31 protein-coding genes and 1 pseudogene are annotated in these 41,190 nt (G+C 54.6%); 13 read left to right on the top strand and 19 right to left on the bottom strand.

Features of this window, described 5'->3' with window-relative positions; genetic code table 11:
* Positions 1–201: 201 nt before the first annotated feature.
* Entirely contained in the window at positions 202–906 is a 705-nt protein-coding gene (locus ACYVGC_RS23930) for a PKD domain-containing protein (RefSeq protein WP_460586369.1), read from the bottom strand.
* Between the two features lie 269 nt (positions 907–1,175).
* On the opposite strand from ACYVGC_RS23930, the gene ACYVGC_RS23925 reads away from it, so the two are divergent.
* Complete coding sequence (locus ACYVGC_RS23925) at positions 1,176–1,418, top strand: helix-turn-helix domain-containing protein (RefSeq protein WP_460586368.1); 243 nt, start codon at positions 1,176–1,178, stop codon at positions 1,416–1,418.
* A gap of 579 nt (positions 1,419–1,997) precedes the next feature.
* On the opposite strand, the gene ACYVGC_RS23920 is transcribed toward ACYVGC_RS23925, so the two are convergent.
* The 5 genes from ACYVGC_RS23920 to ACYVGC_RS23900 form a co-directional block, all read right to left on the bottom strand.
* Positions 1,998–2,501: a DUF4760 domain-containing protein gene (locus tag ACYVGC_RS23920; RefSeq protein ID WP_460586367.1), complete on the bottom strand. Its 504-nt coding sequence runs from the start codon at positions 2,499–2,501 to the stop codon at positions 1,998–2,000.
* 48 nt (positions 2,502–2,549) lie between these two features.
* Positions 2,550–4,184, bottom strand: coding sequence for a hypothetical protein (locus ACYVGC_RS23915; protein ID WP_460586366.1), 1,635 nt, complete (start codon positions 4,182–4,184; stop codon positions 2,550–2,552).
* Between the two features lie 730 nt (positions 4,185–4,914).
* Positions 4,915–5,799: an alpha/beta hydrolase gene (locus ACYVGC_RS23910; protein ID WP_460586365.1), complete on the bottom strand. Its 885-nt coding sequence runs from the start codon at positions 5,797–5,799 to the stop codon at positions 4,915–4,917.
* A gap of 531 nt (positions 5,800–6,330) precedes the next feature.
* Positions 6,331–6,651: a hypothetical protein gene (locus ACYVGC_RS23905; RefSeq protein ID WP_460586364.1), complete on the bottom strand. Its 321-nt coding sequence runs from the start codon at positions 6,649–6,651 to the stop codon at positions 6,331–6,333.
* Positions 6,638–7,303, bottom strand: coding sequence for an AAA family ATPase (locus tag ACYVGC_RS23900; protein WP_460586363.1), 666 nt, complete (start codon positions 7,301–7,303; stop codon positions 6,638–6,640). The genes ACYVGC_RS23905 and ACYVGC_RS23900 overlap by 14 nt, the downstream gene beginning before the upstream one ends.
* A 621-nt stretch (positions 7,304–7,924) precedes the next feature.
* Here ACYVGC_RS23900 and ACYVGC_RS23895 point away from each other — a divergent pair.
* Positions 7,925–9,088: a RepB family plasmid replication initiator protein gene (locus ACYVGC_RS23895; RefSeq protein WP_460586362.1), complete on the top strand. Its 1,164-nt coding sequence runs from the start codon at positions 7,925–7,927 to the stop codon at positions 9,086–9,088.
* 390 nt (positions 9,089–9,478) lie between these two features.
* Here the strand turns inward: ACYVGC_RS23895 and ACYVGC_RS23890 are convergent, their stop codons facing one another.
* Complete coding sequence (locus tag ACYVGC_RS23890; RefSeq protein ID WP_460586361.1) at positions 9,479–10,048, bottom strand: recombinase family protein; 570 nt, start codon at positions 10,046–10,048, stop codon at positions 9,479–9,481.
* 51 nt (positions 10,049–10,099) lie between these two features.
* Between ACYVGC_RS23890 and ACYVGC_RS23885 the strand changes: the two genes are divergently transcribed.
* From ACYVGC_RS23885 to ACYVGC_RS23855, 7 genes are all read left to right on the top strand, one after another.
* The gene (locus ACYVGC_RS23885) at positions 10,100–10,711 is read left to right on the top strand and encodes a hypothetical protein (protein WP_460586360.1); all 612 of its coding nucleotides are present in this window, start codon (positions 10,100–10,102) and stop codon (positions 10,709–10,711) included.
* 647 nt (positions 10,712–11,358) lie between these two features.
* On the top strand, positions 11,359–19,008 hold the full coding sequence (locus ACYVGC_RS23880) for a LamG-like jellyroll fold domain-containing protein (RefSeq protein ID WP_460586359.1): 7,650 nt from the start codon (positions 11,359–11,361) through the stop codon (positions 19,006–19,008).
* On the top strand, positions 18,989–19,351 hold the full coding sequence (locus ACYVGC_RS23875) for a DUF7674 family protein (protein WP_460586358.1): 363 nt from the start codon (positions 18,989–18,991) through the stop codon (positions 19,349–19,351). Before ACYVGC_RS23880 ends, ACYVGC_RS23875 begins: the two co-directional genes overlap by 20 nt.
* A 415-nt stretch (positions 19,352–19,766) precedes the next feature.
* Complete coding sequence (locus tag ACYVGC_RS23870) at positions 19,767–20,237, top strand: hypothetical protein (RefSeq protein WP_460586357.1); 471 nt, start codon at positions 19,767–19,769, stop codon at positions 20,235–20,237.
* Positions 20,238–20,301: 64 nt separating this feature from the next.
* A complete protein-coding gene (locus ACYVGC_RS23865) occupies positions 20,302–20,754 on the top strand; it encodes an OmpH/Skp family outer membrane protein (protein ID WP_460586356.1) in 453 nt (150 codons plus the stop codon).
* On the top strand, positions 20,751–21,386 hold the full coding sequence (locus tag ACYVGC_RS23860) for a hypothetical protein (RefSeq protein WP_460586355.1): 636 nt from the start codon (positions 20,751–20,753) through the stop codon (positions 21,384–21,386). The genes ACYVGC_RS23865 and ACYVGC_RS23860 overlap by 4 nt, the downstream gene beginning before the upstream one ends.
* A gap of 87 nt (positions 21,387–21,473) precedes the next feature.
* A complete protein-coding gene (locus ACYVGC_RS23855; RefSeq protein WP_460586354.1) occupies positions 21,474–27,095 on the top strand; it encodes an RHS repeat domain-containing protein in 5,622 nt (1,873 codons plus the stop codon).
* 123 nt (positions 27,096–27,218) lie between these two features.
* Here the strand turns inward: ACYVGC_RS23855 and ACYVGC_RS23850 are convergent, their stop codons facing one another.
* A complete protein-coding gene (locus ACYVGC_RS23850) occupies positions 27,219–27,905 on the bottom strand; it encodes a recombinase family protein (protein WP_460586353.1) in 687 nt (228 codons plus the stop codon).
* 127 nt (positions 27,906–28,032) lie between these two features.
* Between ACYVGC_RS23850 and ACYVGC_RS23845 the strand changes: the two genes are divergently transcribed.
* From ACYVGC_RS23845 to ACYVGC_RS23835, 3 genes are all read left to right on the top strand, one after another.
* Positions 28,033–28,695, top strand: a complete 663-nt coding sequence (locus ACYVGC_RS23845; RefSeq protein WP_460586352.1) for a recombinase family protein — start codon at positions 28,033–28,035, stop codon at positions 28,693–28,695.
* A gap of 413 nt (positions 28,696–29,108) precedes the next feature.
* The gene (locus tag ACYVGC_RS23840; protein WP_460586351.1) at positions 29,109–29,906 is read left to right on the top strand and encodes a TetR/AcrR family transcriptional regulator; all 798 of its coding nucleotides are present in this window, start codon (positions 29,109–29,111) and stop codon (positions 29,904–29,906) included.
* A 160-nt stretch (positions 29,907–30,066) separates the two neighbouring features.
* Positions 30,067–31,089: an HNH endonuclease family protein gene (locus tag ACYVGC_RS23835; protein WP_460586350.1), complete on the top strand. Its 1,023-nt coding sequence runs from the start codon at positions 30,067–30,069 to the stop codon at positions 31,087–31,089.
* On the opposite strand, the pseudogene ACYVGC_RS23830 reads toward ACYVGC_RS23835, so the two are convergent.
* The 11 genes and pseudogenes from ACYVGC_RS23830 to ACYVGC_RS23780 all read right to left on the bottom strand — a co-directional run.
* A pseudogene (locus ACYVGC_RS23830) lies at positions 31,086–31,214 on the bottom strand (IS4/Tn5 family transposase DNA-binding protein); the annotation flags it as partial. The gene ACYVGC_RS23835 and the pseudogene ACYVGC_RS23830 sit on opposite strands and share 4 nt — an antisense overlap.
* 575 nt (positions 31,215–31,789) lie before the next feature.
* Complete coding sequence (locus ACYVGC_RS23825; protein ID WP_460586349.1) at positions 31,790–32,839, bottom strand: hypothetical protein; 1,050 nt, start codon at positions 32,837–32,839, stop codon at positions 31,790–31,792.
* A 659-nt stretch (positions 32,840–33,498) separates the two neighbouring features.
* Positions 33,499–33,726, bottom strand: a complete 228-nt coding sequence (locus ACYVGC_RS23820) for a hypothetical protein (protein WP_460586348.1) — start codon at positions 33,724–33,726, stop codon at positions 33,499–33,501.
* 29 nt (positions 33,727–33,755) lie between these two features.
* Positions 33,756–34,724, bottom strand: coding sequence for a hypothetical protein (locus ACYVGC_RS23815; protein WP_460586347.1), 969 nt, complete (start codon positions 34,722–34,724; stop codon positions 33,756–33,758).
* 90 nt (positions 34,725–34,814) lie between these two features.
* On the bottom strand, positions 34,815–35,525 hold the full coding sequence (locus ACYVGC_RS23810) for an Abi-alpha family protein (RefSeq protein ID WP_460586346.1): 711 nt from the start codon (positions 35,523–35,525) through the stop codon (positions 34,815–34,817).
* Between the two features lie 335 nt (positions 35,526–35,860).
* Complete coding sequence (locus ACYVGC_RS23805) at positions 35,861–36,583, bottom strand: hypothetical protein (RefSeq protein WP_460586345.1); 723 nt, start codon at positions 36,581–36,583, stop codon at positions 35,861–35,863.
* A 165-nt stretch (positions 36,584–36,748) separates the two neighbouring features.
* Positions 36,749–37,084 (bottom strand): hypothetical protein, encoded by a 336-nt coding sequence (locus ACYVGC_RS23800; RefSeq protein WP_460586344.1) that lies wholly within the window; start codon positions 37,082–37,084, stop codon positions 36,749–36,751.
* A 69-nt stretch (positions 37,085–37,153) separates the two neighbouring features.
* Positions 37,154–37,366, bottom strand: a complete 213-nt coding sequence (locus ACYVGC_RS23795) for a hypothetical protein (protein ID WP_460586343.1) — start codon at positions 37,364–37,366, stop codon at positions 37,154–37,156.
* 124 nt (positions 37,367–37,490) lie between these two features.
* Positions 37,491–38,858 carry a T9SS type A sorting domain-containing protein gene (locus tag ACYVGC_RS23790; RefSeq protein ID WP_460586342.1) on the bottom strand — a complete coding sequence of 456 codons (1,368 nt, stop codon included), beginning with the start codon at positions 38,856–38,858 and terminating at the stop codon, positions 37,491–37,493.
* 668 nt (positions 38,859–39,526) lie between these two features.
* Positions 39,527–40,417 carry an IS3 family transposase gene (locus tag ACYVGC_RS23785; protein WP_460586341.1) on the bottom strand — a complete coding sequence of 297 codons (891 nt, stop codon included), beginning with the start codon at positions 40,415–40,417 and terminating at the stop codon, positions 39,527–39,529.
* 2 nt (positions 40,418–40,419) lie between these two features.
* Positions 40,420–40,929, bottom strand: a complete 510-nt coding sequence (locus tag ACYVGC_RS23780) for a transposase (protein WP_460586340.1) — start codon at positions 40,927–40,929, stop codon at positions 40,420–40,422.
* A 62-nt stretch (positions 40,930–40,991) separates the two neighbouring features.
* Here ACYVGC_RS23780 and ACYVGC_RS23775 point away from each other — a divergent pair.
* On the top strand, positions 40,992–41,190 hold a 199-nt coding region (locus tag ACYVGC_RS23775), incomplete at its 3' end, for a hypothetical protein (protein WP_460586339.1).

Raw genomic sequence — 41,190 nt, 5'->3', positions numbered from 1 at the left:
TGTTCGGGCTGTTTGCGGGGCTGTTCGGGCTGTTTGCGGGGCTGTTCGGGCTGTTTGCGGGGCTGTTCGGGCTGTTTGCGGGGCTGTTCGGGCTGTTTCGCTGCGCGAAACAGCCCCCAGCTAGTAGTTACTCAGTAGCTACTAGCTGGGGGCTGCGAAAGTCGGCACAACCACCGGTCAGAATACGACGGTTAGTTAGGGTTAGCGTGTTTCGTAGGTGAGCACGACATTCCAGGCCTTGTCTGCGTACGTCTTCGTGCCCGTGCCGGCGGCATCGCGGTTGCTTGGAGGAGTGCTCTCGTCTAGTGTCAGGGCCAACATCTGGTCGTCGCCGAGTAGGTTGTTCGTTTCCAAAAAGGTCAAGGTCCATCCCGGGTTGGCCATTTCCAAGTTCAGCGGAACGGTGTTCCAGTTCAGCGGCAACTGCTGCTGCGTCACGTCGGCTACGGTAGCCCCCGTCGCCTTGCGTGTGGTCTGGTAGGCGAGCGTCCACTTCACATCCGGGCCGCTGCCACTATCCCAGGGACTGCCCGCGGCATTGGTGAAGCTCAGGTTGGTAACCCGCACTTCTTTCAAGTAGCGCCGGCCCACCTTGAGCGTCTGCGTCGTGCTCACGCTTTGACCGGCCGCATTGAACGCTGTGAGCGTAATGGTGTACGTGCCGGGTTGAGCAAACGTGACCTTGGGCGAAGTGGCCGTGTTGACCAGGCTGGCATTGTCGGAGCTGCGCCACTCGTAGCGGGTGGCCTGCTGACTAGTGTTGGTAAGCGGCACGACCTCGCCCACTTCGGCCACTGGCAGCGGCAGGGTAAAGGAAGCGGTCGCCGCAGGGGCAGCATCCTCTTTTTTGCTGCAACCAGTCAGCAGTAGCAGCAGAAAAACGAAACTAGGGAACAGGTGCTTCATGAGGCAGAAAAAAGGAAAAGAGTAAAAAAGGTGCTGGACTGCTGGCCGACCGGGAACGGAACACCCACGGGCCACCCGCCTCCGTGCCGCTATCCGTTGGCCCTAACCCACCGGGCGGGACTGGCGGCGGGCTGGTGGTGGGCCAAGGCAAGAGCGCGCCCAGCCCGCCGGGGAAGCAGTGGGCCAAACTTACAACAAGAAACGCAATAAATGACCGAACGGTCATTGACGCCCCCCTTTTTAGTGCCGCCCTTTGCCGGCTCATGGCGGTGCCTTCCTCTTCTTTCCTGCTTGAACTCGCCCGCCGCTTAAAAGCCGTGCGCGAAGCCCGCCGCCAGACATTGCAAGAGGTCTATGACGAGACCGGTATCCATGTGGCCCGCCTCGAAACCGGCCGCCGGAGCGTGGCCTTGCTCACGGTGGCGCTGCTCTGCCGCTATTATCAAGTAGAGTTGGGGCAGGTAGTCGCGGGCTTGGAGCAGTTGCTCAGCGAAGAGCAGAGCCCGCCGTAGGCACTACTTCCCCGCTGCGCGCTGGCTCCCGACCAGGCGGCGAACGGTACCCTAGGATTTTATCTCACGCATGGCCACCCCTCCACAAGCCACACTACGCCCCACCCAGCTATTCGCCCAGCTTCGGCCTTGGTTAAAAGTTTGGTCCAAAAGTTAAGCGAGATGCCTTCAGACCTTGTGGCTGCACGCTAAAATCCTGCATTCAGCGCTTAGCAGGGCGGTTTGTTCAGTGAAACCTTCGTTTTAATTGAACAACTAAGCCCACTACATGCCAAACGGGTAGTTTGCATCGAAAGTAACCCGTTCGGTTCAGAAAACTTGTTCAGCAATCAAAGTACACTTAACCCTAGCTACGCGATGGGAAAAATGTATTCCAACTCACAAATGGCCATCTGCATGCGCTAAATACAGGGTTTCTGCGGTGAGAATGCACTACCAGTATGTCCTCATGTAAAAAGGGCGGTTGATAAGCTCGCCAATTAACTCTTGGACCAAACTTTTAACCCAGGCCATCTTAGTAGAACCCTTAAATAAACCATCGCCATTTATTGAAAATTTATCTTTAACGATACAATCTACCTACAATCTTAATTTTTTACTCAACTGATTTGGAACAAACGTCTTATTGAAGTTTGACATTTGTTCTACAAAGTCTTTTAACAGGCTCCAGTCTCTATCATCTCGAGAAGATTGGCTCCAGAAGGAATCGTTATTCCAAGCTTTAACTACGTCCAAGCCAAAGAAGTACCCAGCAAGATCTTCACTGATGAGGCCCGAATTAACTAAAACAGCCAACTCCTCAAAGAAACCCATGAATTCTCCTATCTCTACAATTTTCACATTAGGGAAAATACCGTCTCCATGCAAATGCTCCAGTATATTCTGGAAGCTTTCATTCTCGTTATAGGCTTTGCGAAGGGATAGAAAAAGTTGGCTGCGCTTCTCTGTAACCTGTTGAGTGTATTCTCGCAACCATTTTATAAGCGTAATAGCAGTAACTAGAAGACCTACCATACCTCCTACCACGCTTACAATTGTGGCAATGTATTTCCATTTTTCCAAGGTTACTGTGAGCATGAGCATCTTGCGACAGAGTAAATTATTCGTTTCCTAGGTTAAAATGGCTGTTCGCTATTTGTGTGTAGGTATTATGGCGGCCTTAGCAACTGAAGCTGGTGGTAGATGGGTAGCAAAAATGGCATTGCGAATGGTATCCGCTACCAGGTTATTGTTCCAATACTGATTGTGCGCCGCGACCGGCGTGCAGGCATCGGGGTCTACCAAGTTTTGAACTTTCCAATTAGCAGTAGAATACGGGTAATCGTAAAACCCTAGCGCACCACTGATGATGTCGGCGGCTGAATGGATGTTTACCCAAGGAATTGCTTGGCGAGCGCTTACTTCTCGAATCAGTGGGTGGACGGAAGCCCCTAACGCGGCACGCAGCGAATTTTTAGGTAACTGCGCGTGGAAGATAAAGGCTGTTTTGTCGAGAGGCGAGCCAAAAGTGATGAGGGCGCCCGTGCGCTGCTTGACGGCCAACTGCTGCGTAAGTGTCTCATCTAAGTTCAAGGTCGCGTTCAGCGCATCGTAAGCGATAACTGAGCCGAGCGAGTGCCCCACAAGGATAATGCGTTCGTACAGAAACGGAGGTTTTACCTGCCCTTGCCCAGAAGTATCCTGCTCCCGTGCTCCGTAAAGCGCGCACGCTGTACGATAGGCTTGCCGCCGAATCTGCTCACGCACTTTGTGGTACTTATCTACCTTGTAAGCGTCTACATAGAGAGCCACATCGCCTAAATACTGCACGAAGAAATTACGTAGCCACCAACTCGCTCCTAGGGCGCCTGCCCATACAAGAGTAATGATGCCCTGGCGTCGCCAGCCGTGCGATAAGGTTAGTGTGGTAGGTATATCCGTTACCCGGAGGCGGAAGTAGTGCCAGACAATTAGCACTGCCCCGCCTATTAGGGCTACGCACGCGCTAGTTAGTACTACCCATGCCAGAGCATTAAGAATTGGGCGTGCTGGTGAGTGGCGGTATTTAGCACTGAGCCAAAGCGTGAGTCCGGCTACTATTCCTGCCAGTAGGAGGCAGCCAAGGTCAGCAGTGAGTTGATCTACTAACTTGTTAGAAGTCAGACTTAGGAAGGCCGTGCCAAGTAAGTTCTGGGCCGCAACCAAGGTTATGACCATGTTGATTGCTGCTAAGGCGACGATCAGCAGCAATGCGCCGGTTAAGCCGATGGGTGTGCTAAAAGGGATCTTGAATTTGTAATCCTTGCCGAATAGCCAGCGTAAAAACGGTCGGAACGTCAGCAGTAAGCCGTTCATGCCCGCTACTCCCAAAAATCGACCTACATCCGTTAGTGCAATATGGCCTTCGGCTAATGGTGCCCAATAGGCTTCGTACACATGCACCTTGCGCTTTTTAGCGTTCGGGTGTTGCGGATTGGCGACTTCGATTTCGGCCCGAGGTAACCACAGCGTACGCCGTGGGTTGTCCGGATCTTCGAATCGGATGTGCCGCACGGTGTGAGGCGGATACAGGTCAGGACTTAGCCGATCAGCTATTGAAGCGAGGGTTGCAAAGGGCACCTGCTGTCCCATACCATGGCATACTAGTATGGCGACAGGTATATCGGATTTGTCTTCTGCAGGAGGCGTATAGCTATCCGGCAAATTGTGCAACATTGAAGGCTGCATTATGGATTGCTCTGCGCCAACGGGTGGCCGGCCCATCTGGGGCTGCGTGGGTTCGTTCATAGCAGACTATTATTGTTACAGCACAATTTTATCATATAATAAAATTGTGCTGTAACATTGACTAGTTTCTGTGCCTTAAAATGCTTCTTGGTTAGCGAATGCGCGTTTAATAGACTTTAGGCGTGAGAAGCATCGTTTACTGGTAGGACCAGAACTGCAGTCAGAGATAATTCAAAAGATTGCCGTTAATCAATTCGTAACCTGTCCAGCTTATATTTTTAGGAACGGAGACAATCTCGCTACGCGAATTTGATGAATAAAAGTATGGAAAGAAAATATCGCTCACATCAGTACCAGCACTGAATAAGTTGGTCCAGTCAGCCGAGACAGTCTAGGGCCTTATCTTTTTCATAATGATTACCTCTCCAGTTAGATAGGCCGACTCATTAAGGTGCACCATATTGAGCCGCCCTTTTTCGACTTCCTGAACCCCCAACGCGAGCTAGAAATGCACTTGCGATTGACTTTCTGAGCCATCTGCTCCGCGACCTACTTTCTGAGCCCTTGCTATCAAATGCTGGGACCTTTTCATTGAACCCGGGCTTGCAAGCGCTTGGCCCTAGCAGCAGTGGCCGTAGGCCAGTGTCGTACCTGCTTCGTTCGCTTTTCACCTGACAAGTAGACCCGGTAGGACGGGGCAGCCCTTTGGTGGTCCCTTGCCCCTTCCCGGGGTCCTGGTTCTGCGGCAACGGAGCGACCCAGCCGCGGGGGCGCAGCTGCGGGCAGCGTACTACTTGGGCTCCGCGCCAAACAGGAAACGCAGCGCGTCGTATTCGGCAATCAAGGGAACCGACATGTGCGTGTCGTCTGGGTAATACTTCCCCCGATACTTCAACCCGTTGTGCGGGTTGTGTTCCAAATAGCGCTGCAAGATTAAGATGCTCCGCATGTGGAGGGTTTCCTTCGTGGTATCGGTTAGCACCTTGTTGAGGGCCATGCCCTTGTTGGCCGTGTGGGCAATGCCCAGGTAGAGGGAGGTGCCGGAAAAACGCCGGGTTTCCAACGCCCGTTTTGTTTCTTTCAACAGGGCTTGGTGGTCCCACCACATGCTGGGATCCAGGCAGACGTAGGAATCAAACAAGTGGGTGTGGTGCACAAAAATTTGCATCACGGCCAGCCCCCCCAAGGAATGGCCGATCAGCAGTTTGCGGGGTTGGGTCGGGTAGCGCTGGTCGATGTAGGGCAATAATTCCTGTTCCAGGAACGCGATAAACGCTTCGCCTCCCCCCGTCGTTTTGCTGGCCCCGGCCGCCCAAAAAGGTGGGTCGGTGGTCACGTGGGTGGGGGTCAAATCTTTTCGTCGGTCCGGATGAAGAATGCCGACCACGATCATTTCCGGACACAGCGTATTATAGTTGGTACTCAGATATTGAATCATGCTGGTCGCGGCGGCAAACTGGGCGTCGGCATCGAGGAGGTACACCACCGGGTACCGTTTTTTGGCCGCTGCCGGACCCGCAGCACCCGCGGGCACGTGGACGTAAAATTTTCGGTTTTCTTGCAGGATAGTGGACCGGAGGCTGTCTGGGTGGCCCAGGACCGTTTGGTTGCCTGGCTGCGCCGCACCGGGGAAGCAGAGCAACACCCCCGAAAGGAAAAGAATAAAACGGTTCATGGGTCGACTTTTGCTGCCCGCCTGGTGGCGACAGGCTTAAAGGTGGTATCAGAACCCTGGTTTTGCTGTACAACCCCGGACGACTTGTTGGCAGAACGGGTGAATCGCTTCATTGACGAAGGGAAGGGTAACAAACTGGTTCCGGCAACCACCGGGCAGAAGACGCCCATTAGGTAGGCGTTTTATAAACTCCCCTACCCCCTCCAAAAAAGGCTCGTTCACTGGACTATTTGGAAGAGTGCCCAAACAGCTTGGAAACGCAGGTTTTTAGAACCGTTTTTTAGACACCGTTTTTTAAACAATCCGAGTGCACGAGAACTTTGCGCCTGTTCGATTACTGATACTAAAGGCTGGCTGGCTGTATCAGATTAACAAACGCCAACAGGTCTATAAGCTAGTTAAAGTGCTCGATAAGTAGTAGTTCCATACTACACGAGTACAAAGTTGATCAAAAAACTAGCCCCGAATGAGGTTTAATTTAGTAGCATGAATGATACTACACAAGGTATCATTCATGCTACTAGTAATAGTTTATTCAGCGGTATCTTTTTTAGTAGTATCCTTTATACTGCGCCTTTTTTCTTTTTTAAGCAAGTCCTCGACGGCTTCCAGAATGAGAGAGTGGACTGACAAGAGCTCTTTGACCCGGCCGCCCTTTGCCTTCTGCTCAGCCTTTCGCTGGTCGCGCAACGCCGTCAATTCTTTGAGCAGAGGCGTGGGCATTCGGAGCATGTAACCGCTCACATCTTTAGTAGCTGCGGCTGGCTTCTCACTGGGTACTGAACCGCCCTCATCCACGAAAGCGGCTACTTTGCGAACGGAGGCCGGAATCGGTGGGCTAGGCTTTTTCATTAGTGATGATGTGTTGAATATGGGAGAAGAGAGCGGTTACTTCGGCAATGGCTTTAGGATCGGGCGGAGTTAACTCAAATACCGACAGGCCTACCGACATAGCCTTGTCAAAGGCGACACGGTTACCGATGGTCAGTGGCACGAAGGTCACCTGGTCAAGGCCACCTAAGTAGTGCACCGCTTGCTGGCCGGCGGCACCGGTTAGCCCGTGTGTGTCAGCCCTGGCGATAAACGAAAAGGCCCGCATTGTGGGGTTCACGTCAAAGGCCTTACCCACTAGTAAATCGACCTTACCGGAAGTCCATAGGTCGGTGGCGCGGGGTGGGAATGGGACTAGGTAAGCGTTGGTGATGGAGAGTGCTGACCGTTGGCTGGTCGTATCACGCCCACCCGTATCTACAACCACGTCGTCATACTCCGTGGCTTTAGCCCGAAGCTGCTCGTGCAACTTGTTGCCAGTGAATGTCACCATGTCCAGCTCAGGCTGGTCGGAATAATCCCGCCGCACCTCATTGAAAATCTTGGCGCTCTCCTGGTCATCAGCGTCGCAGACTAATACTCGCCGGCCTTGCTGCTGTAAATACACTGCTAAGTTCATAGCAATTGTAGTTTTAGAACTACCTCCCTTGTACCCTCCTACTGTGTAAATCATGATGTTATGAGATATCAATGATACTACTCCATGTACTACCATTAGTACCGGTGTTAGTACCAAAGGTAGTAGGTAGGCTAGTAGATTTCAAGCTAGTAAACAGGCTCCTCTATTAGCGTTAGATCAGCTAAGAAAGCAGCCCTAATCAAACTAGTCTAGACGCGATATGGGTCAAATTTGGTCGGTCTGTTATTGTGTCAGATAAATGCGCTAGTAACCAAGTTGTCTGGCTGGGTAGGTGCATCCAAATACATGTACATACATCATTCGCCCCCCCTAGTGTGCGAAGCTTGGAACCGCTCTTGGCTGATTTTCTGACTCACTAAGACCTTAAAAAAAGACAAGAGGAACTTCGCTTGTGTATTCCTTTCTTATTAAAGTTAATTATTAAATACTATTAAGAGGGCCCTAACTATTTGATAAATAGGAATATACAAGGTCGAAACAAGACAACTATCCAGCCAGACAAGACAACTATCCATGCCAGACAAGCTAAGTAAGACAACTATCCACGCCAGACAAGACAACTATCCATGCCAGACAAGTAAACAAGACAACTATCCAGCCAGACAATTCGCAAGAAAGTGCTATCTTGCTTGAAGTAATACTTGCTTGAAGCAAATGCCCGCCAATCCGTACCCAGGAACCACCTTCGATAAAACTAATAATCGGTGGAAGGCGCGCATCACGGCTAACGGCGTCACCCGCAGTCTTGGTACTTATGCTACGCAGATAGAAGCGTACGCAGCGGTAGAAACCGCTAAACAAGTCCAGTCGAATCCATCTGACCTATTCGAGCCGCCTGAGATGCCAGCTGTACTGGTGGCTACAAGGAAAAATACAAAAGTAGCTCAGCATAATTGGCTCGTGGAAACCCGACTTCCATTGTCTTTGCTGGAGGCACGCATCTTTGTCTTAATGCTGCGCTGCCTTCATAAATACGACGAAGGCGTACCGGCAATTGTCATCCCTATCGGCGAACTGTTCCCAGGCGCAATAGGCGGCAACAATTACAAATTGCTGGTAGAAGCCGCTGACCATTTTATGAAGCTGCGTATCGAGCTGCCGGTACTGGACCGGGAAGTGGGCATGCGTAGCATCAACCTGGTGCAGGCGATGGAGGTGGACCCTGAGCAAGGCGTGTTAGTAGGCGCTTTCTCGCCAATGGCTTTGCCTTACGTGAGTAAACTTACCGACAACTTCACGGTGGGGGTGGTGGATGAACTGATGAGCCTGAAAAGTGCTAACACTCATTCGTGGTACTGGCTCATGAAGTCCTGGGCCTTCCGGAGCCCAGTGACGGTAAGCGTGAATCAGCTGCGCGAGATGACTACCGAAACCGGTAGTTACCAGCAGTACGCCGACTTCCGCAACAAGGTGCTCCGGCCTAGCATCGACGAACTTAACGGGCTAAGTTTTGAGATTAAGTTCTCCGAGAATAAGAAGGGCCGGGCTGTGGACAGCGTACGCTTTGACATCGGCAGCAAGAAGGCTGTCGAGCCTATAAAGCAATTGCCACCAGTAGTTGTGGCGGCTGAGAAGCCGAAGCTCATGCCTCTACAGGAGAAAGTAAGTACTAGGCTTTCCAAGCTTAAGCTGACGCAGGCCCAAATTAAGAAAGTATTGGAAGTAGTGGTAGGGGAGGAGCAACTGACTAAGCTCCTAAAAGAGACCTACCCAGTCCTCCGTGACTTCGAAACGAAGGCCAAACCGGGAGAGAATGTAGCCGCGGCTACGATGGCGCTCTTGAAGAGTACATTCCCGGCTATTTGGGCGGCTAACTAACTACTAACCAATATAGTATAAAATGGTATTCCGCCGTTTTTTTCGGTGTTGTACTCCCTTATACTAGATAGTACGGCACCAAAAAAGGAGCGCTGCGCCTAGTAAGAGCAGGTCAAGTAGGCAGCAAGCGCCCAGCGCGAAACTAACCGTGGTGGCAGCCAGGGCTGCCGGTGGGCTCAACAGCCACAGGGTAATCATAATGGTAATGCCGAGCGCAGCCAGTAGGGGGTTGACGTAGGGGTGTAGGGAGGGGTTCATTAAGGGGGGCTAAAATTGGTTGGGAGTAGCAGGAACCTACCGTTTGGCTCCTAGTTAGCCCCAATTGTTTCAGGCCTTCTTATAGCAGCGGGGGGATAAAATTACTCTAAGCTCTCCCGGGCAGGCGTGCTTTTAGGTAAGCGCGGCTTGCAGGTGCTTGCGGTAGCGTTTGACGCTGGAGAGGCTAATGCTGGTCAATTCTACCGTTTCGGCCACGGACAAGCCTTTTTCCAGCGCTTTTCTTACTTTGGCCAGGTTCTCAACGTCAAGACCTTTGGGTCGGCCGATGTGCTTGCCCTGGGCAGCGGCCAGTTGCTGACCGGCCTTGGTCTTCTCCAGGATACTCTCGCGGTCGTACTCGGCCAGCGAGGCGAAGATGGAGAGCATGAACTTGCCTGCCGGCGTCGTGGTGTCGATGCCCAGGTCTAGGGCCTTGAAGTGGATGCCGCGCTGGTGGAAGGAATTGACCAGGTGAATGACGTGGTCGCGGCTGCGCCCCAGCCGAAAGAAACGTGCCACTAGCACGGTGTCCCCCTCGCGCAGCAGCCCCAGCAGTTCATCGAGCGCGGGCCGTTGCAGGCTCATGCCCGTGATTTTGTCTTGGAAGATGCGCTCGCACCCGGCCTTGGTCAGGATGTCGAGCTGCGTGTCCAGGTTTTGGTCGACGGTGGAGACGCGGGCGTAGCCAAATGTTTTGTTCATGGGGTGTGCCTTCCAACGGGGCGAAAAATTACGCTAAGCGGACTCGGCCGCTTGTTGCTGCCAGAAGGCCAAGTCTGGGGCAGCGAGGTGTTGCTGCATAAACGCCGCGTACCCGAGGTCGCGCCGCTCCAGGGCGTGGCGCCGAAAAGCCCAACTGCTGCCCGCCGCGGCGAAGCCGGCGGTCGTCATCGCCTACCGCATGCGGGGCGGCAGGCCCGCCGTCCAGTGCGCAAAGTCGTCTTCGGTGAGCCGGTTGTCCGCGAGCTGGTGGTAGCGGTACGCCGCGTTGCCGACGCGCAGCAACTGGGCCTGCGCCGCTCGCTCGGGTTCGGGGAGCTGTTGAAGCGCCTGTACTTGCTGCTCGTGCAGGCGCAGGTGGGGATGGCGGGGAATCAACAGATCGTCGATGTTCATCGGGCAGGGTCAGAAAGTCCGGTCCACAAAGATAAACCCCGGTTTATTTTTGGCCCGACTTTCCGGCCCTATCTTTTCGGCCACTTGTCCATGGGGCCGGGCGCGGTGAAGCGTGGTTCGGAAAGCTATAGGTTTGCGCTCAAGCAAAAGATTGCTGAAGACCAAGTGTGTGATTTTATTGCTAATAATTTATATTATAATAGCATTCGACAACTCATATCAAAAATATCACAGAAAAGCAAACACTAGCTCATTGCCAGGCATACGCAAGCAAGTACTTTTGCGCCTTCTTCCTCAATAGATCATGTAGCAAACGAAGCAGCTTTTCTGTCTTTCTGAGCCGGCACCAACTAGCCACAAAATAAAAATCTGATTACTAGCTATTTACGCAGGTGACTTTCTGCCGCTTCCAGCCCTTGCTAAACCAGCCGACGACCTCCTCGCTCAGCGTATGAAACAACTGCTACAGTTCACGTTACTAGGAGTTTTGTTGGGACTACTGCGGCAGACCTGAGCTATGCACAGGCCACGTCCGGGCCTACCAATGGGCTAATCGCCCAGTACTCGTTTGATGAGAGCCGGGGTGTCACCGCCCAGGAGGCCACCGGGCAACTGACCGTCGCGCGGCCCATCGGGAGGGGCTAGCGGTCCCAAGCGCCTACCGTTGCCTGTTGGCTCTTCCCAAAGACGCTGGCCAACTATAATGATAGGCAGCGGGCTGGGACGCCTTTTCTGATAGTCTTGCTTCACGTTTCGCTCCTACTTCCCCATTTACTGCGCCTATGCGTCCACTAGTACTTCTCTTACGGGGCTGCTTGCTTTTGCTGCTTTTGGTGGGTGGTCTGCCCGTTACCCATGCCCAGCAGCCTACGTGTAGCCCTACTGCTGGTTTACAGTTGTGGCTGCCCTTAGATGAGACGACGGGCCAGCAGGCGCTAGACTTAGCGGGCCAGCAGCGCAACGGTACCCTGAGTGGGGGCGGTAGCTGGCAGCCCACGGGGGGGCACGACGGGGGCGGGGCCCTGGCTCTTGTCGCCGGCGAGCGCCTGCAGGTACCCGTGCCCTTTTCGCCCACGGCCTACACGCTCTCGTTCTGGCTCAAGCCTACCCGCCGCTTTGACTGGAGCCAGGCTACGGGCGCAGGCTGGGGCATGTTTCTATTTCACTCCACCCACGACGGGAGCATATATGTGGGCACCAGCGGGTACAGCCGCATCGAGTATCTAGTACCTAACACGGTAGAGCAGGGCGTATGGCAGCATTTCGTTTTCTCTTTTGACAACGGGGTGGGTACGCTCTATAAGAACGGGCGGCTGCTCCGCCAGCAGGGGGGCATGACCATTGCTCCCGCCTGGCAGGGCCTGACGCTAGGCGCGTCCGGCGATGAGCTCTATGATGAGGTCCGCGTGTACGACCGGGCCGTTTCGGGGCAGGAGGCCCATGACCTCTACCAATGCCCCCTGGCGACGAGCTGTAGTATGCCGCCTATTCAGGTGACGCCCAGTACCTTTCTCACTACTGGCCAATCGGCCACGTTGCAAGCGCGCAGCGCCATTACCCCAGCAGCGCTCATCTTTGACGGGGGGAGCAATGGGCTGGTAATCAACCAGCCGGGGACGACGACGCCGGCGCTGCTGACCGATGTCGTGAACACGTTTACGGTGGAGGCCTGGGTTAACCCCACCGCTACGCACGAGGTGGACCAGCAAAGTACTGGTGGCACCGCCGGGGTCAACGGCCAACGCTACCTCATTTTCCCGGAGAACGGCGGTAACTGGGGCGCTGAGCACGCGGGCATGGGGATTTCGGTGGGCACCAACGGGGTGAGCGTCTACGAGCACGCCGGCGGCTATATGCCGCCCCTGCTGGTTTGGGAAGGCATCCTCACGGGCTGGACCCACGTGGCCGTGGTCTACACTGACCGCCGGCCCACGCTCTACATCAACGGCCAACTCAAGGCCCAGGGCGAGCAGAGTTTGCAAACTTATGTGCACCCCTCCCTGGGACTTGCCGGCGGTTATTACGGCTATTACCAGGGGCAGGTAGACGAACTGCGCATTTGGAGTGAAGCCCGCACGCCGGCCCAACTCCAGGCGACCTACCAGCAAGCCCTCGTCGTTATGCCCGCCACCCTGGTAGGTTGCTGGCACTTCGACGAAGGCACTGGACTAACGACCGCCGATGCGGGGGGCCGCCAGCTCACCGCTACGCTCTGGGACCCTACTTCCCCCTGGCTAACCACCGCCGTCGCGCCCATCGCGCCGGCGCTGACGTATAGTTGGAGTCCCGCGCTGGGACTAACCCAGACTACCGGGACTACGGTCGTGGCCACTCCCGCAGCTACCACGACGTATACGGTGACCGCTACCGGCGGGGCTGGCTGCGCCACTTCCCAAGCCACGGTAACACTGACGGTGCTGCCCTGCAGCGCGCCGCCGATTCAGGTTTCGCCGACCACCACCACAGTGGGCGCGGGCCAGCCTACCCTACTGCAGGCGCACGAAACAACTACCCCCGCTGCGCTACAATTCGATGGCGTAGCAGACCAGGTTCTGATTCCAACGCCAGGCTCCCCCCGGGCGCACCTGTTCGAAGAAGTGAACACGTTTACGGTGGAGGCCTGGGTTAACCCCACCGCTACGCACGAGGTGGACCAGCAAAGTACTGGTGGCACCGCCGGGGTCAACGGCCAGCGCTACCTCATTTTCCCGGAGAACGGCGGTAACTGGGGCGCTGGGCACGCGGGCATGGGGATTTCGGTGGGCACCAACGGGGTGAGCGTCTACGAGCACGCCGGCGGCTATATGCCGCCCCTGCTGGTTTGGGAAGGCACCCTCACGGGCTGGACCCACGTGGCCGTGGTCTACACTGACCGCCGGCCCACGCTCTACATCAACGGCCAACTCAAGGCCCAGGGCGAGCAGAGCTTGCAAACTTATGTGCACCCCTCCCTCTACTTAGGCGGGGGCGCGTACGGCTATTACCAGGGGCAGGTAGACGAACTGCGCATTTGGAATGAGGCCCGTACGCCGGCCCAACTCCAGGCGACCTACCAGCAGGCATTAGCTATCATCCCCGCCACCCTGGTGGGCTGTTGGCACTTCGACGAAGGCACTGGGTTGACCACGGCCGATGCGGGGGGCCGCCAACTCACTGCCACCCTAGGTCGCGGCCAGGTATCTTCGGCGGGCTATAGTGTTCCGGCGGGTTCCGGGCCCCAGTGGCAGGTGCCCACGACTGCCCCGCTAATTCCCACGCTAACGTACGCCTGGAGCCCCGCGGTGGGGCTGGACCGGACCACGGGCTCACGCGTAATCGCTACCCCAGCGACGACCACCGTCTACACAGTCACGGCCACGAGCGATGCCACTTGTACGGCCTCCCAGGCCAGCACAACGCTCACCGTGACGGGAACCATTACCACCTTACCGCCCGATAAGCCGAGTGACGACCTAAACCGCAACTGGACGCTGGAGCGCAGCTTTGATGGCAACGGCAACGAGGTTGCCGCCAGCAAGCAGTTCACCGACGGCCTGGGCCGGCCCACCCAGGCCCAGGCCCGCAACGCGGCCACCCAGCAGGTATTTGCGGCCCAAACGCTTTACAACACCGGTGGGCAGCCCGTGCTGCAAACCCTGGCGGCTCCCACCAATAACCAAAGCTTTAACTACAAAGAGGGGTTCATTACGGCTACGGTCAACGGGCAATCGGCCCCCTACAACCCCAGCAATTTTGAGGAAGGTAACGCTAATGCGCCCACCCCAGTAGAAGCCAGTACTATCGGCACGCTCGGCTATTACTATAGTAAACTTAATGAGCAGGAGTCCCTCACGCCCATTACCAGCTATCCTTATAGCTTAGTAGAATTGTACGAGGGGCCCATGGGCGGTACCCGGCGGGCCGCGGCCCCTGGTGACGAATGGCGCATGGGTAAAGGCCGGGAAGGTAAGAGCCGTGATTTTCCCGTGCGCAAGGAATTTGACGCCTATGTGCGCCTGCGGCCCTATTACGTACCGGGTAGCCCAGATGTCACGTTGGAATACCAAGCCATTAAGTCGGTCAGCCTTGATGCCGACGGCCGCGAAAGTATTGTAGTAAGCAACAAAGATGGCCAAGCATTAATTTCCTGCCTAAGTGGTCCTCAATATGCTGGGCTCGATGTCTACGGCTTTATCAGCTCCGAAGCGTCTAATCCCTTCGACAGTAATGCACCGGCTTACCAGGATGTGCATATTCCGGCTGCTGGCAGGCAAGACGTCAAGTTTACGATGGGCGCGTTTGCTACGGCAGGGGGTCGGGTGCTGATTCGCAACCTTATCACGGACGACACAACTAGCTACGCCATTCACGCGGCTACCCCTGGGGCCGAGCCCGAACGCCATGTCACGCTGGAACCCGGCTTTTACCGCTTCACGTCTGTGACGGGCACCCAGTGGTCCTACTATCAGGCTCACTACGGCAACTTCAGCTATACCTACTACGACGATGCGGGCCGGGTGGTCGCTACCGTAGCGCCTAATGGCCTACCAGCAGGCAACAGTAGCTCGCCCGTGAATTCAGCAGATGGCGCGGTTGGCCATTGGCCTCTCAGCGAGGGCAGTGGTACGACTGCCGGGGATAACTCAGGCAACACCTTTACGGGAACGCTCCAGAGCCAACCGGTTTGGAGCACGAACAGTCCGCCGACCGGCAAAGGCAGTCTTGTGTTTGATGGGCGCGCCAGCTATGTGCTGGTAAAGGACCAGCCAGCCTTGCGCATGAGCACGACCATGAGTATGGAGGCCTGGATTTATCCGACTGGCAATACGACTGGCATTATCGTCAATAAAGAGAACGAGTACGAAATGGCGCGCTTCCCGGACGGCTCCATTCAGTGGGCGTTCCAGAATGCCAGCCCCGGGTGGTATTGGATAAATACGGGCATCGTTGCCCCGCTCAACCAATGGTCTCGCATAAGCATCACCTACGATAACGGAACGGTGCGGGCCTACCTGAACGGGGCGCAAGTCGGGCCGGCTTACGCTGGGGCCGGCGCCATCGTCTACCAAGGCTCCGATTTACGTATCGGGGACCGGCTATATGGACCGCAGGTTTTTGAAGGCGCTATCGCCGAAGTACGTCTGTGGAATACTGTGCATCCGCCTGGCTCGTCCGCTGGCGCTGGCGGTACGGGTGGGACGCTCACCCAGCCCGCATTCACGACTCGCAATACCTACGACACCAGCGGCCGCCTGCTGGCCACCGAAAGCAACGATGAGGGCCGCTCGGAGTACGTGTACGCCCGTGACGGGCGCATCCGCTTCTCCCAAAGTGCTTTACAGCGGCCGGCGGGGCGATTTTCTTACTCCAACTACGACGAGGCCGGCCGGGTAGTCGAATCGGGCGAGTATACCTCTACGCTCTCGTCGGCTTCGCAAGCCACCGTTTTCGAAAATCATTTAACGACCACGCCGGGCGCTTCCAGCACTTTGCAGCCCGCGTTATTGGAAGACCGTACTGCCACGGGCGGCCTGGATGTAGCCCGGTGTGCGCAGCGCAACCAAGTGTGGTATGACTTAGCGTTCGACGGTACGGCGGGCAGCCAGGGCAGCGACAGCCAGCTCAATGGTCGCACCCAGGAGTTCGGTATCGGGGCGGTAACCAAAACCAGGAACGACAACGTCACGACCTGGTACAGCTACGACGAGCTGGGCCGCGTGACGTGGGTCGTGCAGGATATAATTGGGGTGGGGGTCAAAACGCTCGACTACCAGTACGACTTTAGTGGCAACGTGCTGCAAGTAGCTTATCAAAAAGGCCAAGCCGACAGCTTCTACCACTACTACGGCTACGACGCGGCCCAGCGCCTGACCACAGTCTATACTAGTCCTAACGGAACTACTCAAACCCTGCAGGCCCAGTACAGCTACTACCTGCACGGCCCTCTCAAGCGGGTACAGGTAGCCGGTAACCTGCAAGGCATAGACTATACTTACACCTTGCAAGGCGCGCTCAAGAGTATCAACCATGCCACCTCGGCCCTGGAGCCAGGCCACGACGCACCCACCACCAACGGCACGTACAAAGACCTGTTTGCCCTGACGCTGGAATACTTCAGCGGCGACTACCGCAGCCGCAACCTCGACGTGACGGCCCCCGTGCTGCCGGGGGCCAGCGGCACGACCCGCTACGATGGCACCATCCAGGCAGCCGCCTGGCGCACGGGGTCCAGCGCCGATATCCAGCGCATGGCCTACACCTACGACGAGAAAAGCCAGCTGCAAAACTCGGCGTACAGCAACTGGCAGCTGAAGGGCAGCACCCACCAGCTGAACGCGGCCCTGAACACCGCTTTCCAGGAGGGCGGGATGAGCTACGACGCGAATGGCAACATGCTCTCGCTACGGCGCACCAACCAGACCGGGGCCGTTACCGATGACTTCACGTACACCTACAAGACCAATACTAACCAGCTCAAGGAGGTCCACAACGGCGGCGCCGTCGGCGCGACGCTCGACTACGATTACGACGAGGTGGGCCAGATGACCCGTCAGCGCGACGAGCAGGGCCAGCGCTACTTCGCCTACGACGTAAGGGGCAAAGCCACCGGTATATACGCCGATGCCGCCCCCAATCAGCCTCTCGTCACATTTGCCTATGACGATCGGGGCTTCCGCGTCAGCAAAACTGCCTACGCAAGCGGAGTTGCTATCCAAACAACCTACTACGTGCGCGACGTGGCCGGCAACATCCTGGCCGTGTATAACCAGCCCGCGCCGGCGGCCGCCGTGCAGCGCGCCGAGGTGCCACTCTACGGGGCTAGCCGCCTGGGCTCGCTCACGCACCTTGACGATGGCACGGCCCCCGGCCTCGACGACTACCGCTATGAGCTGAACGACCACCTAGGCGATGCCCGCGTGGTATTCCACCGCCCCACCACCGAGGTGACGGTGGAAACGATGGAGCTGGCGGGCGTGCCAGCCAAGGCCGCTTTTCTCAACGATGACCGCTACCGGGTGGCGGTGAGCGGAGCCCCGAGCGGGGACTACGTGGCCCGCCTAACCGATTCCCAGCCAGCGGGACAAGAGCTGAAGCGGGTGCTGGCGGTAACCAGGGGAGATACGCTGACTTTTTCGGCCCTGGCCCAGTGGAAACAGAACGCCGCCGCCGGAGGCTCGGGCGCGACCCCTTTTGTGCTGCTGGGCGCGGCGGCGGGCGTCAATGCTTTGTCGCAGCGCGGGGCCGAGGGCCAGCCAACTACTTACGCGACCAATACGCCGAACTGGCTCTCCTTACTCGCGGCGGGGCTAGGCTTTACGTTCGGCCAAAGCGCGCCGGCCAGCCTGGGGGCTACCTCCCTAGAAGGCTGGATAAAATACCGGGTGCTCGATGCACGGGGCAATCCGATGCTCGATGCGCAGGGCCAGCCCCTGGCCGGCGTTGATTACCTGCTGGGCACGGGCAAGTGGGAATACCTGCAAACCGGCGTGCGGGTGCCCCAGGACGGCACCATCGAAGTGACGGCCGGCACCTCGGGCACGGGCGAGGCGGTGTACTTTGATAACCTACGGGTGGAGCAGACCGGCGGCCTCATCGTGCAGGAGCAACACCAATATGCTTTTGGGGCCCCGCTACCGGGCCTGAGCTACACTGTGGGTAACAAGCGCTACCGCTACGGTTATCAGGGGCAGTTCGCTGAGCACGATGATGAAACAGGGTTTGAAAGTTTTGAGCTACGCTTGTACAACAGCCGCATCGGGCGCTGGCTGAGCTATGACCCGGAGGGGCAGTTTAACTCGCCTTACGTGGGAATGGGTAATAATCCTGTATCGGGCGTAGACCCAGATGGAGGGTGGAGTGGTCCAGGACCAAGAGCAGGCCAATACGTATATAAAACCATTAAAACCACTGCTGTTGCGGGAGTAGCACGTTCTGGCTCTTTGGTAGGGACTGCCTCCCGGCTAGGTTCAAGTCTTTTAAGGTCGGCAAGTTCTGCATTAGACGCAAGTGATACCTGGATGCATGATGGTAGAGGAGAAAGATTCGGACAACATTTTGCTAATTTGCATCCATGGATTCAGCTAATGAATATTATCTCCTCATATAAATCTGGAGATGATATTTACGGCAACCAAATGAGTGAGGGGCAAGCTCAAGAAGCAATGAGTGGCCTGCTATTCCCTGTGCCAGAAGGCGGAATGCGGGGAGGATCAGTAATCGGTGAAGCAGGTGGACTTAGTGTTGGTGCCATTCAACTAGAGAAAGGCGCTCTTCTCAGTGTTGCGAAAGATCAACGATTACGTAATATAATAGGAGAACTATGGAGAGATGGGGCAACCACGGGCAACGGGAGCGCTATGGATGCTGTTCGAAATGAATTGAGAACAGGATTGCCAACCAGGGGGAAGTTCCATAGCATGAAAATTAAAAATCTCGAAAATGGGCTTAATAGTTCACTGAATCGCAAAGGTGGGCCAGCAGCTCAATTGCCTCTATTATCTCCGCAAGATGCGCAAATTGCACGGTATTTATTAAATGACATTCACTATGCTCTCCACGGACTTTGAAAGTAAAAAGGATGATTATTATCCAAGATTACCAGTGCTCCTTAAAAAAAGTATTAAGGAATTTAATTCTATGTTCTTTGGGGTTGATGAACTGTATCTAATAATAGGTGAATTTGGAAGGTTCATAGAAGACCAAATGAGTAACGAAGAATTAATAAAAAAGTGTATTACATTTATTGATAAATCATTGAATGAAGGTGGAATGGACACGGAAGATGTCTTCGTTATACAAATTTTTATGGCAATATATCATAAAGAAAATATAGTAAATATTTATCGCAAGCTTTTATCGGGTAAGGCTCTTGAAATATTTAATGAATTTTATGAAAAAAGAAATGATTAATACATCAGTATGTGCTGTAAAAATAATAAATGAGCATTCCCTTTATGACCAAACACTTGTGTTTTTATGTTTTTTTTCTGGCGTTCTATTCATGTCAAAGCCAAAAAAACATTTCATATGTCAACCCCAATAAGCTCTTACAAGGCTACCACGGAGCTACTACCCAGCACGAGCTATTCAAAGCCAAAGCCCAAAGCTGGCAGAAACGCGTCGATTCGCTCAGCACGGAATTGCAAGCCGTAAGCAAAGCGCGGGCAAGTTCCTAAAACTATTGACCGGTTTGACAGTGGGGGAGGCGTTAAAGCTGAGCAAGACCATGTCCACTTTCACAGCGGAGATGCTCTTAATATTGATGGCACATGGAAGCATGGGTTCAAAGAATTAACCAAAGCTGAAAAAATATTTTTACAAGACAATGGCTGGACACTACCTAAATAATGCTTCTTATTACTCGGATATACTCCGAAAATGGTCAAAGAATGTCATTCAGTATCAACTATGGAATAGGTCTTCTGATATTCATCTAGATGAAATAGATAGCACTTTTAAAAATGATAATGAATGGATAGACGCAAGCATTTTTATGCTGAATTTAACATTCAAATTAATAGATATAAGTAAGTACAGCTTGCTTTTAGTGATTCCTTTTGCCTACACTGAAGAATCCACTAATGTGTCTTTAATAAACAAAGAATTTGCAAGTAATAGGTTAGATACTACTCCACCTTCTATTTACTTATTTCCTTTAGAACATAAAAATCTCTTAAGTACTTTAAACAAAGCTGTTTTTATAAAAAACTCTGGGTTTGACAAAAATTTTAAAGTATATTTTGAAGAGCATAAAGAAGCAAATGAATATTTTGGATTCTTATACATAACTAAATAAACACATGAGTATTTTGTTTTTTAGGAAAATTTTACATTTTTTTGTTTTTACATTTCCATTATTCTTGTATTCGTGCTCTACCTCAAAAGAAATTATTGGATACGTTAACCCTAACAAACTCCTCCAAGGCTACCACGGTGCCACTATCCAACACGAGCTATTCCAAGCCAAAGCCCGCGACTGGCAGCTACGCATCGACTCGCTCGGCACCGAGCTACAAGCCCTGCGCCAAGCCCCGGCGGCCACCCGCACCGCCAAGGAACAGCAACTGCTCCAGTACCGCGAAGCCATCCAGCAGCGGGCGCAGCAGGAAAACCAGCGCCTGACCCAGGCCGTGCTGGCCGAGATAAACGCCTACCTCAAGCAGTACGGCAAGCAGCAGGGCTACACCTTCATCCTCGGGGCCACCGACACCGGTAATATCGTGTACGCCGCCGACGAGGCCGACATTACCGACGAGGTACTCAAAGGCCTCAATGAGCAATACGACCGCCAACACCCAGCAGCTGCTAAATGATGCACGCCGCCTGCTTTTCTGCGCCGCTAGCCCGCCAGCTGGCCCTGGCTCTATTGGGGCTGGTCATGACTGGCTGCACCGGCTCGCTTACCCAACCCCAGTACCTGGCCTACCTCGCCGACCCCGCCCACGGCCTCACCCACACCCAGGAGGTGAATGGCACCGCCGTTACCTGCGGCTATCGCCCCCCTGACCTCCTGGTGAGCCAGGAGCTCGCCTCTGGTAGCGCGCAAGCAACGCCAGCGCTGGTCGATTCGTTGCGGCGCACCTACGCTGGCAAGCTTTACTGCACCCTGGCCCTGGCCCGCGACAGTACCGAGTTGGAAGCCGCCGTGAGCCGTGACGAAAATGCCCTGACCCAGACGCTGAGCTACCTGAGTAACGGCATTGCTCGGGATGTGTACGTACGGGGCCTGGGCCAGCCCGACTCCACAGCCGCGCTGGCCGCAGCCTACACCCGCCAGTACGGCAACACGGGCCGTTCCACGGTGCTGCTCGTCTTTGCAGTCCCGCAGCTGAAGGTGAGCCGGGGCTTCACCCTCACCTACCGCGATACCCAGTTTGGGCTGGGGCCGGTCCACTTCGTGTTTACGGCTCAAGCGCTGGGGCGGCTACCAGCTCTGCAGTTATAACGCGCAGACCTATTCGCCTTTATGAGCCAGCCTGATGCGGCACAGTCAGTTTTTGCCAGTTGTCTTAATTAGTATCCCCTTCGTTTTATGTTGTTTCGTAACCGCACGCTCGTGCGTGGCTTGGCCTGCTTCCTGCTGCTGGAAACCCTAACTACGGTAGCCGCCCCAAGCATAAGCTTGGCCATGATGGGCCCGGGCCAACCCGAGTTTACCAGCTACGAGGCCAGTGGCTCGCCCGATTTAGTCAACCTGACCACGGGCGACTTCACCTACAACATCCCCGTGCTGGATGTGCCAGGACCGGAGCGTGGCTTCTCACTGCCGCTCACCTACCGCGCCGGCATCAAGCTGGAGCAGGAGGCCTCCTGGGTAGGGCTGGGCTGGTCGCTCAACGCGGGGGCCATCGCCCGCTCGCTCACCGGCTACCCCGACGACGCAGACGGTGAGCTGATGAAGAGTACCTACAACCAGAAGATTTCCCGGGGCTGGCAAGGGGGCGTGCCCGGCGTGCTGGAACTAGGCTGGGACGTGAATACCGGCCACAGTGGCTCGGCCAGTCTTATTGGCTTGATTGGCCTGGGCTGGAGTGGGGGCGGTATCAGTTCCGGCAGTTTAGTGGGCGTACACGCGGATAAGGATGGGGTAACAGCCAACGTCGTAGAGATGGCCGCCGCCGCGGTGACGATTGCCACGCTAGGCGCAACTGGGTCACTGTCAGCCTTGGCGGGCTCCGCTGCTTCCCAACTGGGGTCGGACGTAGGCATGGGTACAGCGGCGTCCGTGCTGCTGGGCAAAGCCAGTAGTACCAGTGGCGGCTTCAACGAGCCAACTGTCAACACCGAGAAGGGCTTTCTGCACACCAACTACTGGGTATTCTACAACGACCAGAAGTCGGAGTTCATGTACGGCTCCCTACACTTCGCCGACATGAGCCAGCGTACTAAGAACCAGCGCAACGCGGATAACCCAAGCCCCTATATCTATGAAAGGTCCAGTAGCTTCGGGGTAGGTAAGTCGCCGGAGTTTGATAATCAATATTATAGTAATAGCTCCGGCACCTTTCAGTCGAGTCCAGGAGCCGACCTCTACCAACCCCACGGCAAGAAGAGTGACTACTGGGCGGACAACTCTGAGCCCATCAGCATCGCCCACGACGACTTTTCGGTTATGGGGGGTAACATTTCGGGCAGCATCCGTCCCTACCGCTTGGAGGTAGGTAGCCTCTCTTTTCCTTACCAAGGGTTGGGTGAGCATCACCGTTTTGCGGCCATTCCTTATTTGAATGACTATAAGGTGCCCTTTCGCTACGATAACAGCCTCTCTAATAGTTATACGTATCACCAGTTCACTCCTTCTGCCGCAACGACTGCCAATGTGGTAGGCATTGATGGCTATCAGCAGCCCTATAATTCCTCTTGGACGGGAGGACTCATTTTGCGTGACCCTAGCCTCTCCGGCTCTGCTCTTCGCACCGAAGATGTTCGCAAAGGCGTTGTGAACCACAGTACTGGCGCGGAGCAGGATAATCAGCGGCGGTTAGTCCAAGGCAAGGACATCCGGTGGTTTACCAACGAGGAAATCCTGAAGCAATACCAGAACTCTGCCGATGGCAACGGGACACTGCTGGAGGTGAATCACCCCCTACCTAAAGAAGTAGATGTGCCCGGCGATATCATCGACTATACCTCCTGTTCGGACCCTAACGACCCTTATTGCCAGCCGGAACCTATTTATGCCAATTCAACTAAAGCTGTACAAAATAATCCCTGGCGGGTAACGTTGCCGGGCAAGGGGGTAGGGGCGTTTGCCATCACAGCCGAGGATGGCACAACTTACCATTATTCGCTGCCAGTGTATCACTACACCCAGTTCAGTAAGTCGTACCAGCGGCAGAAGCCAGACGGTGCCGAGTCGGCGGGGGTATCGACCCAAACCATCGGGCCGCGTAACTGGGACGCATTAGGCGGCGGTTACGCTACTACCTGGCTGCTGACGGCAATTACTTCCTCCGACTATGTAGACCGGGGCACCTTGGGCACGGTAGACGATACGGACTGGGGTGGCTGGGTACGCTTTGACTACGGCAAGTTTGCGAGCGCGTATAAGTGGCGTCAGCCCTACTTGGGCGAGAGCTACGCACCTGATAGTTACAATGATGCCTCTTTTTCCGAAGGTTATAAAGAAACTTACTACCTCAACACGATTCACACCCGTAGCCACACGGCCCTTTTTCTGAAGAGCGTGCGCAATGACGCCCGGGCGCATTACCAGGCCGAGGGCTACTTGGGTATCGCCGAAGACCGTCCTTCCTCTTCGCTCCGGCTCGATGAAATCGTGCTGCTCAACAACGAAGACTGGCAGAAGCTGCAAACGGTGAATGGCATCCGTTCGGCCACCGATACAGGAAGCGACATACCGGCCTTATTCACTACCACCCCTACGGGTGGCACGCAGGTGAACCCTAAAGCGAACGGCGCTGGCTTCGATGCTGCCGAATTACGGCCGGGTGACACTTACCAGGCCGTGCTAGACCAGCACGACGTAGATGCGGACAGCCGGATTCGCGCCTTTTTGTATCAGCAAGCTCAAAAGCGGGTAGTCTTCAACTATAGCTATCGCCTGTGTGGTAGTACCCCCAACTCCTTTACTTCGGCTACGGCTGCCCCTTCCTGGGATGAGACGCAATTCTCCTGTACCCGCACCGGTAAATTGACCCTGGAAAGCCTCTCAACCTACGGTCCGGCCAGCACAAAGCTAGCGCCCGACTTCAAATTCACTTACGGGTATAATCCAGACTATCAGAAGAATAACTGGGATGGATTTGGCATGTATAAAAGCGGGGTCAGTGTCAATACGGACCCTAGCGCCGCGAACAAGACCAAGCCCCTGGATAGCCACCAGGTCAGCCCTGACTTTGCCACCGCCACGCAGGATGGCTCGGCCTGGTCGCTCACGGAAATAACTTCGCCACTGGGCGGCCAGACCCACATTACGTACGAGCGTGACCAATACGGAAAGGTATCGGAGTATGGCCTGGGTACGCCCAGCATTAGTAATACGGACGGTACAAACGTATTCACTGCTACGGGTTTACCCTCTGGCACCGTGCTAAGCGATATTCTACAGGCAGGCGACGTACTGGACGGACAGCTGGACTACACGTACGTTTACCAGTGTCAATATTATGGCGATTGTGGACGTACTACAGATGAATGGTGCCCAAATGACACGTACTGTGGCGCCTCTAGTGGTGCGAACGCGCGCATTCGCGTGACCAACATATCCGGCAACACGATTACCATTGACCCGCGGGACATCCCAGAGCCGAACTGTACGGACCCTGAAACGAGTAGCACATACCAATGTGGTTCCCGACAACCCTACTCCGCCACGCTAACCATTCCTAGCTTCCCAGTCAACCGGAATGGGGGAGATTTGCGGGTAGCGGCGATATCTACGCGCGATGAAGTAGGTCACGCGTACCAGGTACGCTACCGCTATACTTCTACTCTGCGGGGAGCCAGTAACAGCAGTGGTGTCATCTCGAAAGAACCCGCTTATGTTGTCCATGAAGAACGTCCCTTTGATAAGTGGTTTGACTATCCAGGCACCTCAGTGATGTATGGGAAGGTAAGTGTGTTACGTGGCCTATTTCACAACAATGACGCTACGGACTACTCCCAGGCAGAAGAGTATACTTTTCAGACCCCAGTCTCTGGGTTTGTACAGCCTGAGCCAAAAACAAGTAACTACCAGATTATCTCTGCTGGTGACAGGGGAACTGTTTATAGCCACGGGTGGCGGGCTGTGGATGGGTATCGCAATGCCACCACAGTTAATCTGGGAATGATTGGGCAGCCCCTAGCCATTCGGAAGCTTAACCGCCGGGGAGAAGTAGAAAGCAGTACGGCATTTGAGTACAGTAATACGCTCCCTAACTCAGATGGCCAGGCAAAGCAGGGCTACTTTACGGAAGGGGTACTTACCAACGAGCTACTCGGAGCAGACAAATATTTCTATCGCATTAATCGTTCGACCAAGACATACGTGCCGACGGTACTGGTCGCCACCACGACCAAAACCAACGGGATAAGCACGCGTTCCCAACAGGAGAAATATGACTTCTTCACGGGTAACGTCGTAGAATCCTCTTTCCGCAACTATCTGGGTGACCTTTACCGCTCCAAAGTAGTGCCGGCCTACACGTTGCCTATTTACGCTGCCATGGGCCCTAGCAGTGAGCAAAGTGCGCACCGCAATATGCTTACGCAAGAAGCTGCGTCCTACGTATACAAGGTACGGCCAGGCGGTGGGCAATCAGTCGTAACGGCGAGCGTGCAAACCTGGAGTAACAATTGGGCTATGTACCGGGGCTACGATGCCACCGCCGATGCGTATGTTGACCAAGCGGATGACCCTCTCCCCATCTGGCGCCTCAGCGAAAGTTACCTGTGGAACTCCGCCCAGTTGAATACGGATGGCACATATGCCGATGCCAGTTTTAGGGACTTTGACTGGACGCGCACGCCCCTGGCTGCGCAACCTGCTGCCTGGCTGAAGGCGGGCGAGTTTACGCGTTATGACCACTATTCTAAGCCCTTGGAATCGAAGGACCTTAACGGACAATATGTATCACGCAAACTTGGTTACCGGCATACGCAACGTTTGGTAACGGCTGCCAACGCCCGTTACACGGAGGTAGCCTATTCGGGTGCCGAGGATGTGGTAGACCACGGCAACGGTGTACTACATTTCGGGGGTGAAGTTCGGGATGGCGGCCGTCGCACGTCCCTTCAGCATCACACCGGGCTGTATTCAACGCAGTTGAAGACTGGGGAAACAGGCTTTACGTACAAGGCGAAGCTTGGTAGTGAAGTGCGCGGGGGACAGAAATACCGCCTCAGCTGCTGGGTCCATCAATCAGACGTAGGCCGCCAGGGGCAGCTATATGCACAGGTAGATGGCCAGGACCTGGGGGTGGCTTCCATCGCTTCTAGCAACACGAAACAGGCAGGGGAGTGGTATCTGGTTTCATTGCTGATGGATGTCCCAACTAACGGGCAGCAATTAACTGTGGGCTGTCGAGCAGGGCAAACAGGTACTACACCAGTTTTCGTGGATGATTTTCGCTTCCAGCCCGTGCTAGCTCCTACTACGGCTTACGTGTATGACCCAGCTACTGCGCAACTAACCTATGTATTGGATAACGATAACCTCTTCACGCATTATGAACATGATGCGGCCGGCAAGGTAAATCGTATCTCGAAGGAGGTACTTACAAGCCCGGGCAGCCCGCAGCCCGCCGAGAGGCGGGTGAAAGAATATGCCTACAATTTTGCGCAGATGCCGACACCAAATTGGCTGCCTACTGGCGTCACAACATGGGTACAGGCGGTAGGAGGAACTACTAATCAGCGGCAACATGAGGAGCGCGATATCAATCCGCGTAGCACCAGTTACAATACAACTAAGAATGTAGTAGACGGGGCATTCCCTAATTGTGCTACTTGCACCGGCCCAAATAAGCAATGGCGGAACGGCATCTGCGTAACCCGAACGAGAGTATGCCAAGGAACACTGCCTGATGACTGTAATCACACCAAAAATAGGTGTCCATATACTAATGTATATGTTTATAAATACTCAGATGGTACACAAAGCGAGCCCTTTGAGTTACTCGAAGGCTTTTCATGTAAAACAATGGAATAGAAACTCGTTTGACGAGACAATGTCCTCTATTCAGGAGCTATGTGCTGACTGTAGGCTTACCTGAAAGGCAGGCCAGTCTAAACTAGGGCCAGATATTCTTTGAAGAAGGAACGAATCACTTGGTTAAACCAGCTGGGGCCCTGCCGGGTCAGTTGCGAGCAGGCGCTGGACGGTGGTAGCGTGAAAGGCCCCACCCCGTCGGGTACGATAGCCTGCCCCGTTAAGCCGATTAGCAATTTCCCATAACGTCCATCCCTGGGCCCGCAAGAGGTCCGCGAGCATGGCCGCCTGCTGGTTCGCGGGGTGCTCCCGCGCATTGCGCTGCATAGTGGCCTGCCCTTGCTGGGTAATAGCCGTGGTCATGTTCTGGGGATTGCCCAGCCGGAAACCTCGCGCCTTCTTGGCGGTGAGCGCATCTTTGGTGCGTTTAGAAATCGTCTCGCGCTCGTGCTGGGCGAGCACGGCGAATAGCCCCACGGTAAGCGTATTGGCGTCGGGCATGTCGCAGCAGACGAAGTCCACCCCCGAGTCGCGCAGGGCCAGAATGAAGCTGGCATTGCGGCTAAGTCGGTCGAGCTTGGCGATGAGCAGGGTGCTCCCCACCCGCCGGGCCTCGGCCATGGCAGCCAGTAGCTGCGGGCGCTGGTTCTTCTTCCCACTCTCGATTTCGACGTACTCAGTCAGCAGTTGCGTAGGGTCGACGACGAAAGCCCGCACCGCCGCTTGTTGAGCTTCGAGGCCTAGCCCGGAGACTCCCTGCTTTTGAGTGGAGACCCGATAATAAGGAGTGTAGGTCGGCAGTGGGGTCATAGTACAAAAAGCGCAGTACAAAAGCCCCCTTCATGGGGCAATATGGTAAAAGTACGCGAATTTTACATATTAGCAACGACCGTTTAACTTTTGTGACAAACACCCAAACGGGAGTAGTTTTGCCTCCATGACGAAATATGTGGCCTACTTCCGGGTGAGTACCGTCCGCCAAGGCCAGTCTGGGCTCGGGCTCGAAGCCCAGCAAGCGGCGGTGCAGAATTTCCTGCGCGGTGACGCGACGTTGGTGAGCACCTTTCTCGAAATTGAGAGTGGCAAGAAAAACGAGCGGCCGCAATTGCAGGCGGCCATTGCTCGCGCTCGGCAAGAAGATGCCGTACTGCTCGTAGCGAAGTTGGACCGGCTTGCTCGGAACGTGGCGTTTCTCGCGACGCTCATGGAAAGTCGGGTGCGCTTCCAAGCGGTCGACTTACCGGCAGCTGATGAGTTTACGTTGCACATCATGGCGGCCGTAGCGCAGAAAGAAGCTTCGGCGATTTCCACCCGTACTCGCGATGCCTTAGCGGCCAAGAAGGCCCGCGGGGCGCAGCTAGGTACGCCGGCTAATTTGACTCAGGCCGCCCGGGAGAAATCCTGGGTTGCCATGACGCAGAATGCGCAAGCCAATCTGAATAATCGGCAGGCGGCGCAGCTGGCCGCGCTGTTGCGGGCGACGGGGGCCACGTTGCGCGCCATTGCCGAACATCTCAATCAGTCAGGTTATCGCACGCGGTACGGGAAAGCATTTCATCCCATGGGTGTGCAACGCCTACTGCCCAAACCGACACAGTAAGCTGTTTACGTGCAGCAAGGTTTCCTTTACAAGATGTAAAAGGGGACGGAGGGGATCTCAATAATTTACGCCTTATTGAGCACCTGTGACCAATATTAAGTTAGCAAACGGGCCAGGATGCTACTTTCTGCTGTTGTCAGCAAGCCTCTCGTGCTAGGTGGTGGGCACCTGCTAGTGGCCGTTAAGCAGGGCGCTATCTTACTGAAGAGAAACAACTAAATCACCGTCTGGAGCGAGTGCTCCACAGCCCTGGACTCTCCGCTCCAACGGGGTGGACTAGCGAGTCCAAATAGCGTATGTTTGCGCAAAAACTGCCTATGCAGGCTGGAAACAGCCCTAACTGGGTCTAATAGCCCATGCGGGCGTACTTGTTTTTTGCCGCTACTTCGCCGCCTCTTATTTGCCTTATTCTTATGGCTGACGACCGCTCTAAAAAGATTCTGGATACGGCCCTCTGGCGCTTCGCTTTGCAGGGTGTGCACGCCACTAAAACGGCTGAGATTGCCTCCCTCGCCGGCGTGGGGGTGGGCACGCTCTTTCGCACCTTCCCTAATAAAGAAGCCCTGCTGCAAGCCACCTACGAGCACGCTATCCAGCGCCTCACCACCCCGCTGCAAACCGGGGCCGGTGAGGCCCAGCGCAACGAGTACTTGCACCAGCAGCTCGAACGCTGGTGGCAGCTGACGGCGCAGGCCGCCCTGGCCTATCCCGAGGCCTTTGACTTGTGGCGGCTCGTGCGCACCATGCCGCGTGCCGCCCTGCCGGTGGAGCCCCTGCTGGGGCCCTTCGTCGCCGTGCCGGCCTTAGTAGCAGAAGCCTTCGCCCGCAGCACTTGGTATGCCGAGAAGGGGCTACCGCTGCCGGTGCTCACGGCCTCGCTGGCCGCGCAGTGGACAGCCGCCGTTGATGTCGTACTCACCGACCGGGCCTGCCAGACCGATGTGGCGTTGCGCGAACGCGTACTGCGGCAAGCCTACCAGGGCTGGTGGCAGAGTCTGGGCCTGTCGACCTCCCTATCGGCCGCGTGGCAGGCCACGCCGAGCAAGCCCCGCCCAAAGCCCAAGCCGGAAACCCCGTTCTGGGCGCACCTGCTGCACGCCGTGGTGACGCAGGCTACTCAGCCCGCTGCGTCAACAATCCCCCTGACTACGCCGCGCGGATTGGCGCTAGGCAACGCTTCGCCGGTACTCGCTCAAGACGAGATGCCGTAGCATTAACGAGGATAAGGGTAGGCAAAACCCGACCCTATTTAACGTATCAGAAATTATAAGACACTGAAATGTCTATTTTTGAATCTGCCAAGTTTGAGGCTAGGGTCGTCAGGGCACCCACTTAAGCCGTGTAAGAAGGCACTCGATCCATTCACCACCCGTGAGCACTTTCTATCAACTCCACGACCCGTCCCTGGAATCGCAGTGGCGTGCCATCATCCTGTTTGGGAAGAACTCGGCCACGTACAAGTTTGCCTTTGCGCAGGCGCTGCTTGAACTTGTTGGCACAGAAACGACGACTATCCCGCTGGCCGACTTAGCCGAGCCCTTCTCCCGGCATTTGGTGCGTCACTTACAGCAGCATGACAAGCAAGGCAGTGCCTCGTCCAGCAGGTTTCTCACAGCCTGCCGCCGCTTTATCGCCCAAGAGCTCTCACAGGCCGACCTGCTAGCCCAAACCGAAAAGCTGGGCTTTATAAATGTGGTTGACGCCTTCCAAGTCGTTAACAGTGGCCTGATTCCCCGCCCGTTTTACGAGAAGCACTTGGTTAACGGTAAGCCGCAACTGGTGCTTACAGATGTGCTGTTACAACTTAAAGACTCGTTTCACTTTCAGAACTTTGCCCGCGAAGCTGATGCGCGATGGCAACTAGTTGAAACAGCGTGGAACCTGCAGCTTAACCCGAATCTGCTGGAAGTGCAGTATGATGAGCTACACGATCTATTCTTTGTAGAGCACCGTTTATTGAGGCGCGTCAATATCACCTCGGTGCGCGAAGCGCTCAATGGCTATCAGAAAGGCAAGTGCTTCTACAGCTTTCAGGATATCTCCGTTAATCCTGGCTCACCTACGCTATGCCAGGTCGACCATTTCCTACCTCACCTCAACAAGCGAGCGCATTTGCCAGCCAATATCAACGGGGTGTGGAACCTGGTGCTGGCTGACCGCGCTATCAACAACGCGAAGAGTGCCCGCGTCCCGGAGTTGCGCTTCTTGCAGCGCCTGTATCAACGCAATGAATTTTTGATCGCCAGCAAGCACCCCTTAGCCGAGACGATCATCAACCAGACAGGTGGGACGCCCCAGCAGCGACAACACTTCCTACGCCAGCACTACCAACTAGCGCTCGATCACACGCTGCATCGCTGGGCGCCAGCTACAGAGTTACCCGCTACGTTTTAAAGAAGAGCTCCTTCGAACGTACTGAGCCGGGGAATCGTGGTCCCCGGTTCCCGTGCCCAGCCCGCCGCCAGGGTCACGACCCGCTGGCTGCGCCGTACATCGCCCAGGGCAACCCCACCAAAATGTGTGTGCGCCCACTATTGCGCCTCGCCAAATTGCGTCGAAATGCTCATTGCGCAAACTACCGCCTACGTGCAAAAAAAGCGCCGACCTACCGGCCGACGCTTTTCGAGTTTTGGGTAAGGACAAGTCGAGTTACGGTGGGGCTTTTTTGGCACTACATAGCAAAGAAATTTTGTCTGTGAATTTCCTGGCCGTGATGAAGATGCCGGTCCCGACCGCGCTGGTTAACCCGTTGGATGTGCTTGGTCGATTGAGCTAGATGCTGTGTAGTGCAACTAGTCAGCAGCAGCAGGAGAAATACAGCTTTCATAATCAATGGTGCTCAGTCTATCTAGCTACTTACGAAAAACCACGCCGAGAGAATAAATTAAACCATGCCCACCACCTACAAAGCATCCGACTGCACCCGCGCCCAACGCCGTTGTACTGAGCTAGCCGAACTAAACCCTAAGTGGCCCCAGGCGCGGGTACGGAATGCGGTGGCGCGGGAGATGGGGGTGCAGACTACTACACTTCGGTATTTATTGAGACAGGCGGAGGCGTGAAAAAGCTACGGCTAGGGTGGGCGCGGCTATGCCTATTTATCCTTCTTATAAGTCCCAATTAAAACCTTCAACACTTCTTTGAGGTCATGCGTCTCGGCCTTGCTCCTCTCCAATTCAACTGTAGATTCTCCTTTCTGCAATTTAAAATTGCGCTCTACCAAAGACATGTCCTTTATAAGAATAGACACATCATCTTTGCTGCCATTCTTTACTGCTAGCTCAATAGCTACTGCCTTTACTTCGAGATTAGTTAATTCGTTCTGATAATATTTTATCTCGTGCAGATTAGCACGATATAGTTTTAAAAAAAAGAATGAGAAAAACTCAATAAATATCACTAAGCTAAGTCTAGGCACAAAATGAAAAAGGGCTAATTTTATATCTGGTGAGTTAAAATTTTCATGCACTATAAAGTAACTTAGTGAAGATAATGCTGCTATAGTAACAGTGCTACCTATTCCTAGATTAATATTAGCTCTTCTTGACAATTGCTCTATCTCTTTTTTTAATCTTTCTATAGCATCGTCTATTTTCTGATATGATACATTTGCTTTTGCCTTCTTCTTAATTGATTTTATCTTATCATTATAGCTTTCATCTTTAATAAATTTTTCATAAATTTTTATCAATTCTTCTTCTATTAATACTGATTCTTTTTCCTCAATCGTTGCATGAGTATACTCATTTTTTATGCCTTTAAGGTTAGATATTGCTTTTATAGCTTCATTTTGCCTTGATACTACAGCTTGTTCAGTTTCCCGTATAAGCTCTTTTACTTTCTCATCAAACTTTGACTGGTTGTTGTCTAAGTAATTTACAATTAATATAAATATTGTAATTAGTACTGACCCTGCTAATACAAGTATGTCCTCCAGTTTAGCTTGCTTTAGGATATCTGGGATTCCGGGTTTTATTAAAGTAAATATTTTAATAAAAGCAGCAAGAATAATTATAGCTAGTAATGGTATACCATTAAATTTTGTATCTTTAAGGGCCTGGGAAAGCGTTTTAATAAGAAAGACGCTGCTAGTCTCTAATTTTTTCTTAGCACTTTGTGGTTGATTTTCCGGTGTAGTCGGCATAGGTACAATAAATTATTAAAGGTCCACCAAGCTACGAAAAAGCCCCGACGTTTCGGGGTGGGGGCATCAGGATTTAGTAGAAGGATGAAAGGGTAATTAAGGAGAAGATAGGGATTGGATTAATAAAACTGAGCATGACCGCACTACCCAACTGCTACCAAAGACACGGTTACCGATAGGGGCGCAAATGGGCTCAGTAGTTCATTTTGTATGCTTACTTCAGCGGTTGGAGAATTAGTTGGTTGCACAAAACTGCCACCTATCCAATCACAAGTCATCTCTATACTTGCTGGTATTTTATCGCTCGCAAATTTTAGCGTAACGTTAGCAACAAGATGATAAACGCTACCTGTCGGGTAGGTACCGAAAAACTTTGCAGATTGCTTCCATGGGATGAATGTACTTGGCGGAGGTCCCGCGCCCTCGCCTCCCTGCCATAGTATATTTGGGTCTAGTCCTACTACAGTATCCCCATAAATTGCTTGTACTGTAAGGAAGATAGATGTTAAGGCGTTTGCTGAAGCAACCTCTTGCTCGCTCATAATAGGAAAACTGTTTGTTGAGTTCGCAATCTTACGCACTTTTTTTAATATTCTGAGATGCCCCACATAGCTCGCTAGCCGCGAATCCTGGCGCAAGCGCGGGAGCAAGGGAAGAATTTAGGACTGGGAATGCTTGACCCCGCCTGTGGCGCGGGTAGCATTGTGACCGATAACAGAAGCCCGCCCAAAGGCCCAGCGCCCGCCTGGCGCCGGCTGGGTCTTTGGGCGCTTGCAGCCCGCGGCGCACCGATTGGCGGCGAACACCAGCAGGGCAGCGGCGAGGTAGAGCAGCCAGCGGCGGCGGCGCTGCTGGGCGCGAATTATATCGCGGGGGTGCAAGGGCATGGGTGGCTAGGGCCGGGTGTCTTTTTGAGCTAATCTTTTATCCAAGCCTCAATTTTGGCTATCAATCCGGCCCGTAGCTGTTCCGGCGTATCGTAGATGATATGCGGGTAATGGTTGGTATCAAAGTGTGAGTCTTTGAACTCATCACCTCGACAGGTGTAAATGACCTTTAGCCCACGGCCTAGAGCATAGCCAGCCTCAAAGTATACGCCTTTCTTGTGCTGGGTGAAGTCGGCTATACAAAAGCGGCTGCGCTTGATGCCGGCAATGATGGCATCATTGATTGTCTGCTCTGCGTCGGGGTGGTACTCGTCCACGCGGAACGGCTCGAAGCCAGTGGCTTCACAGGCTGGCCTAATAGCATCGGTGTAGAGATGTTTTACCGAGTCATCGAATGACATAGCAATGAAACAGAGTGAGGATTTTGCTTGTTGCTGCTCCAAAGAAGCAGCGTATGATAATCCTTTATAAGTCAATCTGGCATAAGTTATACCAGCCATCCCACTATTAGATACAATTAATCCATCATCTTGAAGCGCATTTAGATAAAAGCTAGCCTCTCCTATGCTTCTGAAGTACATCCTCTTATATGCTATTGGCATATGAATTTCTACGCCGGCGCTATCTTCAGGCTGTCGCTTGGCAATGTAAAGCAGCAGATTATCCAACTTCTCCTTAGGAGTATGCGGCAGGCTGACCGCTGCAAGCTTTTGCTGAAGCAAAGGAAGACTAATTACTTCGTTACCTTCTATGCGAATGTGATTATTAAGCCATGCGCCCTGTACAAAATCTTTTATTCTTTGGTAATCTTCACTTTGTGCATTACCATAGAGAAATTCGTGTTCTATAAAAAACACTAAACTTCCTTTATAATCATAGGTTGGTAGCTCAACTGCCAGCGCAGTGGGGCTTATCCCCCATTTTTCTCTGTCAGTAATTCTATTGATAATGGAGCCAGTAACAGCTTGGTCGTTGAATGGATTTATTGGCTCAAGCATATTTACGATGTTGAAGTGAGCCTACAAGCTACGAAAAAGCCCCGACTGTTGAGTGTAGGGGCTTAAGGTAGTAGTAACCAGGAAGGGTAGCTAGAGAGCGGGTGAGGTCGCAGCCATAAGAAAGGCAAAGCCGAAGGGCGTTATTCGAATGAAGTCTACTCCTGGTCCTAACGAGTTATAGCGAGGGGGAGGCGTTAAGGGGTGGGTGCTTTGTATATCCTGCTGCCCAGCACTCACGCATACTCCTAAACGAGTCAAGTTGCTTGTCACTAGCAGAAGCCGTTGCGGCGTTAAAGGAGCAACTTGTGGTAAGAGTTGGGTTATAGCAAGGTAGCCGGATTTGAGCGATTTGGGGTGAGCTTCTATTGTCGCCAACGCTTCTAACACGCGCGCGTCTTCCGGCGTAAGCTGGCGCAGCACCTCAATAAAACCAGGCAACACGGGTGCTTGCTGGACGGGGTCGGCCGCATTTGCTAATAGCGCTGCCCACTTCTCGGCTAGGGTAGGCTCATCTTCTAGCGAAGCCGCGTCGAGCAGCGGCAGCAGCACCTTGAGTGGCACGGTTTGGGGCTCTCGCCCGGCTTCAGCTAGTAATTTATCAGCCCCGGCCAGCACGGCACTGCCGTTCTTAGCTCGCCAGCCCTTTACATAGTCACGGCCAATCTCACCTAGCTCTTCGACTGCTGGGCCAAGCACTTTTGCTAGAAAGGGCTTGGCCGCCTTATAGGTCGCTGCAACGGCAGCCGTACTGGGGGCGTGCTCGATAGCCGTAGTGAGAATGGTGGCAATGGGGTCGGTCATAGTAGGTGGGGCTAAGGCTGACAAGGTATGAAAAAGCCCCGGCTCCTGTGGAGTGGCGGGGCTTTTTGATGAGTCTTTGGAAAGTAATAAGCAAAAAAAAGACCGCTTTAGCGGCCTTTAGTTTTTTTGCTTCCTCGGGGAATGCCTTTTTAAAGTATTCCCAGTCTGGAACGGATACCTGATACATCATGAATATCTCCTCAACTGGTCGACTACTCCTGATTATCATAGAGATAGCTGCTTTTACCTTGAGAAAGAACTGACGCTCCTTCGACAATTCCATGTCGTAGAGCGGGTCATGCGCTTGACTGAAAGTCGCCATAAGTGCTTTTTGACTATGAGTTAGGGTAAAGGTACTCTTCAAAAACGGATACCTGCTCTGCGTCGTGCAAATCTAGTACCGCATCCCATTGTGTTCCCACTAACAACTTCTCGCCAAAAGGAGTTTGTGACCATTCCCATATACGAAAGGGAGTGTTGTCAGGATGCGACGCATAGAATTGCTCCGCCTCGTCTGTGAGTATAGCAATAAATCTCAAGTCAATACCCCGTTCTCCTCCTTGTTCTAAGATATTAAAAACCTCCCATTTTTTAACAGCATCAAACCCGTACCTGGCCAAAGCATAACCGCCCCCTTTATCGCCAGCAATAGCATCGATATAATCAACGCCGGCAGCCTTGTATTGCTTGTAATAAGGGCGTATCAGGTCCCGGGATAACCCTTTGCGCTGCAAAGAAGGGGGCAGAATCATTTCTTCGTGAGAAGCGCGCCGCCCCGTGGGGGATGGATTCTTAAGAATACGTCGCAAGCTCAGTGGCTCTTCATCAGTCCCTGCATCATAATAGTGCTCAATGTGTAGGCTGCCTGCGCGGGTAGTGCCAATTTGGATTCTAGTCCATTCACCCCGTTCGAATAGCCATTTAGTAGCTACTGCCTCTAACTCGCTGAGTATTTGTTCTAAGTCGAACCCCGAATATTGATTTTCTAAAAAGGCGCTTATTCCTTCCTCATCAGAAGCGAAGAACACTCCCTTTTGTCTCCAGCGGTTGAAATCCATTAAATTTTGCTTGTGTGCTAAGCTCCTTCCTTTCTTCCGCTTATGAGCGACAAAAGCAAAACTAAGCGAGGCAGATGGTGAATTTGTTAGACCTTGTATAGGAGGTCTAAATTATTCTACTCCTAAGCGGCGGGCTTCGTCGAGTAGCAGTAGGCGCACTAGGGGCTATGGTTTCACTACGCGCTGAAACAGCCCAACAGTGCTTACCGGAAAGACCTGATAACCTACTAATTCCCAACCACGCCCATTAAGATAGTTATAAGCTTGAGCCTCGGAATCATATGTATGCAACTGGGCCGCCTCTTCAGCTAGACGACTATCTACTGTAGGCGCTTTTTTAGACTCTTGGCCGTAAGCCATTTCAATAGACTGGGCAAAACTTCCAAAGCCTCGCAACGAAGTATACACACGGCAAAATTGCTTCGTTGTAGAAGGAGCGTTTTGGGCTTGAGTCGATAAGCCTGCTAGCAGTAGTCCAGCAGTAAGTAATACATCTTTCATACCTGCGAAGGTATAGGCCAGTTTACTCGACTCCCAGGCGGCGGGGTAACAATAAGGGGTCAACAAAAGCTACCCCACTGTGAGCGCAAGCAAAACCAGTGCTAAGAAGCCCACCAGCAGCAGGTAGCCTGCTCGACTGGCTTTGCCTCCCGTCGTTTTCTTATCCGTGCCGAACGCAATCTTTCCTAAGAGGAGCGTCAATAGCGCCACTACGCCAAGTATCGCCAGCACGAAGTAGCCAAAAATTTCTAAAGCAGCCGTTTCGTTTAGCAGGAAGGGCATGGGGTATACTGAGGTAGTAAGTTAACTACTCTACATTTAGGCGGCTGGGTAACAATAAGCAAGGTAGCAAAAAGAAGACCCAGCTCCTGTGGGGTGGGGCTTCTTTTTACAAGGTGCTGTAATCCTACTCCACCGTCAGACGCAGGGCAGGTGCTACCCCAGCCCGCACCAGATACAGCCCACTCGGCAGGGCCAACGTTGCGCTACCCGTGGCATCAGCCTGGGTGGTGAGCACCAGGCTACCTAGCGTGTTGTAGACCTGAACGGGGACACTAGCGGTCGCGCCGCTGAGTGTGGCGGCGTGGTGGGCCGGGTTAGGATAGAGCGTCAGGCTCACCCCGGCTACGGCTACGGTGCGCACGGGGGAATAGGCGCTTTTGCCATCCTGGTCTACTTGCCGCAAGCGGTAGTACACTAGGCCCACGGCGTAGCGGGTCAGCTTCTCGTCGGTGTACCCATACTGCTGGGCTAGCTGGGTGGTGCCGTGCCCGGCCACGTTGGCCAGCTTCGTGAAGGTGCGCCCATCGACGCTGGCTTCTACTTCAAAATGGTCGTTGTTGAGCTCGCCGGCGGTGCGCCACGTTAGGCGAGCAGCGCTGCCGGTAGCTTGGGCCGTAAAGGTGGTTAGTGTAATGGGTAGCGGGGCTATGGGTGTGATGGTGAGTAAGCCATTGCCAACTTTCGTTGCCACGCTGTAGATGGGACCGCTGTCCGCCATCGCCCACGACGAGCCACCCCCGCCGCCTACGTAGTCGTTGAAATAATTGGCGCTGCCGCCCCCGCCGCCATAGTAGCCGCCCCCGCCGCCGCCACCAAAATTATAATCAGGATCCTGGCCGCGTCCAGCGGCGCCGCCCGTGCCCTCGCTGCCCGAAAACGCCCCGTCGGTGCCGGCTCCCGGCCCCACCTGCGTGGCCCCCTGGCCGGGGCTGCCTCCCCCATTGCCAGCCACTTCCCCATTGTCCCCGGTAGGTGCCCCACCGTTGCCGCCGGTGCCAGGGCTAGAGGAGCTGCCGCCGCCACCGCCGGCCACCAGCAGCGCATTGCGGCTGGCCAAGTAGTCGCCGGTGCTCGTGCCGGTGCGCCGCAGGTCGGTAGCCCCGCCCCCGCCCCCGCCGCCGTGGCCCCTGCCGTCGTCGGTGCCGGCTCCGCCGCCGTTGAAGCCTCCATCGTATACGGCGGTGGTTCTCCTGCCATCATCCGTGGTGCCCTGGCCGCCCACCTGCACTGTGAGTACCTCGCCGGGCTTGACAGTCACCGTCGCCTGCACCCGCCCCCCAAATGAGTAGGTAGAGGTAGATTGGGTGAGACTACCCAGCAGCCCCCCGCTGGCGCCCGTAGCCACTACCCGCAGGCTGGTAACCCCAGCCGGCACGATGTAGGTGTAACTGCCGGGGACGGAGAAGATGGTGGCTTGAGCCCGGGCGGTGCCAGGCGTGGCTAGCAGCGCGACTACGGTCGTTGCGAGCAGGAAAAAGTAAGTGTGCTTCATAGAAGGGATAGGTAAAGACACAAAAAACCTACTGCTCTGCTGCGACTAGGCTCGGCAGGTCGGTATGTACGCTTCCTGTACGCTTCCCGAAGAATGAACCAGATTGAGTCGGAGGCAAATTAATTTGAAGAAGCATTGCTCAGCAGCCAAGTGTCCTATAATTTCTTATCTGTAAAGTTGAGCACCAGAAAGCTGCTACCCCAGCCATTGTGTTGCGCCTCCTAGCTCGGACAACTCCCCTAGCCGGCCCGCAGCCTACGGGCGCCTTAGCTAGGGTACCCCCAGCACCTACTTTAGGGGGCTACTTAGTAGGCCTACTGTAGGGCTAGCGGAGGTAGCTCATAATCTACTTAACATCAGTTGTTTATACCGAAAAGTAGGGGGTCAAAGTAGGGGGCTAAACCAGGGGTGGTTTAGCCCCCTACTTTGACCCCCTACTTAGTAGGCCTACTGTAGGCCCCCAGTAGCTACTTACTATCCCACAAACAGGTGCCGACCAGGTGCCGACCAGGTGCCGACATCTTGGCGCATTGTCTCGTCCGGCTATAGCTATACAGGTGGAAGAGATAATCCGGCCTGCGCTTTACAGGCCAGGCTGGTAATCCGGATTGAACTTTACAAGCAGGTAAGATAGGTCGCGATTTTTCTACTGTCGCTTGCGTCGGCTGTCAAGTAGCGGCCGGCTGATAGTAATTTTTCCAGCGCCGTACCAGCGGCCCTTCTTGCACGTGTGCCTGACTTGGTGTGAGAAAGTCGCAGCTGCCGTGTGGGCGCATCTCGTTGTAGGCCCGCACCGCCTGGGCCACCAGCGCGTCAGCCTGCGCAAAACTGGGCAGCGTATTGCCCAAGCCGAATTCCTCTTTTAAGATGCCGTTGACGCGTTCAGCCACGGCATTTTCGTAGGGATCGCCGTGCTGCGTCATGCTCACGGCTACCCCGTGGCTTTCCAGTAGGCCCACGTACTCGCGGGCCGCGTATTGCAAGCCCCGGTCAGAGTGGTGAATGAGTGGCTGCAGCAGCTGGGTGCGGGCGGCCAGGGCCTGGTGCAGGGCAGCCAAGGTGCCGTGCACCGATAGGTCGGGGTACAGGCACGCGCCCACAATTTTGTGGGAGTGCAGGTCGGTAATCAGGCTCAGGTAACTCCAGCCAGTAAGCAGGCGCACATACGTAATGTCACTGACCCAGACCTGTTCAGCCCGGCTCACGCGCAGGTGCTCGATCAGGTTGGGCCGGCGCAACAGGGGCAAGCAGGTCTGGGTCGTGACGACGCGCCGTTTGCGGCGGCGGATGAGCAGGCCGTGGTCAGCTAGCAGGGCAAACAGATAATCCCGGCCTACGCGGAACGCGTGCTCGCCTAAACGGGGCAAGAGCATAAAGTGCAGCTTGCGCGTGCCCAAGCAGGGCAATTCGCGGCGGATGTCGGCTACCAGCGCCAGCACCAAGCCAGCGAGTAGTGCCTGGGCCGTAGCCCGGCGCTGCTGGTCGTAAAATGCGTTTCGGGTCTTGCCAAACAGTCCGCAGAGCGTACCCACCCCCAGGTGCGGGTACTTCTGGCGCATTACTACGACGGCTTGGCACCAGCCTTTTTTCGAATGTCGATGCCATAGGTAACCTCGGCTTGGTCAATGAGCGTGTGCAGCGCTTCGAGCTGCCACTGTGTGTGGCGTAGCTGCGCGGCTAATGCGGTTGCTGGGCTAGCGGCCGGGGGGGCTGGTAGGCTTGGGGGAGCACTCGCCGCTGCTTGCTGGGCGCTCACCCACGCCCGTAAGGTGCTTTTCAGCCGCAGCCCATACTTCAGTAGGGCCTCGTCCTCGCTCAAGCGGCCGGCTAGTAGCTCGCGGACAATCTGGTGTTTCTGACTAGCAGTGAAGGACTTGCGGCGCATCTGGGAATATACGGCCGTACCATACTGTTTCAGCCAGACCCGGAGCGTTGTCTGCCCGATGCCCAGCTGCTGACGCACATGGCATTGCGCTACGCCCGCCTCGACCAAGCGCACGGCTTCTTGGCGGAAGCTAATAGCATAATTCTCATTCCGAGCCCGGCGTGGGGGCTGCTCAACTTCGGTCATACAGCAAGGGGATGATGTAAAGCCCTAGCCGGACGAGACACTGCGCGAATCCTGGCCTATGCATGGCATACGTAACGGGGCTGTTCGGGCTGTTTGTGGGGCTGTTCGGGCTGTTTGTGGGGCTGTTCGGGCTGTTTGTGGGGCTGTTCGGGCTGTTTGCGGGGCTGTTCGGGCTGTTTGCGGAGCTGTTCGGGCTGTTTGCGGGGCTGTTCGGGCTGTTTGCGGGGCTGTTCGGGCTGTTTGCGGGGCTGTTCGGGCTGT

It is taken from the genome of Hymenobacter arcticus, from assembly GCF_054779975.1.
This window is presented reverse-complemented; position numbering and strand designations above follow the sequence as displayed.

Excerpts from the sequence above, each read along its gene's own strand:
- ACYVGC_RS23795 (WP_460586343.1), bottom strand. The coding sequence starts at position 37,366 with ATGCCCTTCCTGCTAAACGAAACGGCTGCTTTAGAAATTTTTGGCTAC.
- ACYVGC_RS23780 (WP_460586340.1), bottom strand. The coding sequence starts at position 40,929 with ATGACCGAAGTTGAGCAGCCCCCACGCCGGGCTCGGAATGAGAATTAT.
- ACYVGC_RS23810 (WP_460586346.1), bottom strand. The coding sequence starts at position 35,525 with ATGACCGACCCCATTGCCACCATTCTCACTACGGCTATCGAGCACGCC.
- ACYVGC_RS23930 (WP_460586369.1), bottom strand. The coding sequence starts at position 906 with ATGAAGCACCTGTTCCCTAGTTTCGTTTTTCTGCTGCTACTGCTGACT.
- ACYVGC_RS23815 (WP_460586347.1), bottom strand. The coding sequence starts at position 34,724 with ATGCTTGAGCCAATAAATCCATTCAACGACCAAGCTGTTACTGGCTCC.
- ACYVGC_RS23840 (WP_460586351.1), top strand. The coding sequence starts at position 29,109 with ATGGCTGACGACCGCTCTAAAAAGATTCTGGATACGGCCCTCTGGCGC.
- ACYVGC_RS23790 (WP_460586342.1), bottom strand. The coding sequence starts at position 38,858 with ATGAAGCACACTTACTTTTTCCTGCTCGCAACGACCGTAGTCGCGCTG.
- ACYVGC_RS23905 (WP_460586364.1), bottom strand. The coding sequence starts at position 6,651 with ATGAAAAAGCCTAGCCCACCGATTCCGGCCTCCGTTCGCAAAGTAGCC.
- ACYVGC_RS23895 (WP_460586362.1), top strand. The coding sequence starts at position 7,925 with ATGCCCGCCAATCCGTACCCAGGAACCACCTTCGATAAAACTAATAAT.
- ACYVGC_RS23785 (WP_460586341.1), bottom strand. The coding sequence starts at position 40,417 with ATGCGCCAGAAGTACCCGCACCTGGGGGTGGGTACGCTCTGCGGACTG.
- ACYVGC_RS23850 (WP_460586353.1), bottom strand. The coding sequence starts at position 27,905 with ATGACCCCACTGCCGACCTACACTCCTTATTATCGGGTCTCCACTCAA.
- ACYVGC_RS23920 (WP_460586367.1), bottom strand. The coding sequence starts at position 2,501 with ATGCTCATGCTCACAGTAACCTTGGAAAAATGGAAATACATTGCCACA.
- ACYVGC_RS23915 (WP_460586366.1), bottom strand. The coding sequence starts at position 4,184 with ATGAACGAACCCACGCAGCCCCAGATGGGCCGGCCACCCGTTGGCGCA.
- ACYVGC_RS23800 (WP_460586344.1), bottom strand. The coding sequence starts at position 37,084 with ATGAAAGATGTATTACTTACTGCTGGACTACTGCTAGCAGGCTTATCG.
- ACYVGC_RS23860 (WP_460586355.1), top strand. The coding sequence starts at position 20,751 with ATGATGCACGCCGCCTGCTTTTCTGCGCCGCTAGCCCGCCAGCTGGCC.
- ACYVGC_RS23910 (WP_460586365.1), bottom strand. The coding sequence starts at position 5,799 with ATGAACCGTTTTATTCTTTTCCTTTCGGGGGTGTTGCTCTGCTTCCCC.
- ACYVGC_RS23900 (WP_460586363.1), bottom strand. The coding sequence starts at position 7,303 with ATGATTTACACAGTAGGAGGGTACAAGGGAGGTAGTTCTAAAACTACA.
- ACYVGC_RS23870 (WP_460586357.1), top strand. The coding sequence starts at position 19,767 with ATGGCTGGACACTACCTAAATAATGCTTCTTATTACTCGGATATACTC.
- ACYVGC_RS23890 (WP_460586361.1), bottom strand. The coding sequence starts at position 10,048 with ATGAACAAAACATTTGGCTACGCCCGCGTCTCCACCGTCGACCAAAAC.
- ACYVGC_RS23845 (WP_460586352.1), top strand. The coding sequence starts at position 28,033 with ATGACGAAATATGTGGCCTACTTCCGGGTGAGTACCGTCCGCCAAGGC.
- ACYVGC_RS23855 (WP_460586354.1), top strand. The coding sequence starts at position 21,474 with ATGTTGTTTCGTAACCGCACGCTCGTGCGTGGCTTGGCCTGCTTCCTG.
- ACYVGC_RS23875 (WP_460586358.1), top strand. The coding sequence starts at position 18,989 with ATGCTCTCCACGGACTTTGAAAGTAAAAAGGATGATTATTATCCAAGA.
- ACYVGC_RS23805 (WP_460586345.1), bottom strand. The coding sequence starts at position 36,583 with ATGGATTTCAACCGCTGGAGACAAAAGGGAGTGTTCTTCGCTTCTGAT.
- ACYVGC_RS23820 (WP_460586348.1), bottom strand. The coding sequence starts at position 33,726 with ATGCCCTTGCACCCCCGCGATATAATTCGCGCCCAGCAGCGCCGCCGC.
- ACYVGC_RS23825 (WP_460586349.1), bottom strand. The coding sequence starts at position 32,839 with ATGCCGACTACACCGGAAAATCAACCACAAAGTGCTAAGAAAAAATTA.